Annotated in this window: 55 protein-coding genes (2 of these 55 running past the window's edge); 24 read left to right on the forward strand and 31 right to left on the reverse strand. The window is 68.1% G+C overall.

The window, feature by feature from the left end; genetic code table 11:
- Window positions 1-2,149 carry the 5' portion of an arylsulfatase gene (locus NE2_RS19210; protein WP_063028057.1) on the reverse strand. It extends 206 nt beyond the left edge of the window, so the window shows 2,149 of its 2,355 coding nt (coding positions 1-2,149); it begins with the start codon at window positions 2,147-2,149; its stop codon lies off the left edge, out of view.
- Window positions 2,150-2,593: 444 nt separating this feature from the next.
- Window positions 2,594-3,805: a pyridoxal phosphate-dependent aminotransferase gene (locus NE2_RS19215; protein WP_063028156.1), complete on the reverse strand. Its 1,212-nt coding sequence runs from the start codon at window positions 3,803-3,805 to the stop codon at window positions 2,594-2,596.
- Between the two features lie 92 nt (window positions 3,806-3,897).
- Here NE2_RS19215 and NE2_RS19220 point away from each other — a divergent pair, with 92 nt between their 5' ends.
- Window positions 3,898-4,491 carry a winged helix-turn-helix transcriptional regulator gene (locus tag NE2_RS19220; protein ID WP_063028058.1) on the forward strand — a complete coding sequence of 198 codons (594 nt, stop codon included), beginning with the start codon at window positions 3,898-3,900 and terminating at the stop codon, window positions 4,489-4,491.
- 15 nt (window positions 4,492-4,506) lie between these two features.
- Here the strand turns inward: NE2_RS19220 and fadD8 are convergent, their stop codons facing one another.
- Together fadD8 and NE2_RS19230 are read right to left on the reverse strand one after the other, a co-directional pair.
- Window positions 4,507-6,126, reverse strand: coding sequence for a fatty-acid--CoA ligase FadD8 (gene fadD8, locus NE2_RS19225; RefSeq protein WP_063028060.1), 1,620 nt, complete (start codon window positions 6,124-6,126; stop codon window positions 4,507-4,509).
- 30 nt (window positions 6,127-6,156) lie between these two features.
- A complete protein-coding gene (locus NE2_RS19230) occupies window positions 6,157-6,897 on the reverse strand; it encodes a glucose 1-dehydrogenase (protein WP_063028062.1) in 741 nt (246 codons plus the stop codon).
- A 215-nt stretch (window positions 6,898-7,112) separates the two neighbouring features.
- On the opposite strand from NE2_RS19230, the gene NE2_RS19235 reads away from it, so the two are divergent.
- Both NE2_RS19235 and NE2_RS19240 read left to right on the forward strand, forming a co-directional pair.
- Window positions 7,113-8,183 carry an NAD(P)H-dependent amine dehydrogenase family protein gene (locus NE2_RS19235; protein WP_063028064.1) on the forward strand — a complete coding sequence of 357 codons (1,071 nt, stop codon included), beginning with the start codon at window positions 7,113-7,115 and terminating at the stop codon, window positions 8,181-8,183.
- A complete protein-coding gene (locus NE2_RS19240) occupies window positions 8,180-9,247 on the forward strand; it encodes an NAD-dependent epimerase/dehydratase family protein (protein ID WP_084494158.1) in 1,068 nt (355 codons plus the stop codon). Before NE2_RS19235 ends, NE2_RS19240 begins: the two co-directional genes overlap by 4 nt.
- Before the next feature lie 39 nt (window positions 9,248-9,286).
- On the opposite strand, the gene NE2_RS19245 is transcribed toward NE2_RS19240, so the two are convergent.
- Window positions 9,287-9,517: a hypothetical protein gene (locus NE2_RS19245; protein WP_063028066.1), complete on the reverse strand. Its 231-nt coding sequence runs from the start codon at window positions 9,515-9,517 to the stop codon at window positions 9,287-9,289.
- Window positions 9,518-9,677: 160 nt separating this feature from the next.
- Between NE2_RS19245 and NE2_RS19250 the strand changes: the two genes are divergently transcribed.
- Window positions 9,678-9,977 carry a hypothetical protein gene (locus tag NE2_RS19250; RefSeq protein ID WP_063028068.1) on the forward strand — a complete coding sequence of 100 codons (300 nt, stop codon included), beginning with the start codon at window positions 9,678-9,680 and terminating at the stop codon, window positions 9,975-9,977.
- Between the two features lie 168 nt (window positions 9,978-10,145).
- Here the strand turns inward: NE2_RS19250 and NE2_RS19255 are convergent, their stop codons facing one another.
- The 3 genes from NE2_RS19255 to NE2_RS19265 are packed head-to-tail and all read right to left on the reverse strand — an operon-like array spanning window position 10,146 to window position 13,322.
- Window positions 10,146-11,543: a glycoside hydrolase family 27 protein gene (locus NE2_RS19255; protein WP_063028070.1), complete on the reverse strand. Its 1,398-nt coding sequence runs from the start codon at window positions 11,541-11,543 to the stop codon at window positions 10,146-10,148.
- Window positions 11,540-12,442 (reverse strand): dienelactone hydrolase family protein, encoded by a 903-nt coding sequence (locus NE2_RS19260; protein WP_063028072.1) that lies wholly within the window; start codon window positions 12,440-12,442, stop codon window positions 11,540-11,542. Before NE2_RS19260 ends, NE2_RS19255 begins: the two co-directional genes overlap by 4 nt.
- A 58-nt stretch (window positions 12,443-12,500) precedes the next feature.
- Window positions 12,501-13,322, reverse strand: a complete 822-nt coding sequence (locus NE2_RS19265) for a DUF3097 domain-containing protein (RefSeq protein WP_063028074.1) — start codon at window positions 13,320-13,322, stop codon at window positions 12,501-12,503.
- 178 nt (window positions 13,323-13,500) lie between these two features.
- Here NE2_RS19265 and NE2_RS19270 point away from each other — a divergent pair, with 178 nt between their 5' ends.
- The 6 genes from NE2_RS19270 to NE2_RS19295 all read left to right on the forward strand — a co-directional run bounded on the left by NE2_RS19270 (window position 13,501) and on the right by NE2_RS19295 (window position 20,948).
- A complete protein-coding gene (locus NE2_RS19270; RefSeq protein ID WP_030514511.1) occupies window positions 13,501-13,932 on the forward strand; it encodes an NfeD family protein in 432 nt (143 codons plus the stop codon).
- On the forward strand, window positions 13,932-15,176 hold the full coding sequence (locus tag NE2_RS19275) for an SPFH domain-containing protein (RefSeq protein WP_063028076.1): 1,245 nt from the start codon (window positions 13,932-13,934) through the stop codon (window positions 15,174-15,176). Before NE2_RS19270 ends, NE2_RS19275 begins: the two co-directional genes overlap by 1 nt.
- 100 nt (window positions 15,177-15,276) lie before the next feature.
- Entirely contained in the window at window positions 15,277-16,572 is a 1,296-nt protein-coding gene (locus NE2_RS19280) for an ABC transporter substrate-binding protein (protein ID WP_063028078.1), read from the forward strand.
- Complete coding sequence (locus NE2_RS19285; protein WP_063028080.1) at window positions 16,569-18,503, forward strand: hypothetical protein; 1,935 nt, start codon at window positions 16,569-16,571, stop codon at window positions 18,501-18,503. Before NE2_RS19280 ends, NE2_RS19285 begins: the two co-directional genes overlap by 4 nt.
- Window positions 18,500-20,215 carry a hypothetical protein gene (locus NE2_RS19290; RefSeq protein ID WP_063028083.1) on the forward strand — a complete coding sequence of 572 codons (1,716 nt, stop codon included), beginning with the start codon at window positions 18,500-18,502 and terminating at the stop codon, window positions 20,213-20,215. Before NE2_RS19285 ends, NE2_RS19290 begins: the two co-directional genes overlap by 4 nt.
- Before the next feature lie 397 nt (window positions 20,216-20,612).
- Window positions 20,613-20,948 (forward strand): transglycosylase family protein, encoded by a 336-nt coding sequence (locus NE2_RS19295; protein WP_063028085.1) that lies wholly within the window; start codon window positions 20,613-20,615, stop codon window positions 20,946-20,948.
- 94 nt (window positions 20,949-21,042) lie between these two features.
- Here the strand turns inward: NE2_RS19295 and NE2_RS19300 are convergent, their stop codons facing one another.
- From NE2_RS19300 to NE2_RS19320, 6 genes are all read right to left on the reverse strand, one after another.
- Window positions 21,043-22,386: an LLM class flavin-dependent oxidoreductase gene (locus NE2_RS19300; protein WP_063028087.1), complete on the reverse strand. Its 1,344-nt coding sequence runs from the start codon at window positions 22,384-22,386 to the stop codon at window positions 21,043-21,045.
- A gap of 30 nt (window positions 22,387-22,416) precedes the next feature.
- Window positions 22,417-23,313: an ABC transporter permease gene (locus NE2_RS19305; protein ID WP_063028089.1), complete on the reverse strand. Its 897-nt coding sequence runs from the start codon at window positions 23,311-23,313 to the stop codon at window positions 22,417-22,419.
- A 4-nt stretch (window positions 23,314-23,317) separates the two neighbouring features.
- The gene (locus NE2_RS19310; RefSeq protein ID WP_063028091.1) at window positions 23,318-24,151 is read right to left on the reverse strand and encodes an ABC transporter ATP-binding protein; all 834 of its coding nucleotides are present in this window, start codon (window positions 24,149-24,151) and stop codon (window positions 23,318-23,320) included.
- Entirely contained in the window at window positions 24,148-25,227 is a 1,080-nt protein-coding gene (locus NE2_RS19315) for an ABC transporter substrate-binding protein (protein WP_063028093.1), read from the reverse strand. Before NE2_RS19315 ends, NE2_RS19310 begins: the two co-directional genes overlap by 4 nt.
- 118 nt (window positions 25,228-25,345) lie before the next feature.
- Window positions 25,346-25,501, reverse strand: coding sequence for a hypothetical protein (locus NE2_RS35775; protein ID WP_157110947.1), 156 nt, complete (start codon window positions 25,499-25,501; stop codon window positions 25,346-25,348).
- 180 nt (window positions 25,502-25,681) lie between these two features.
- A complete protein-coding gene (locus NE2_RS19320; protein WP_063028095.1) occupies window positions 25,682-26,116 on the reverse strand; it encodes a winged helix DNA-binding protein in 435 nt (144 codons plus the stop codon).
- Window positions 26,117-26,232: 116 nt separating this feature from the next.
- Here NE2_RS19320 and NE2_RS19325 point away from each other — a divergent pair, with 116 nt between their 5' ends.
- Window positions 26,233-26,862 carry a TetR family transcriptional regulator gene (locus tag NE2_RS19325; protein WP_063028097.1) on the forward strand — a complete coding sequence of 210 codons (630 nt, stop codon included), beginning with the start codon at window positions 26,233-26,235 and terminating at the stop codon, window positions 26,860-26,862.
- A gap of 12 nt (window positions 26,863-26,874) precedes the next feature.
- On the opposite strand, the gene NE2_RS19330 is transcribed toward NE2_RS19325, so the two are convergent.
- Complete coding sequence (locus tag NE2_RS19330; protein ID WP_063015118.1) at window positions 26,875-27,531, reverse strand: TVP38/TMEM64 family protein; 657 nt, start codon at window positions 27,529-27,531, stop codon at window positions 26,875-26,877.
- 299 nt (window positions 27,532-27,830) lie between these two features.
- Between NE2_RS19330 and NE2_RS19335 the strand changes: the two genes are divergently transcribed.
- From NE2_RS19335 to meaB, 3 genes are read left to right on the forward strand one after another with little or no spacing between them, the layout of a single operon-like run.
- Window positions 27,831-29,690 carry a methylmalonyl-CoA mutase family protein gene (locus NE2_RS19335; protein ID WP_084494159.1) on the forward strand — a complete coding sequence of 620 codons (1,860 nt, stop codon included), beginning with the start codon at window positions 27,831-27,833 and terminating at the stop codon, window positions 29,688-29,690.
- Window positions 29,690-31,951, forward strand: a complete 2,262-nt coding sequence (scpA, locus tag NE2_RS19340; protein ID WP_063015064.1) for a methylmalonyl-CoA mutase — start codon at window positions 29,690-29,692, stop codon at window positions 31,949-31,951. Before NE2_RS19335 ends, scpA begins: the two co-directional genes overlap by 1 nt.
- The gene (meaB, locus tag NE2_RS19345; protein WP_084494160.1) at window positions 31,948-33,111 is read left to right on the forward strand and encodes a methylmalonyl Co-A mutase-associated GTPase MeaB; all 1,164 of its coding nucleotides are present in this window, start codon (window positions 31,948-31,950) and stop codon (window positions 33,109-33,111) included. Before scpA ends, meaB begins: the two co-directional genes overlap by 4 nt.
- 30 nt (window positions 33,112-33,141) lie before the next feature.
- Here the strand turns inward: meaB and NE2_RS19350 are convergent, their stop codons facing one another.
- Window positions 33,142-34,011, reverse strand: coding sequence for an NmrA/HSCARG family protein (locus NE2_RS19350; RefSeq protein WP_218018628.1), 870 nt, complete (start codon window positions 34,009-34,011; stop codon window positions 33,142-33,144).
- A gap of 112 nt (window positions 34,012-34,123) precedes the next feature.
- On the opposite strand from NE2_RS19350, the gene NE2_RS19355 reads away from it, so the two are divergent.
- Window positions 34,124-34,693 (forward strand): TetR/AcrR family transcriptional regulator, encoded by a 570-nt coding sequence (locus NE2_RS19355; protein WP_063028099.1) that lies wholly within the window; start codon window positions 34,124-34,126, stop codon window positions 34,691-34,693.
- Here NE2_RS19355 and NE2_RS19360 read toward each other — a convergent pair whose 3' ends face one another.
- Together NE2_RS19360 and NE2_RS19365 are read right to left on the reverse strand one after the other, a co-directional pair.
- The gene (locus tag NE2_RS19360) at window positions 34,694-35,557 is read right to left on the reverse strand and encodes an amidohydrolase family protein (RefSeq protein WP_063028165.1); all 864 of its coding nucleotides are present in this window, start codon (window positions 35,555-35,557) and stop codon (window positions 34,694-34,696) included.
- A 47-nt stretch (window positions 35,558-35,604) separates the two neighbouring features.
- Window positions 35,605-36,642 carry a nucleoside hydrolase gene (locus tag NE2_RS19365; RefSeq protein WP_063028163.1) on the reverse strand — a complete coding sequence of 346 codons (1,038 nt, stop codon included), beginning with the start codon at window positions 36,640-36,642 and terminating at the stop codon, window positions 35,605-35,607.
- 160 nt (window positions 36,643-36,802) lie between these two features.
- Here NE2_RS19365 and NE2_RS19370 point away from each other — a divergent pair, with 160 nt between their 5' ends.
- Window positions 36,803-37,213 carry a type I phosphoribosyltransferase gene (locus tag NE2_RS19370; protein ID WP_063028103.1) on the forward strand — a complete coding sequence of 137 codons (411 nt, stop codon included), beginning with the start codon at window positions 36,803-36,805 and terminating at the stop codon, window positions 37,211-37,213.
- Window positions 37,214-37,220: 7 nt separating this feature from the next.
- On the opposite strand, the gene NE2_RS19375 is transcribed toward NE2_RS19370, so the two are convergent.
- On the reverse strand, window positions 37,221-38,465 hold the full coding sequence (locus NE2_RS19375) for an FAD-dependent monooxygenase (protein ID WP_063028105.1): 1,245 nt from the start codon (window positions 38,463-38,465) through the stop codon (window positions 37,221-37,223).
- Window positions 38,466-38,566: 101 nt separating this feature from the next.
- On the opposite strand from NE2_RS19375, the gene NE2_RS19380 reads away from it, so the two are divergent.
- Window positions 38,567-39,139 (forward strand): TetR/AcrR family transcriptional regulator, encoded by a 573-nt coding sequence (locus NE2_RS19380; protein ID WP_030514491.1) that lies wholly within the window; start codon window positions 38,567-38,569, stop codon window positions 39,137-39,139.
- 14 nt (window positions 39,140-39,153) lie between these two features.
- On the opposite strand, the gene NE2_RS19385 is transcribed toward NE2_RS19380, so the two are convergent.
- The 3 genes from NE2_RS19385 to NE2_RS19395 all read right to left on the reverse strand — a co-directional run bounded on the left by NE2_RS19385 (window position 39,154) and on the right by NE2_RS19395 (window position 42,432).
- A complete protein-coding gene (locus tag NE2_RS19385) occupies window positions 39,154-39,537 on the reverse strand; it encodes a DUF2784 domain-containing protein (RefSeq protein ID WP_373862259.1) in 384 nt (127 codons plus the stop codon).
- A 473-nt stretch (window positions 39,538-40,010) separates the two neighbouring features.
- Window positions 40,011-41,492 carry an SDR family NAD(P)-dependent oxidoreductase gene (locus tag NE2_RS19390; protein ID WP_063028107.1) on the reverse strand — a complete coding sequence of 494 codons (1,482 nt, stop codon included), beginning with the start codon at window positions 41,490-41,492 and terminating at the stop codon, window positions 40,011-40,013.
- 82 nt (window positions 41,493-41,574) lie between these two features.
- Window positions 41,575-42,432 carry an alpha/beta fold hydrolase gene (locus NE2_RS19395; RefSeq protein ID WP_063028109.1) on the reverse strand — a complete coding sequence of 286 codons (858 nt, stop codon included), beginning with the start codon at window positions 42,430-42,432 and terminating at the stop codon, window positions 41,575-41,577.
- Between the two features lie 212 nt (window positions 42,433-42,644).
- On the opposite strand from NE2_RS19395, the gene NE2_RS19400 reads away from it, so the two are divergent.
- The 3 genes from NE2_RS19400 (at window position 42,645) to NE2_RS19410 (ending at window position 45,245) form a co-directional block, all read left to right on the forward strand.
- Entirely contained in the window at window positions 42,645-43,367 is a 723-nt protein-coding gene (locus NE2_RS19400; protein ID WP_063028111.1) for a TetR/AcrR family transcriptional regulator, read from the forward strand.
- Window positions 43,368-43,459: 92 nt separating this feature from the next.
- Window positions 43,460-44,605, forward strand: coding sequence for an acyl-CoA dehydrogenase family protein (locus NE2_RS19405; protein ID WP_036501108.1), 1,146 nt, complete (start codon window positions 43,460-43,462; stop codon window positions 44,603-44,605).
- Entirely contained in the window at window positions 44,589-45,245 is a 657-nt protein-coding gene (locus NE2_RS19410; protein WP_051755639.1) for a TetR/AcrR family transcriptional regulator, read from the forward strand. Before NE2_RS19405 ends, NE2_RS19410 begins: the two co-directional genes overlap by 17 nt.
- A gap of 25 nt (window positions 45,246-45,270) precedes the next feature.
- Here NE2_RS19410 and NE2_RS19415 read toward each other — a convergent pair whose 3' ends face one another.
- The 5 genes from NE2_RS19415 to NE2_RS37805 all read right to left on the reverse strand — a co-directional run bounded on the left by NE2_RS19415 (window position 45,271) and on the right by NE2_RS37805 (window position 49,476).
- Complete coding sequence (locus tag NE2_RS19415; protein ID WP_063015078.1) at window positions 45,271-46,311, reverse strand: DNA polymerase domain-containing protein; 1,041 nt, start codon at window positions 46,309-46,311, stop codon at window positions 45,271-45,273.
- Window positions 46,308-47,402, reverse strand: coding sequence for an ATP-dependent DNA ligase (locus NE2_RS19420; RefSeq protein ID WP_218018629.1), 1,095 nt, complete (start codon window positions 47,400-47,402; stop codon window positions 46,308-46,310). The genes NE2_RS19415 and NE2_RS19420 overlap by 4 nt, the downstream gene beginning before the upstream one ends.
- 128 nt (window positions 47,403-47,530) lie before the next feature.
- Complete coding sequence (locus NE2_RS19425) at window positions 47,531-47,914, reverse strand: cold-shock protein (protein WP_039778028.1); 384 nt, start codon at window positions 47,912-47,914, stop codon at window positions 47,531-47,533.
- 33 nt (window positions 47,915-47,947) lie between these two features.
- Complete coding sequence (locus NE2_RS19430; RefSeq protein ID WP_082941099.1) at window positions 47,948-49,054, reverse strand: SPFH domain-containing protein; 1,107 nt, start codon at window positions 49,052-49,054, stop codon at window positions 47,948-47,950.
- Between the two features lie 14 nt (window positions 49,055-49,068).
- Window positions 49,069-49,476 carry an NfeD C-terminal domain-containing protein gene (locus tag NE2_RS37805; protein WP_507756024.1) on the reverse strand — a complete coding sequence of 136 codons (408 nt, stop codon included), beginning with the start codon at window positions 49,474-49,476 and terminating at the stop codon, window positions 49,069-49,071.
- A 24-nt stretch (window positions 49,477-49,500) separates the two neighbouring features.
- Between NE2_RS37805 and NE2_RS19440 the strand changes: the two genes are divergently transcribed.
- The 3 genes from NE2_RS19440 to NE2_RS19450 all read left to right on the forward strand — a co-directional run bounded on the left by NE2_RS19440 (window position 49,501) and on the right by NE2_RS19450 (window position 52,285).
- Entirely contained in the window at window positions 49,501-51,042 is a 1,542-nt protein-coding gene (locus NE2_RS19440) for a DHA2 family efflux MFS transporter permease subunit (protein ID WP_063028113.1), read from the forward strand.
- 278 nt (window positions 51,043-51,320) lie between these two features.
- Window positions 51,321-51,701, forward strand: a complete 381-nt coding sequence (locus NE2_RS19445) for a hypothetical protein (RefSeq protein ID WP_063028115.1) — start codon at window positions 51,321-51,323, stop codon at window positions 51,699-51,701.
- Complete coding sequence (locus tag NE2_RS19450; RefSeq protein ID WP_063028117.1) at window positions 51,698-52,285, forward strand: hypothetical protein; 588 nt, start codon at window positions 51,698-51,700, stop codon at window positions 52,283-52,285. The genes NE2_RS19445 and NE2_RS19450 overlap by 4 nt, the downstream gene beginning before the upstream one ends.
- A 6-nt stretch (window positions 52,286-52,291) precedes the next feature.
- On the opposite strand, the gene NE2_RS19455 is transcribed toward NE2_RS19450, so the two are convergent.
- Entirely contained in the window at window positions 52,292-53,773 is a 1,482-nt protein-coding gene (locus NE2_RS19455; protein ID WP_063028119.1) for an MFS transporter, read from the reverse strand.
- A 53-nt stretch (window positions 53,774-53,826) separates the two neighbouring features.
- On the opposite strand from NE2_RS19455, the gene NE2_RS19460 reads away from it, so the two are divergent.
- Window positions 53,827-54,603: a TetR/AcrR family transcriptional regulator gene (locus tag NE2_RS19460; protein WP_084494167.1), complete on the forward strand. Its 777-nt coding sequence runs from the start codon at window positions 53,827-53,829 to the stop codon at window positions 54,601-54,603.
- Here NE2_RS19460 and NE2_RS19465 read toward each other — a convergent pair.
- The 3 genes from NE2_RS19465 to NE2_RS19475 form a co-directional block, all read right to left on the reverse strand.
- Window positions 54,585-55,184 carry a dihydrofolate reductase family protein gene (locus NE2_RS19465; protein WP_063028121.1) on the reverse strand — a complete coding sequence of 200 codons (600 nt, stop codon included), beginning with the start codon at window positions 55,182-55,184 and terminating at the stop codon, window positions 54,585-54,587. The genes NE2_RS19460 and NE2_RS19465 overlap by 19 nt on opposite strands.
- Window positions 55,185-55,274: 90 nt before the next feature.
- Window positions 55,275-55,901: a TetR/AcrR family transcriptional regulator gene (locus tag NE2_RS19470; RefSeq protein WP_063028123.1), complete on the reverse strand. Its 627-nt coding sequence runs from the start codon at window positions 55,899-55,901 to the stop codon at window positions 55,275-55,277.
- A gap of 23 nt (window positions 55,902-55,924) precedes the next feature.
- Window positions 55,925-56,613, reverse strand: the final stretch of a protein-coding gene (locus tag NE2_RS19475; RefSeq protein ID WP_063028125.1) for a Na+/H+ antiporter. Its footprint extends 1,180 nt past the window's final position; the window shows 689 of its 1,869 coding nt (coding positions 1,181-1,869); its start codon lies beyond the right edge, outside the window — the gene reads right to left on this strand; the stop codon is at window positions 55,925-55,927.

Consider the following 56,613-nt stretch of genomic DNA (forward strand, 5'->3'; position numbering starts at 1 on the left):
CGAGTGAACCCACCGGGTTCTCGTCGATGTAGAGGACCGCCTCCCCGGTCGGGGTGAAATTGTCCGGCCGCGTGCCCTTCCGTTCGTAGCGCATGCCCAGGATGTGGTCACCGAGCGGCACGGGGCGGTCGGAGACCATCACCTGCTCCTCCTCGCCGAGGAAGTTGTAGACGTAGTACAGATGTCCGTCCTGCAGGAACAGCGTGTGACCGCCGAGGCGCCCGCCGTGGGCGAACAGCACGCCCTCGGCGCCGGGACTGGTGATGGTCGTCTCGGCGAGCAAGGCGAAGGACCGGCCGCGAATCTCCAGCGCGGCCCCCGGCCCCACCTCGGCGATGCCGGGATAGTAGACGGCGGTGTCCCGGGTCTTGGCGTACGTCGGCCGGTCGCGCAGCATCACCGACACGATGTCGAGATCGTAGAGCGGCAGACCGTTGTACTTCTCGGCCTCGGCGAACCACAGCGCCTTCAATTCCTCCAGCTTCTCGGGATGTGTGCCGGCCAGGTCGTGCATCTGGCTGCGGTCCTCTTCGATATGGAACAGCTCCCACCGGTCGCTGTCGAAATGCCCCCAGCCCGAGGGGCACGCCGCGTGCACCGCGTCGGCGAACCATCCCCGGTGCCAGATGCCGCGAGTGCCGAGCATCGAATAGAACTGGGTGTGCTTGCCGGAGTCGGCGTTCGGATCGTCGAGCAGGGCCCGGAAGCTGACCCCTTCGAGCGGGCGCTGCGCGACATTCTTCACCGTGTCCGGGGGCGTGATGCCGAGCAGGTCGTAGACCGTCGGGGTGATATCGCAGACGTTGAGGTAGTGGTGGCGCAGTTCGCCGCGGGCGGCGATTCCGGCCGGCCAGGAGAGCAGACAGGCGTCGGCGATGCCGCCCTCGTGCGAGGCGTACCGTTTGTACAGCTTGTACGGGGTGTTGAAGGCCATCGCCCACCCGATGCTGTAATGGTTGTAGGTGGTCGGCGACCCCAGCTCGTCGAGTTTGGCCAGGCTGTCCTCGATCGTGTCGATATAGCCGTTGAAGAATTTCATCTCGTTGGCCGACCCGTTCGGACCGCCCTCACCGCTGGCGCCGTTGTCGGAGAAGGCGACGATGATCGTATTGTCCAGCTGCCCGCTCTCCTCGAGATAATCGAGAAGCCGCCCGATCTGGGCATCGGTGTAGGACAGGAAGCCGGCGAATACCTCCGCCTGGCGACGGAACAGTCGTTTCTCGTCCTCCGACAGCGAATCCCATGCGCGCACCGTGTCCTGCAGCGGCCAGGGCTCGCCGTTGCTTCCGGTGGCGTCCGCGTACGGGTTCATCGGAGACAGTTCGGTGTCCTCCGGGATCAATCCCATGCGCTTCTGGTTGTCCAGCACGATCTCGCGGTACTTCTCGTATCCCATGTCGAATCTGCCGCGGTACTTGTCCGCCCATTCCCGCGGCACATGATGGGGCGCGTGACCGCACCCGGGACACAGGTACATGAACCACGGTTTGTCCGGTGCGATGACCTTGGCGTCACGAATGAACTCGATCGACTTGTCGGCCAGATCTTTGGACAGGTGATATCCGTCCTCCGGCGAGTACGGCGGCGTGACCGGGTGATTGTCGTAGACCAGATTGGGATACCACTGGTCGGCCTCGCCGCCGAGGAATCCGTAGAACCGCTCGAATCCGCGCCCCAGCGGCCAATGACGTTTCGACGCCGCCAGGTTGTTTTCCTCGAGCGGAGTCATATGCCATTTGCCGACGGCGTAGGTATTCCATCCGCGCTCGGTGAGGACCTCCGAACACAGGGCGGTGTCGTCGGGAATCCGGCCGCTCATACTCGGAAAGCCGTCGGTGAACTCCTCGATGGTTGCCATTCCGACGGATGTCGGATTCCTCCCGGTGAGCAGCGAAGCGCGCGTCGGGGAACACAGTGCGGTGGTGTGGAACTGGGTGAATTGGATTCCGTGGTCGGCGATTCGCTGCATATTCGGCATCTCGACCAGCCCGCCGTAGCAGTCCCAGGTGGCGATTCCGATGTCGTCCCACACCAGATACAGCACATTGGGCGCGCCGCGGGGCGCGGTCGGTTCCGAGAACGGCTTCCAGTCGGCGACGGAATCACGAATGTCGAGCGCGATATGTCCTTCGAATTTCTCGGCCACCATCCACCTCCGGACGGAGAGTCATCGGATCACTGTCGATCCGGTCCGGGGCCGCCCCCCGCACGTGTCCATCCGTGGGTCGTCGGGGCGCGGCCTCGATGCCTGCTGGATACTCTCGAACTCGTACGAACGGCCGAGAGTCGATACGGACTGCCGTGCGACGGCCACTCGTCCGGTTCGCGAAAGGCGTCCGGATATGGCTGATCACACCCTGTGCGCCCATAAATGGTACCGGGCACAGGGGTGCCGGAGGTGGGTAAAAGCAGAAAGAGGCGGCACGGACACCGGCCGCCCCGATCAGGCTTGGTGGACGGTCCGGCCGCGCCCGAACATCTTGCCCAGACCCCTCGGTGAAGTGATCGGAATGCCGCGCGGGATTCGCCCCAAACCTCCGCGAGATTCCGGATATCACCGGTAGCCGGATCGTCGGCGGTGCGGCGGACGCGGCTATTGCCGGTAGGTGGACAGAAAGCGGCCGATCCGCTCGATGATGGCCTCCAGTTCGTCGGCGTGCGGCAGGGTGGTGATCCGGAAATGGTCGGGAGTGGGCCAGTTGAAGCCGGTGCCCTGCACGATGTGCAGCTTTTCCTGCAGCAGGAGATCGAGCACGAATTGTTCGTCGTCGTGAATGGTGTAGACGCGGGGATCGATGCGCGGGAACGCGTACAGGGCGCCCTTGGGTTTCACGCAGGTGATGCCCGGGATGGCGGTGAGCGCCTCCCAGGCGCGGTCGCGCTGTTCGCGCAGGCGCCCGCCCGGCAGCGTCAGGTCGTGGATGCTCTGGTGCCCGCCGAGCGCGGCCTGAATCGCTTGCTGCGCAGGGACATTCGCGCACAGCCGCAGCCCCGCGAGCATGGTGAGGCCCTCGAGGTAGTTCTCCGCGTGGCCGGTGGGCCCGGAGACGACGAGCCAGCCGCCGCGCAGGCCCGCGCAGCGATAGGCCTTGGACAGGCCCGAGAAGGTCAGGCACAGCAGGTCGGGCGCCAGCGCGGCGATCGAGGTGTGGGTGAGGCCGTCGTAGTAGATCTTGTCGTAGATCTCGTCGGCGAAGACCACCAGGTTGTGGCGGCGGGCGATGTCGAGGATCTCCCGCAGCACCTCGGGCGGGTAGACGGCGCCGGTGGGATTGTTCGGGTTGATGAGCACGAGGGCGCGGGTGCGGTCGGTGATCTTGGCCGAGATGTCGGACGCATCGGGATACCAGTCGGCGCCCTCGTCGCAGATGTAGTGCACCGGCCGGCCGCCGTTGAGTGTCGTCGCCGCCGTCCACAGCGGGAAATCCGGTGCGGGAACGAGCACTTCGTCACCGTTTTCCAGAAGCGCCGTGAGCGCCATCATGATCAGCTCGGAGACACCGTTGCCGAGAAAGACGTCCTCGACGTCGACGTCGGGGACGCCGAGGGTCTGGTAGTACTGCGCCACCGCGCGCCGCGCGGGCAACAGGCCTTTCGAGGACGAGTAGCCGGTCGAGGCGGGAAGAGTGCGGACGATGTCCTGCAGGATCTCCGCGGGCGCCTCGAAGCCGAACGGCAACGGGTTGCCGGTGTTGAGTTTGACGACGTGATGGCCCTCGGCTTCCAGTCGTGCGGCCTGCTCGGCGACCGGGCCGCGAATCTCGTACGAGACTCCCATCAGTTTGCTGGACTGGTTGACCTGCATGAACATCCCCTTCCGGCGTGTAGGCCGCCTACTGTACTTGGTTATTCCAAGTTCACGCTTGGAATTTCCAAGTGCTGAGATAGGCTGAGGATGTGCCACGCCGAACCTATGACCACTACTGCCCGGTCAGCCGCGCGCTCGAAGTCGTCGGGGACCGCTGGAATCTGCTGGTGGTTCGCGAATTGTGCTCGGGGCCAAGGCGATACAGCGATCTGTTCGCCGACCTTCCGGGCATCAGCACCGATATCCTGGCGGCCCGGCTGAAGGATCTGGAACGCGACGGCATACTCACCCATCGCAAGGTGGGGTCGCGATCGGCGGCCGCCGTCTACGAGCTCACACCGGCCGGCGCGGCGCTGCGGCCTGTGCTGGAAGCGCTGTCGGAATGGGGGGCGCCGCTGCTGGGGGAGCGGCGCGCCACCGACGCGGTGCGCGCACACTGGTTCGCGCTGCCGCTGGGACGCGCGGTCGCCGAGGTCGTGTCCGCCGGCACGGTCACGGTTCGTATCGGCGACACGGCACTGCACTACGTCATCGGCGCCGCCGGCATCAGCCATCACGAGGGCCCCGCATCCGCCGCCGACCACGAATTCCGGCTGGATATGGCGGAGGCGACCGAGATCGCCACCGGCGCACTACGTTTCGCCGACATCGTGAGTGAGCCGAGGCGCGGGGCGCGCTCGTAAGGCCGGGTCTTCTACCTACCGCTCGAGTTCGGCGGTGACGAGGGCTTGCACGGCCTTCTTGTCGACCTTGCCCAGCCCCGTCAACGGCAGCGCTTCGACCACGATGACGTGTTTCGGAGCTTGTACGGAACCCTTGCGGCGCTTGACATCCTGCTGGATATCGTCGATCGCCGCGGCCACCGCCTCGGAATCGGCGGCGGTGGCGGGGTCGAAGACGACCGCGGCCGTCACGGCCTCGCCCCAGCGGGGATCGGCGACGCCGACGACGGCAACGCCTTGAACGCGGGCGTCGGCGGCGATGACGTCCTCCACCTCTCGGGGAAAGACGTTGAAGCCGCCGGTGACGATCATGTCCTTGCTGCGCCCGACGATATGCCAGAAGCCGTCGCGATCCTCGCGAGCCAGATCCCCGGTGTGCAGCCAGCCGTCGCGGAAGGTTTCCGCGGTGACATCCGGGAGATTCAGGTACCCGCCGGCCAACAGTGGCCCGGAGACACAGATCTCGCCGACCTCGCCCGGGGCCACGCGCTGTCCGTCCGTGCCGATCAGCCCGGTGCGCAGTGCCGCCGACGGGCGGCCGCAGGAGGTGAGCCGAGCCTCGTCGTGCTCGTCCTTGGCCAGATAGCTGATCACCATCGGCGCTTCGGACTGGCCGTAGTACTGGGCGAAGATGGGGCCGAACCGCGCGATGGCCTGCGTCAGGCGTTTCGGATCGATCGATGAGGCGCCGTAGTAGATCGTTTCCAGCGAGGACAGATCGCGCGAGTCGATATCGGGATGATCGAGCAGTGCGTACAGCATCGACGGCACCAGCATGGTCGCCGAGATGCGGTGTTCCTCGATGGCGCGCAGCACCTCGCCCGCGTCGAATCGCGGAAGAACCACGCATTGCCCGCCCTGCAGTACCACCGGCAGGAAGAACGCGGCGCCCGCGTGCGACAGCGGCGTGCAGATCAGGAATCGCGGGCGCTGCGGCCATTCCCATTCCGACAGCTGGATCTGGGTCATGGTCGCCATGGTCCCGGCGGTGCCGATGACGCCCTTGGGCTTGCCGGTGGTGCCGCCGGTGTAGCTGATCGAGACGACGAAATCCGGTGGGATGTCGACCGCTTCGATCGGTTCCGGAGTGTATTGCGCTGCGGCGGAGATCAAGTCGACGCCGATGTCGGCCAGTTCCTCCGGTACCGGGCCGAGGACGAGGATGCGCTTCAGTTCGGGCACTCGGTCGGCCAGTTCGCGGGCGCGCCGGACGAACGCCGGCTGCGGATCGATGACGAGATTCGTGATCCCGGCATCGGTCAGCACGTGCACGTGGTCGTCGAGCCCACCCATCGGATGCAGTGCGGTGCGCCGATGTCCGGCGATCTGGCCGGCGCCCAGGATGAACAGCACCTCGGGACGGTTGAGGGCGAGCAGCGCGCTCGGGGTGCCGAGCCCGACCTCGTGGGCGGCGAACGCGGCGATGTACCGGCTGATGGCGTCGATGACGTCGGCGCCGGTGAGGACGGTGTCGCCGAGTGTCATGACCGGGTCGCGCCGATGACGCCGCAGTCCCGCGAGCAGGGCGTGCCCGTTGTGGGTCGGCAGCCGCAGCAGGGTCGCGGGATCGATTGTGCTGGTGTGTGTTTCGGGCATCTGTGCTCCTGGTGGTGATGTCGTCCGGGGTCAGGAGGTCTTGTGCGGCACCGCGGTCACCAGACCGCCGTCCACGACGAACTCCGAGCCCGTCGCGTACGAGGATTCGTCACTCGCGAGGAACAGCACGAAGGTCGCCACCTCCTCGGGCTGTGCCGGGCGGCCCAGCGGAATCGTCACCAGATCGTCGGGGATGGCGGCGGTCATGGGTGTGCGAATCAGCCCGGGGTGCAGCGAATTCACGCGAATGTTGTGCGGCGCCAACTCCAGTGCGGCCGACTTGGCCAGGCCGCGCACACCCCACTTGGAGGCGACATAGCCGTGGGCCCACGGCGCGCCCCGCAGTCCTTCGATCGAGGAGACGTTGACGATGGATCCGCCGCCGGCGGCGATCATCGGATCGACCACGGCCTGCATGCCGAGAAACGTTCCCGTGAGGTTCACATCGAGGATGCGGCGCCACTGTTCCAGTTCGAATTTGCGCAGCGAATTGCCGTTGACGATGCCCGCGTTGTTGACCAGCACGTCGAGTTTGCCGAATTCGCCGACCGCCGTGGACACCGCCGCCGCCCAGTCGTCGGGTTCGGTCACGTCGAGGTGCACAAAACGCGCGGCATCGCCGAGCTCGCCGGCCAGAGTGGCGCCTTCGTCGTCGAGAATGTCCCCGATCACGACCTTCGCGCCTTCGGCGACGAGCAGTCGCGCATGGGCCGCACCCATACCTCGCGAGCCCCCGCTGATGAGTGCAATTTTGCCGTCTACACGTCCCATGCCGGTGACGCTACCATGCAAACTGGAACATGTTCTAGACACTGTTCCAGGGCTCTGACCGTGGTGTGCGCCGGGAATCCGGTGTCCGCCGCCGAAGAATCGTAGTACTGTCCAGACAGATGTCCGGCGGTGGTTCGCGTCATCACCCGACGGTGTTGCGGCGACGCCGACCCCGACCGCGCGGCGCTGGGCCGCAGCGACCCGAGGAGAAACGAATGCCCATCCGCGTCGTGCACATCGGCACCGGCAACGTCGGCCGGCTCGCACTGGCCGGCCTGATCGACGACCCGCGCTTCGAACTGGTCGGCGTGTGCGTCTCGACGAGGGAGAAGGTCGGCAAGGATGCCGGGGAACTGGCCGGGCTGGACGTCACCACCGGTGTCCGCGCCACCGGCGACCTGGCGGAGTTGCTCGCCCTGCGCCCGGACTGCGCGGTCTACTGCGCGATGGGCGATACCCGGCTGCTGGAAGCCCTCGAGGACTGCCGCCGCATCCTCGCCGCCGGCGTCGATATTGTCGGATCGGCCCCGGGACTGCTGCAATATCCGTGGAAGGTGTTGCCGGACAAGTTCTTCGCCCCGCTCGAGGAGGCCGCGCGCGAGGGGGATGCGAGCATCTTCATCACCGGTATCGATCCCGGTTTCGCCAACGATCTGATCCCGCTCGCCTTCGCCGGCACCTGCCGCGACATCGAACAGGTGCGGTGTTCGGAGATCGCCGATTACGCCACCTATGACGGCGCGACGGTCATGTTCGACGTCATGGGATTCGGTAAACCCCTCGACGAGGTGCCGATGCTGCTGCAGCCCGGTGTGCTGGGCATGGCCTGGGGCACGACGATCCGGCAACTGGAGGCCGGGCTGGGCATCACCGTCGACGAGATCACCGAATCCTACGAACGGGAACCGGCGCCGGAGAGCTTCGACATCGCGGCCGGGCACGTGCCCGAAGGGTCGGTCGCGGCAATACATTTCGAGATCCGCGGACTGGTGAAGGGCCGCCCGGTCATCGTCATCGAGCACACCACCCGGCTGCGGGGCGATCTGCGTCCCGATTGGCCGCAGCCGGCGCAGCCGGGCGGGTCCTATCGGGTCGAGATCGTGGGCGAGCCCTCCTATACCGTCGACATCTGTCCCACCAGCCGCCACGGCGACCACAATCACGCGGCGATCGTGGCCGCCGCGTGCCGGATCGTCAATGCCATCCCCGCTGTGGGCGCTGCCCCCGCCGGAATCCGCACCGCCTTGGACCTGCCGCTGATCGCCGGAAGCGTGGTGTCGGAGTGACTTCGGGACCGATTCTCGTCACCGGCGCCTTCGGACTCGTCGGCACCGCGCTGGTGCGCGCCCTCGCGGCGGAGGGGGTGCGGGTGGTCGCGACCGACCTCGACATCCCGGCCAACCGCCGCGCCGCGCGCAAGTCCGCCGGTGCCGGGGTCGAGGTGCGGTGGGCCGATCTGACTGTGCCACAGCAGGTTCACGACCTGCTGCGATCGGTGCGCCCCCGTGCGATCGTCCACCTCGCCGCGATCATCCCGCCGGTCTGTTACCAGCGTCGTGGCCTCGCCCGGGCGGTCAACGTCGATGCCACGGCGACGCTGCTCGAGGCCGCGGCCGAGCTCACCGCGCCGCCGCGATTCGTCCTCGCGTCGAGCATCGCGGTCTACGGTTCCCGCAATCCGCATCGGTCCGGCGAATTGCTCACGCCCGACACCCCGGTGCGGCCGACCGATCTGTACGGCGCGCACAAAGTGGAAGCCGAACAGCTGGTGCGGTCGTCGCGGCTGGAGTGGGTGATCCTGCGGCTCGGCGGCGTGCTCACCGTCGAGCCGATGCTCGGCCTGCACGCCGACATGCTCGCCTTCGAGGCGGCGCTGCCCGCCGACGGACGGATCAACACGGTCGACGTGCGCGATGTGGCCGCCGCGTTCACGGCCGCGACCGTCACGCCGTCCGTGCGCGAGGTCTTCCTGATCGGCGGCGACGCGTCACATCGGTTGCGCCAGAGCGATATCGGCGCATCGATCGCCGCCGCCTCCGGATTACCGGGGGCCATTCCGCGCGGGCTGGACGGGAACCCGGACAGCGATGCGGACTGGTTCGCCACCGACTGGATGGATACCGGGCGCTCCCAGGAAGTGTTGCGCTTCCAGCATCACTCGTTTCCGGACATGCTCGCCGAAATCCGCGGCAGGACAGGCCGAATGCGGCTTCTCGCCCGTCCGTTCGCGCCGGTGATGCGGTGGTACCTCGGCCGCCTGTCGCCGTACCGCGACGGCTCGCACGCATTCGCCGACCCGTGGGGCGCGATCCGCGCCCGGCTGGGCGATCCGCAGCCGGATCGCCGCTGACCCACTCGTGCCCGGACGCGATGCGCGTCCGGGCGCATGTCATCGGTAGATGATCCGGGTCGCGACATGTTCGATCGAGCACGCGCCGCTGTGCAGTGAGTAGCCCATGCTCGCGGTCAGCACGGTCCCGAGATAGACGGCCTCCAGTGCCTTCATACGCTCGGGATCGACATCGGCGCCGGTTGCCGCACGAATTCGACGCCGAATTTCCGGCGCGATCAAGGTGCGAGTACTCGCGACGTCGAACGGACTGTGCGGTGTTGTCGCCATAGCGTTTCGCTTCTTCCCCTCCGGTGCGGAGGAAGTGCCTGCGGTCGTCGGCGCCATCGAGGTGGACACCTGTCTGGACAATATTACACTTAGATTGGTACCGCAAAGTCCGACCGCCCCGGCGCCGTGCCGCGGGGCCCGCGAATCTCGTGAGTGAACGATGACCGACGAAGAACAGGCAATCATCGATGTCGCACTGCTGTGGCTGCCCTACGGCGGCCCGCCGGAGGAGGAGATCCTCGTGCGTTTCGGCATGAGCGAACAGCGTTTCCGCGCCCGGCTCGGCGAGATCGTCGCCGACCGGGGTACGAGCGTGGACCGCCCGTGGCGGCAGCGGGCGGCGATGTTGCTGCGACCGTATCTCGGCGGCGAGCCGCAGCTCGACCTGTCGAGTGCCTCCCCTCGGCCGGGTGCCGCCCACGGCCCGGCCACCGGACACCCCGCCGCGCGGGCGCGATAGGAGAGTAGGCGAATCAGTCCGCAACGCCGCCCATTCCGGCGGCGGAGGTGCGCGCGAAATCGATGCGACGGCGGGCATCGGAAAGGGTGCTGATGACGCTGGTGCCCACCGGGCCCGGACGGCGCGATCCGGGGTTGCCGGCGACGGGTCCGCGGGAGCCCGGACATCTCAGCCGGTGGGCGTGATCCGCAGCAGCACCACGCCGTGTGCGGGGATGTCCGGCGCGACGATACGGCCGTCGGTCACGGTGGTCGTCGCGGCCCAGATGTCGTGCACCGTGTATGAGTGCGCTTGGGCGAGGCCGGTTTCGGTGGGGGTGGTCACGAGCGTAAGTGGCCGCTCGCCGGGGTTGAGCAGCGCCACGGCGACCGAACCGTCGGCCAGCGGTTTGGTGAGGATTCGGTGATCGCGGCGCAGCGGTGCCGCGGCCGCCACCCGAGGGTCCTGGTCGATGGCGATCACACCGGCATCGGTGAGCAGCTCGCGCGTGGGCTCGCTTATCGTGCGGACATCGTTTCCCGCGATGAGCGGGGCGGACAGCATCGCCCACAACGACAGATGCGCCTGCTCCTCGGCGGGTGACAGGGTGCGTGGATCGCGCAGCATCGCCAGCGTATCCGGCGATATCCCCAACCGCCGAGCCAGATAGGCGGTTTCGGCGGCGCTGAGCGCCGAGCGGCGCACGGCGGTTCCGGGCAGACCGTCCAGATGGGCTCCGAGGAATTGCGACATCGACAGTCCGACGACGAGCATGTCGGGGTCGGGCCAGTATCCCGGACGGCTGGGCCGGGCCTGCAGGGCGGCCTGCGCCTCGTCGGCGACACCGCGGACCGACGTGGTGTCGAATCCGCCGATATCGGGCTCGGGAAAGGTGTTGCGCCACATCGGGATCAGATCGTCGGTGCTGCGGGCCGAATTCGCCACGCCCGACCAGTCGTAGTCGACGCCGGCGCGGGCGTCGGCAGAGCTGTTCGGATTGATCATGTAGACGATGCCGCGTCCGGTCGATCGCAGCGCGTCGCGCATCCGGGCGAAATCGCGAACCTGCTCGTCGTGATTCGCATCGGTCCGGCACCAGTCGTATTTGAGCAGGTCGACACCCCACTGTGCGAATTGCCGCGCATCCTGCAGTTCGTGGCCACGACTCGCGGTGGCGGGGGACTGCCCGCAGATCTCGTTGAACGGGCTGGCATACAGACCCAGATACATACCGTGTTCGTGGGCATAGCCGGCCACCGCCGCGATGCCGTGCGGGAACCGGATCGGGTCCGCCGCGAGATCGCCCGACGAATCTCGTTGCGGCGCAGCCCAGCCCGCGTCCAGATCGACGGAGCGATAGCCGGCGTCGCGCATGCCGTTCGACACCATCGCGTCGATCGTCTCCCGCACCGACTGCTCGGTCAGCGCGATTCCGGAATCCCAGGAATTCCACCCCATCGGGGGAGTCGCCCGCACGGCGGCCGGCTCGAACAACGGCGGACGCACCGCGCTCCCGGACATCGCCGCGCCCACCGCGACGAGACCCGCCGCGAGGACCGCGAGCCTGATCGCACCGGAGCGCCTCAACCGAGATACTGCGCGTACCAGTCGGTCACGCGCTGCCAGGCGGCGGCGGCCGCGGTGGGCTGGTAGTTCGCGCCGGTGTCGTTGAAGAACGCGTGATTGGCGTTGTCGGCGACGAAGATCTCGTGCGGCACGCCGGCACGGTTCAACGCCGCCTCGGCCGCGGGCCGTGTGGCGTCGACACGCTTGTCGAGTGCGCCGTACACGGCGAGAACCGCCGTCGTCGTGGTGATGTCGTCGTCAGCGGGGTACGGACCGTAGAAGGGCGTGGCCGCGGCCAGTTCCCGGGTGCCGTGGGTGAGCAGCAGCCAGGTGAGGCCGCCGCCGAAGCAGAAACCCGTGGCGCCCAGCTTCTTTCCCGGCAGCCGGCGTCCCAGCTCCGCCACACCGGCTTGCAGATCGGCGATGAAACGGTCCTGCGGTGCCTTGCCCAGCGCCGCGGTGGCGGCGGCCGGGTCGGTGAAGGTGGCGGTACCGCCCTCTTCGGAGAGCAGATCCACCGCGAGCGCGGAATAGCCGATTCCGGCGAAACGCCCTGCGACGGAACGGATGTGGTCGGTGAGGCCCTTGTTCTCGTGGATCACCAGGACGCCGCCGCGAGGTTGCGCCGCGGCGGCCCAGGCGGCCTGCAGGGTGCGGCCGTCGGGGCCGGGAAAGGTGATCGCGGCGGGCTGAACCGCGGTCGCGGTTCCGGGTGGTGGGGCCGAGCTTGCCGGTGCGGTGGGCTTCGCCGTCCCCGCCGGAGTGCCGGAGCGCTGCGCGCACGCGGCCAGCAGCGCCACCGCGGCGGGGGTGCCGAGCCCGAGCAGGCTCAGCCGCCGCAGCGCCTCCCGGCGGCTGACCAGGCCCTCGGCGTGGTCGGTACCGATCTCCTCTGCGATGTAGCGCTGCAGCGGCGTCATACCGGCCAGCCTAACCACGCAACCTGTGGATCGGCATGCGTACGGCGAACCGGCGTCCTCACTCAGGTTCGGTGACGAAGTCGATGAGCTGTTCCACCGCGCCCAGCAGCGGCGCCTCCAGATCGCGGAAGCTGTCGACGGCGTTGTAGACCCGCCGCCAGCCCTCCGACGGGGTACCCCAGCCGAGGCGGCGGCAGACACCGGTCTTCCAGTCCTCACCGCGCGGGACCTGCGGCCAGGCCTCGATACCGAGGGCCTGTGGCCGCACCGCCTGCCAGATATCGATGTAGGGATGACCCGTCACCAGGACGTGGGGGCCGAGGCCGGTGGTCAGATTCGTCTCCTTGGACCCGGTGACCAGGTGATCGACCAGTACCCCGACCCGGCGGCCGGGCTCGGGGCGGAAGTCGGTCAGACGCTCGGCGAGATGGTCGAGTCCTTCCAGATGCTCCACGACCACGCCCTCCACGCGCAGATCGTGCCCCCACACGCGTTCTACCAGCGCCGCGTCGTGTACGCCCTCGACCCAGATCCGGCTGGCGCGCGCGACGCGGGCGCGCAGCCCCTCCACCCGCGTCGAGCCCGAGGCGGAGCGGGTGGGTGCGGCCGGCGCGGCCACTGTCGGACGAACCAGCGTCACCGGCCGGCCGTCGATGAGGAACGCCGCCTCCCGCAAGGCGAAGAGCCGGACCCTTCCACCCCGGTCCTCGAGTTTGACGAAGTCGCCGTCGTAGGTGCGCTCGAAACCGACCACGGCACCGCAGAATCCGCTGGCCGCGTCCTCGGCGACGAGATCGCGTTCGGCGACGACCTGCGGTACCGCGCGCTTGCGGGTTCGAGCATGTCCGGAATAGATGTCACCGTAGTCGCGCGCACTCACCCGGCCGAAACTACCTGTTTCCCTTGCCGTTCGGCGGGAGGCGAGGCCACGAGCGACGGTGCGGTCCGGCCGACGACGGCTCGCGCCCACCGGATCCGGACCGATGACCGGCGTGTTTCCGCTCGACTCGTCCCGCTTAAAGGCGCGGAAAAACGGACAGGCACGGTACGGTTGACTCGTGGCCGCAATCGTATGGCTGGTCGCGGGAATTCTGCTCGCCGCAGCCGAGATGCTCACCGGTGACTTCACGCTGCTCATGTTGGGCGGGGCGGCGTTGATCACCGCGGGGGTTGCCGGGATCGCGCAGACGTCGGTGGTGATCGACGCCGTGGTGTTCGCCATCTCCGCCATCGGGCTGCTGTTCGTCGTCCGCCCGATGTTGTTGCGCCGCTTCGCGACTCCACCGCCCACGCCGACGAATGTCGATGCGTTGCCGGGAAAGACGGCGAAGGTGCTGGAGCCGGTGAACGAGAACAGCGGTCAGGTGAAGATCGGTGGCGAGGTGTGGAGTGCACGCCCGTTCGACCCGGCCGATGAATATGCCGAGGGTGAGACCGTCTACGTCATGAAGATCGACGGCGCGCACGCCGTCGTCTGGAAGGGGCCGTAATGGCTGTACTGATCGTCGCGATCGTCATCGTGGTGCTGGTCGCGGTGGTGGTCTTCAAGTCGATCGCGCTGGTACCGCAGGCCGAGGCCGCGGTGATCGAGCGGCTGGGCAGATATTCGCGCACCGTATCGGGCCAGCTGACATTCCTGGTCCCGTTCGCCGACCGGATCCGCGCCAAGGTCGACCTGCGCGAACGGGTCGTCTCGTTCCCGCCGCAGCCGGTGATCACCCAGGACAACCTCACCGTGCAGATCGACTCGGTGGTGTATTTCCAGGTCACCAGCCCGCAGGCCGCGGTCTACGAGATCAGCAACTACATCGCCGCGGTGGAGCAGCTGACCATCACCACCCTGCGCAACGTGGTCGGCGGTATGACCCTGGAGGAGACGCTGACCTCGCGCGACCAGATCAACTCGCAGCTGCGCGGCGTCCTCGACGAGGCGACCGGCCGCTGGGGCCTGCGGGTGGCGCGAGTGGAATTGAAGGCCATCGATCCGCCGCCGTCGATCCAGGAATCGATGGAGAAGCAGATGAAGGCCGACCGCGAGAAGCGCGCGATGATCCTCACCGCGGAAGGTAATCGCGAGGCGCAGATCAAGACGGCCGAGGGTGCCAAGCAGTCGCAGATCCTCGCGGCCGAAGGTTCCAAGCAGTCGGCCATCCTGTCCGCCGAAGGTGAGCGGCAGAGCCGGATTCTGCGCGCCCAGGGTGAACGTGCGGCCGCCTACCTGCAGGCGCAGGGCCAGGCCAAGGCGATCGAAAAGGTCTTCGCCGCCATCAAATCCGGCAAACCGACCCCGGAACTGCTCGCCTACCAGTACATGCAGACCTTGCCGCTGGTGGCGAAGGGCGACGCCAACAAGGTCTGGATGGTGCCCAGCGACTTCGGCAAGGCACTGGAAGGGTTCGCTCGCAACTTCGGCACCCAGGGCGAGGACGGCGTCTTCCGTTACGAGCCCAGTGACGACGGCGCCGCGAACGCACCCGACGACGACGCCGATGAAGTCGCCGACTGGTTCGACATCAAAACCGACCCGGCCGCCGAGCGAGCGGTGCGCGCCGCCGAGGCCGCGGCGGCCACACCGGTCGATTCGCCGCTTGTCGCGCCCAATCAGCCCCGGCATCTGCCGCCGCAGAGCGCGCCCATTCCGCCGTCACCGCCGGCGCAGCAGCAGCAACCGGCGCCGCGCCCCGGCGATGCCGGCGGGCGCCCGTGGCAGCCGCCGGAATATCCGGGACGTTAACGGGGTAACCGTATTTCGGCGATGATCCGAATGCCGGTCCGCATATCATGCGGACCGGCATTCGAATTTCGGTGCACGGCACGCGGACTCGGGGGTGGCGATGGCGACACGGCGGGCGGTGCTGCGTGCCGCGGCGTTGGCGCCGATGCTGACCGCGTGCGCACCCGGAGTGCTGTTCGGCCACCCCGCCTCGGTGCGTATCGCGGTGCCCTGGAGCGGATCCGAGCTGGCCGCGTTCCGCCGGGTACTGGAGGACGCGGGGCTGGGTGCCACGGTCGCGGTGCTGCCGCTCGGCGACGACATCGATACGGCCTTGCAGGCGCGCGGCCGCTCCGCACCCGATCTGGTGATGTTGCCCGAGGTCGGCCGGATCGGAGAGCTGGCGGGCGGGGTGCTACGGGCGCTGCCCCCCACGTTGTGGCACGACGCGGCGGGCCCGCGCTATCCGGAACAGTGGCGCTCGCTGCTGTGGAAAGACGGTGCGCTGTACGGCATTCCGTTCAAGGCGGCCGACAAATCGCTGGTGTGGTACGACCGCTACGCCTTCGGCGGCGACCGCCCGCGCGACGACCCGCGGGATTGGACCGTCTCCCAGTGGCCGCAACGCATCGCGGCGGCGACCACCCGCCGTCCGTTGGCATTGGGCGGTGCCGACGGCTGGGTACTGGCCGACCTGTTCGGCAACATCCTCTACGGCGAATCCGCCTGGGACTACCAGGATTTGGCCTCCGCCGGCGAACCGGACCGTCCGCGGGAATGGGATCGCGACGCGGTGCGGGCGACCCTGTACCGACTGGGCACGCTGTGGGCGCCGCGCGACACCTTCCCGGGCGGTATCGCCGCGACGCTGACCCGGCAATTTCCGGAATCGGTGCGTGAGGTGTTCGAACGGCGCACCGCGGCGATGGTGGTGGCGCCCGATTTCGCGGAACCCATCGTGCGCAGCTGTCTGCGCCGGGCGGGCCGGCCCGGCGATGCCGTGGGCGTGATGCCCTTTCCGGCGGTGGCGCCCGGCGGTCTGCGCCCGGCCATCGGCGGCGGCGACGTGATCGTCGCGACCGCGGCCGGCGCCCACGATGCGGTACCCGTGCTCGCCGCCCTGACCGCACCGGCCGCCGTCTCGGCCTGGATCGGCGACTACGGCGGCTTCCTGGCGCCCAGCCCGCGCACGGTCCCGGATCACCCGCCGATGCTGGAACCGGTTGCGGGCGAGCTGCATTCGTGGACCGCCTTCGATTTCGCCGACCTCATCGGCGCCGCCGGACGCCGCGACGGCCTGTGGCGGGTACTGACCGATTTGCTCATCACCGTCGGCGACGGCCACGCCGAACGACTGGAGGCGGCGGTCGACCACGCCGTGCGCGCACTCGACGAGTTCGAACGGAGAGCGCGATGACGGCCGGGCACATCCACGCTCACGGGCTGGATCTGGAGCCGGCGCTCACGCGGATCGCCGGTCCGGTGATCCCGGGCCGCCACCCCCGGCGGTGGTCGATGTGGCCGGCGCAGCTGCCCGCACTGCTGCTGATCCTGCTGCTGCTGGTGGGACCGGCCGCCACCACGGTCTGGACCGCGGTCCGCGCCCAGTGGGAGATGGTGGGCTGGTGTGCGCTGCTGGTGGTCCTGGTCGCGGTGAGCACGATGCTGTGGCGCGGGGACGACGCGGTGCGCGCGGTGGTGGCGGCGGCCGTGCGTGGCCGCTGGAGTTTGCTGCGAAACCGATTGTGGCCGATGGTTTTCCGCCGCCGGGCACCCGACGGCGCGAGAATCGTCGCGCGGGTACGCTGGCGGTCTCTGTGGTGGCCCGTCCTGGTGATCGCGCTCGCGGTCACGATCCGCGGAATCGGCGTCGAGCTCGGGCCCGGTGGGCGCGGCGCCTACGCCCGGACCCTGGTCTGGGTTCTGTGCGCGGTGGCGGTTCTGGTCCTCGCCCTGGAACTGGCCTGGCATGGCCGCCGCGGCTGGTGGCCCTGGCAGCCGCTGATCCTGCCCTTCGGCGTGTCCGCGTTCGTCGCCGGACTGGCCCTGCGCCTGCTGGCCGAGAACCCCGATTACCGGATGCCGGTCCCGGGCGTGACCGGGCAGCGCATCTGGTTGATGACCACGCTGATCGTGGCCTTCGTCTGGTGCTGGCTGGGGGCGCTGTTCGCGCTGTTCCGCGCCGCGATCGCCGCCATCGAAGCCGATCCCGTGCGGCGTGGCTATCTCGAGGATGCGCGCGGCGTGGCGCGAACCCGGGCCCGGCTGTTCGAACTCATGCGGCCGGTGTTGCTGATTCTGGGCCTCGTCGTCGCCGTCGCGGCGGCCCGGATTTTCGACATCATCCTGGTCGCGGTGCCGGGGTCGCTGCAGTATTCGCTGGACTCGGCGACCGTGCACTGGTGGCGGCTGGTCTCGGATCCCGATGCCGATCCCGGTGTGGCCGCGGCCTATTCGCTGCCGCTGGCGGTGCTGATCGGTTCGGCGGCGTGGATTCTGCAGACCGACGTGCGACGCCACCGCGTCGGCTGGATGCGCCGCCCGGCCGTCGATCCGGTCCGTACCAGGCGCACTGCGCGCGGCGTCCTGCGAGTCGTGGCGGTCTCGCTCCTCTCGCTGGGTCCGCTGCTGGCGTTGGCGGTGTTCGGCTGGGTGGGCGCCGACGGGCCCGCCTTCGCTGGGACCGGTTCGGTCTGGCAGCACCGAGAGTTGTTGCACGCCATGGCCAATACCGGCTGGGTCGCGGTGTGGGCGACGGTCCTGGTCATCGGTGCGGCCTTCCCGGTCGCCCACCAACTCGCCGCGCTGCCCGCCGATGCGCTGCGTTCGCGGATCGCGGTGGTGGTGCTGGTGGTGTTCACCGTCCTGCCCGCGCAGCTCTACGTCGGGCCGATCCGGCGTGTCATCGAGCGGATGGGGTTGACCGGGACGTCGTTTTCCTCGCTGATCGTGGTGCATGCCGCGATCGGCCTGCCCATCGCGATCCTGATTCTGCGGGGGGCGCTGCTCGCGCCCTCGGACGGCCCGGCCGCCGACGCACTGCACGGTCTGGCGAAACCGTGGGCCGTCCTGGGCCGCGTGGTGTCCACCGCCTGGCCCGCCGTCGGCGCGGTCGCGGTGCTCGAACTGATTCAGGTGTGGAACGACTTCTTCATCGGACTCATGGTCAGCGGCGCCGACGTCAGTCCGTGGTCGCTGCTGCTGTGGGGCGACGCCCGGCAGTTCCAGGAGAACGCCGCCCATCTCGCGGCCGGGGCTCTGCTGTCGACGATCCCGCCTGTGCTGCTGTTGCTGGTGACCTGGCGTCGCTTCCTGGTTCCGGGATTGACGGGCGGGATCGTGCGATGAGCGGCGGCCACTCGCACCGGCCCGAGCACGACATCGGGTCGCAACTCATCGCCACCCCGAAATCCTCGATCTGGCAGGGCTTCCTGGGTGCGGCCTGGGTGATGTCGTCGTCGCTGCTGCTCGAGGTGGTGGCGAAACTGCTGGAGGGTTCGGTCGGGCAGAGCCGGGTGCTGAACTCGCTGGCCGGGGTGTTGCGGTGGGTGGCGGTCGCGGTGGTGGCGGCCGCCGCGCTGTATGTGCTGTGGCGCAAGACGATGGATATGCGCGAGGGTGCGCGCATCCGCCGGGAACTGGATCTCACCGCGGACCTGGTCCAGCCGCCACCGGTGGTCGAGCGGACCGTCGCGGCGCTGCCGGCCTCCGCACCGGCCGGGGCGCGGCCGCTGGATGAGGCCGATACGGCCGTCGCCGACGTCCTGCGGGCATTGCCCTTCACCGACTACGAGGCCGCCGGGCTCTATGACACGGTCACCGCGATGCTCGACAGCGCGACGGTCCTGCCGGGGGAGCAGGCGGTCCTGCGGCGTTCCACCGGCGAGGTTCTGATCCGGCTCGCCGCCCACGGCGTGATCGTCCACCACGGACACGACCGATTCGCCGTGGACAAGTCCACGAACTCGCCGGACCTCGCCGTGATCCGCCGCACACCGCAGTGGCGCGCCGCGTGGCCGGCGCTGATCCGGCACTACTCCGATCGGGCGACGCGCTGGGCGGTGGCCCTGGATTCGTACCGGCTCGGTGCCGGCGCGCATCGGTGGTTCACGGGATCGGCGGACCGACTGGCCGAGCTGGTGCGCGAATGCGACGAATGTGACCACGGCATCGAGCTCGACATCCCCGCCCTGGCCCGCATCGCCGACGCGCTCGACCTCTGGTACGCCCGGATCGGGAAGCCTTCCGACTGTCCCGCGGCGCGGGCGATGGTGGCGCTGAGCGAAGCGGCGCATCCGCAGATTCACGAACTGGCCTCGATCCGCTGCGGGCTGCCGCCCGACACCGCGACACGCCGACGATGGCCGCGTCCCCTCCGGCGGCCACGCAGCCGCCCGCGTCGGAGCACGGGCCTGCACGCTCGCCGCGCGCATGCCGAGGCGATGCGGGACTTCGATCGCTTACCGGGCGGGGAGTACCCGCTGGCCGAGATCGTGGCCGGATTCGAGCGCGCCTGGTGGCTGCTGCCACGGCGCGATATCGCCGCGGAGGTCTGCGCCCTGAACGACCTCGCCATCGCACATCTGTACGAAGGCCGCCTGGACGCCGCGCGCGACCGGCTCGAACTGGCCGAAACCCTGACCCGCGGCGGTCGCCATCCGTCCGGGCGGGCACACACCTTCGAAACGTTGGGCCTGCTGTGGTGGATGCGCGGCGAGCCCCGGCGCGCGATGCGCTGGTGGCTGCTGGCGCTGACCCGCTATCGCGATCTCGGTCACGAACTGGGAATCTGCCGGTGTCTGCAGCATCTGGGCAGCGCCGTCGCGGTGACACCCGAATACGGCGGTCTGCTGCTCGCGGGGCCGCTGAGCACCGGAGAGGTCCTGCGCCAGGCCTCCGGCTGGCTGGCCTATGCCGCGCGGTGCCATCCGGGCGGTACCGGCCGCGCGCCCGCCCTCGCCGCCCGCTACCGTCGGCGTGTCGCGGACGCGCTGGAGAACGCGCATGTCGCGCCGCTGGAGACGGTGGACCGGTGGCCCGTCACCGTGTCCGAGCGTTAGCCCTCCGACCGGCCCGAATAGGCGTTCGCCCGCGATTCGAGGCCGCGAAACCGCCGATTTCGGGCGTCGTCATGCGACTGAGGTCACTATATCTCAGTGATCTCGACCACATAACGTTTATATAACTACAGTAATGTAACGCGCGTTTATCGCACTATGCGCTGCGTAAACGTGAATATCCTCCATGTCGGGTTGAGACAGTTCGGTTGTTATCGCAACGTGATGTTTCGAGATTTCTCCGTTACCGTCGTTTGCAGCTCGGAATTCCGGGCTGACGCTCGAATCGCTGAACACCGGCAACCCTGTCCCGCGGTTCGAGTTCGACCCCGACATACCTGGGGGCAGGGACCCGAAATCGCCACCATCGGGCCGGCTGGGCGCAGGCAGGAAAAACCACATGTCTCGTAACCGTAAGTTCAGCACTCGCGCACTCGGCTTCGCCGCCGTCGCCGGCGCCATCGTCGCCGTCCCCTTCGGCCTGACCGCTACCGCGTCTGCCGACGGCGGCCACGACTGGGATGCCGTGGCGGCGTGCGAGGCCAGCGGCAACTGGGGCGCCGATACCGGCAACGGTTTCTACGGCGGCCTGCAGTTCACCCAGAGCACCTGGGAGGCCAACGGCGGCAGTGGCAACCCGGCCAACGCCAGCCGCGCCGAGCAGATCCGCGTCGCGGAGAACGTGCTCGCCAGCCAGGGCCCCGGCGCCTGGCCGGTTTGCGGCGCCAACCTCTAAGGTTCGCCGCCCGCGGTTCGTCCGCATACACAAGCGTGCAGACAGGCCCCTCCCGGATCTACCCGGAAGGGGCCTGTCGCGTTGTATCCGCCGGTCAGGCGCTGATCGCGGCTCCCGTCGCGAAACGGCTCTCCACCGGCGCGAGGCCGTAGTGCCCGCGCAGGGTATCGGCGGTGTACTCGGTGCGGAACAGGCCGCGTTCCTGCAGGATGGGCACTACCCGGTCGACGAAATCGGTGAGTCCGCCCGGCAGATACGGCGGCATGATGTTGAATCCGTCCGCCGCGCCGGCCTCGAACCAGGTCTGCAGTTCGTCGGCGATCTGCTCCGGCGTGCCGGCGAAGCTGCGATGTCCGCGCCCGCCGCCGAGTTTGCCGATCAGCTGCCGCACCGTCAGCTGCTCCTGCGTGGCCAACTCCTTCACCAGCGTGAACCGGGACTTGTTCCCTTCGATCTCGCTCTCCACCGGCAGCGGCGGCAGCGGCGCGTCGAGGGGATGGCCGGTCAGATCGATGCCCAGCTGCGTGGACAGCTGCCGCAACGCGTAGTCGGGGGAGATCAGATCGGTGAACTCCTGCTCCAGCGCGAGCGCCTCGGCGGGCGTATCGGCGATGTAGGGCACGAGACCGGGGAGCACCTTCAGTTCGTCGGCGCCACGGCCGTACTTCGGCAGCCGTGATTTCAGATCGCGGTAGAAACGTTGCCCGTCCTCGAGACTGCGCTGCGCGGTGAACACCGCCTCGGCGTAGCGGGCGGCGAATTCCTTTCCGCTCTCGGAAGATCCGGCCTGCACGAGCAGTGGCCTACCCTGCGGACCGCGCGGGGAGTTCAACGGACCGCGCACCCGGAACCGGTCGCTGTCGTAGTCGATGGTGTGGACCTTGTCCGGGTCGGCGAACACTCCGGCCTCGGGGTCGAGCACGATGGCCGAAGATTCCCAGCTGTCCCACAACTGCAATGTGACATCGACGAATTCGGTGGCGCGCTCATATCGGCGGGCATGGTCGGGAATGGCGTCGTAGCCGAAATTGTAGGCCTCGTCGACCGTGCCGGAAGTGACGATGTTCCATCCGGCCCGCCCGCCGCTGATGTGATCGAGCGAGGCGAATTTACGGGCCAGATTGAACGGTTCGTTATAGGTCGTCGAGGCCGTCGCGATCAGACCGATATGTTCGGTGGCGGCGGCGATGGCCGACAGTAGTGTCACCGGTTCGAACACCGCGAGCGTATTGCGCTGAATGCGCGGGCCCACCGCCAAGCCGTCGGCGAAGAAGACGGAATCCAGTTTACCGCGCTCGGCGATGCGGCCCAATTCCTGGAAATGCTTCACGTCCAGCACGCGCCGTTCCTCGGTGCGCGGATGGCGCCAGGCGGCTTCGTGATGACCGACGCCCATCAGAAAGGCGTTGAGATGAAAGGTTTTCGGTGATGGCGACATCGAGCGTCGTCGTCCCTTCGGTGTAGTGCTTCAACGATCTGATTGCGGGCGCCAGCGGGTGAGGCGGCGTTCGATCGCGACGAGTACGGCGTTGTAGACCAGGCCGACGATCGCGATGGCGACGATCCCGACATACATGTCGGGAATCTGGAAATTCTGCTGTGCGGCGGTGATGAGGTAGCCGAGTCCCGCTCGCGCACCGGACATCTCGGTGGCGATCAGGACCAGGATCGAGGCCGAGGCCGCCATCCGGATGCCGGTGAAGATGGTCGGGACCGCGGCGGGCAGGATCACCTTCTGGAACAGCCGCAGCGGCGAGAAGCCCAGTGACACAGCCGATTTGATGAGCAGCGGGTCCACCGATCGCACGCCGCTGATGGTGTTCAGCAAGATCGGGAAGAAGCCCGCGTAGACCACGATCGCGACTTTGGAGGTTTCGCCGATGCCGAGGATCAGGATGAACACCGGCAGCAGCGCCAGCGCCGCGGTGTTGCGGAACAGCTCGAGCAGCGGGTTCACGAAGTCGGCCACCGGCTTGTACCACGCGATGGCGACGCCGACCGGAACGGCGCACGCCACCGCTATCGCGAAGCCCACCAGCGATCGGCCCAGACTGGCGGAGGTGTTGTCCCAGAGCTGGCCGTTGCGGATCAGCTCGTCGCCGCGCTGCACGACGGTGGAAAACGGCGGCAGGAAGATTTGATCGACCAGGCCGAATCGGGGCGCGAGTTCCCAGAAGGCCAGGAACAGGCCGATGACCAGGACGGGCTTGAACAGCCGCCAGCCCCAGCGACCGGCCAGGGTGGCCAGCTGCCGTCCCGTGCCGGCGGTGGAACGAGCGGGAGTCTCGGCTGCACTCCCGGCCGAGACGGAGGACTTCTTCGACACCAGCACGGGTTCGGCGGTGGCGGGCAATGTGGTGGACATGGTGTTACTTCCTGTCGGTGGCCGCGAGGTCGGCCTGCTCGAGACCCTGCGCGCGGGCCACCTCGTCGTGCAGCAGCGACCAGATCCGGTGCCGGACTTCGCTGAAGTGTTCGCTGGAGCGGATGTCGGCCTCCGGGGCGGTGTCGCGGTCCAGATCGATATCGACCACCGCCTTGACCCGTCCCGGCCGTGAGGTGAGGACGGCCACCCGCTGACCCAGATACACGGCTTCGTTGATGTCGTGGGTGATGAACAGGATGGTCTTGCCGGTGGTGCGCCAGATGCGCAGCAGTTCGTCCTGCAGCGATTCACGGGTCTGGGCGTCGAGCGCGGCGAACGGCTCGTCCATCAGCAGCACCTCGGGATCGAAGGCGAGGCTGCGCGCGATGGCCACGCGCTGTTTCATGCCGCCGGACAACTCGTGCGGGTAGCGGTCGCCGAAGCCGGTGAGGCCGACCAGCTCCAGATATTCCTCGGCGATCCGGCGCCGCTCACGCCGGCGAATGCGCTTGGCCTCCAGCCCGAATTCGATATTGCCGCGCGCGGTGCGCCACGGCAGCAGCGCGTACTGCTGGAAGACGATGCCCCTATCGAGACCGGGGCGGGAGACCGGCCGCCCGTCGAGCAGGATTTGCCCGTGGGTCGGCCGGGTCAGCCCGCCCAGCAGATCCAGCAGGGTCGACTTACCCGAACCGCTGGGTCCGACCAGGACGAGGAATTCACCGTCGCGCACGTCCACGGTGATGTTCTCCAGCGCGGTGAAGGGTGTTCCGGCGCCTCGCGCGGGAAATTCCTTGCGCACCCCGTCGAGCGCGAGTTTGATTGCCGTGTCGCTCATTTGGCGGCCACCGCCTCTCCGGTCGGCCCGCTCTCGGCGGGATATTTGCCGTTGGCGTAGGGGTTGAACTTGTTGGTGTACAGATCCTTGGCCGCGAACTTCCCGGCGGGCAGTTCACCGTTGCGGACCAGCCAGTCGATCCAGATCTGCAGCTCTCGCTCCTGAATCACCGCGCCGGGCACCGGGATGCCGGACGATTTGTAGGAGTCGAGCAGTGTGGTGTTCTCGTTGCGGCCGCGCTTGTGGATGATGTCGGCCAGTCGCGCCACCGCCTGATCACGCGGCGTGATCTGCAGCCAGCGCGTCGCGCGGGCGGTGCCCTGGACGAAGTCGGCCACCGCGTCCTGATGGCCGGCGATGTAGTCGTTGCGGAAGACGTATGTGCCGTAGTCGAATTCGCCGAACAGGCCCTTGTCGGTGTAGAGCGCGTGGATGCCGCCGTGAGCCAGCGCGATGTCCTGCAGCGGGCCGCCCAGTGCCGCCGCGTCGATCTGGCCCTTGCGCAGCGCGTCCTCGGTATTGACCGGCGGCAGCACCACGAGCTGCACCTGCCTGCTCTCGTCGTCGGTGAGCCCTTGGTCGTGCAGCCATTGCCGGGTGATGAATTCGTGGTGGGCGCCGAGGGTGTTGACGCCGACCTTCTTCCCGATCAGGTCCTTGGCGGTCTTGATGCCCGAATCGTCACGGACGTAGTAGCCGGTGAAACTCTGCCGGTCGGCGCCGTAGGAGCTGAGCACCGAGGTCACCGGTGCGCCGCCGGCGATGAGCTTGACGACCGCGCCGTTGAACGCGCTGCCGAATTCGATCTGCTTGGTGGTGGCGGCCTGGATATTGGCCGGACCGCTGGTGGTGTCGCCCTCCCACTTCAGCTCGATGGTGGAGAAGTAGCCGAGGTCGGCGGCCAGTTCGTAGGGCGTGACCGTGCCGGCCTGGCCCTGGTAGCGAAGGATGGTCCTACCGTCGGCGGTGGTTCCGGCGCCGGAACTCGAGCAGCCGGCGGCGAGCGCGGCCAGCACGGGCAGGGCGAGGGCGGCGGCGAACGCGCGCACGACCCGGGGTCGTCTGAACGACAACATGATCGGTTCTTTCACTGAATGCGTCTGCGGTCACGCGCACATCCGGGTGCGGTGACCGGTAGATCGGCGAAACGAATTGCCTGGCAACGGCTGTCGGCGACGACGATGGCGCCCGGGTTCAGGCGCGACAGATCCCGTGCGGGACGCGCATGAGATCGACCGTGCGCCGTCGCGTCAGCACGCCGCGTACCCGTCGGCCGGGTCCGGCTATCGGCGCCGCACTCGCCTGCTCGACAACGCGTGCGCCCGAACGCGATTCATCGGTGGCGGCCATCCATCCTCCTGCCGGGACCGAAAGTGATATAGGCACTGTGGTCCGGCAAGGGACGTGGGGCAATGGTTGTGCGCAGCGCGAGCCGATCATCCCGCTTCGCGGACGAGAACGGGCGTTATCTCGTCGCGGTAGCGAATACGTTTCGCCGCCCGCCGCCAATTCCGGCGGGCGTGACGACGATCAGTCTTCCAGTTCGCGGGACAAACCCGCGGTGATCGCGGCGAGGACCCGCCCCGCGATCGCGAGGTCGGCCGCCGGAACCGCACCGTAGACGCGGCCGAGGACGGCGCTCGTGCGGGAGCGGAGGTCCGCGACGAGGCGGCCGCCCGCCTCGGTGACCACGAGTTCACCGCCCGGCGCCTCGAGCATCAGGCCACGGTCGGCGAGCCGCGTCGTGGCGGTCGCGACGACGGTGGGTGCCCAGGTCGTCTTCGCGGCGAGAGTGGCGATATGCCGCTCTCGATCGACGGTGCCGCCGGCGGCCGCGGCCTGGCTGAGCGTGATCCACTGCGCCTCGTCGATGCCGGTACCGGCGAGGACGCGGTGCAAAAGCGCGTTGTGGTGCTTTTCGGCCTGGCCGATGATCGACGGATCGAGCGTGATAGCGGGGGACATGACGAACTCCTGACTGCCGGACTGTGGCCACAATTCTGACACTCAGTTCCATACGAGCGCAAGTGTCGTTCGTGTTCCAGTTTCTTACGTGCCTCGGGTTCGGATAGCATCTCGGCATGCCCGATCCCGCATCCGACCGCACACTCCCGCTGCGAGAGCGCAAACGACTGCGTACTCGTCGCGTACTGGCCGACACCGCCCTGCGGCTGTTCACCGAGCGCGGATTCGACGCGACGACACTCGACGAACTCGTCGACGAGGCCGAGGTATCTCGCAGCACCTTCTTTCGCACCTATCCGGCCAAGGAAGCGGTCGCGATCGAGGCGGAGGCGCAATTGTGGTCCGCGTATCTCGCGGCGCTGGCGATTCGACCGCTGACCGGAATCGTGCTGGACGCGATACGGGAGACGCTGACCGCGGCCGTCGCCGATCTGGAGCCGGAATGGGATCACCGGTATGTCGCCACTCGCCGGCTCATCCGCACCACCCCGGCACTGCTCGCCTACGTCGAGTACCACCGCCACGGGGTGGAGGCGGACGCGGTCACGATTCTCGCCGATCGCCTGGGACTGCCTGCGGACGATCTGCGACTGCAGGTCCTGGCCGAACTGGTGACCTCGGCGTGGAGTGTGGCCGGACGGGAATGGGTCCGGGCCGACGGCCGGGGCGGCCGCGCCGCGCTGACGGAGAGAGTGCGGGAGGCCTTCGCGGCGGTGCCGGCGAGTTTGGAACTGCGGACCCGCTGAGGCCGCGCGGCGTCAGCGTGGTGCCGGTTCCTCGGCCGCCTCGGTGGCCAGTGCCGCGAATTGGTCTGCGCCCCACCGCGCGTCGACTACCAGGCCGATTACGCCGATGGTGATGCAGACGCCCGACAGCACCAGCAGACCCGGGTTCGTCCGGCCGGTCAACGCGTCTCCGAGGACGACGACGCCGATGGTGCCGGGGATGATGCCCACGAAGGTGGCCAGCAGGTACGGCATCATCCGCACCGAGGACAGTCCGGCGCAGTAGTTGATCACCGAGAACGGCACCGGTGCGATCAGCCGCAGCGAGCCGACGGCGAGCCAGCCGCGCCGGGCCAGTCGCCGATCCACGGCCTGTACCGCCGGATGGGTCAGCCGCGCGGCGACCTGCTCCCGATCCAGGGCTCGCACGAGCAGCAGCGCCAGCACCGCGCTGACCGTCGTCGCGGCGACCGCGAGGGTGATGCCGAGAATCGGCCCGAACAACAGGCCGGCGCTGAGCGTGAAGACGGTGCGCGGAAACGGCGCCACCGTCACGAGCGCATGGACGAGGAAGAAGAGTAGCGGAAACATCGGGCCGACCGAATCGGCCCACTCCCGGATCTGCTGCGGGGCCGGATGGGGTGCCAGTACGGCGACCGCGACCAGCGCGGCCGCGAGGATCGCCAGCATCACGACCCGTCGATTGCGCAGTAGTCGCAAGGCCACATTCGTCGTCCTCGGCACCGCGACAGGTTACCGGTCGGTATGGCCAGGCTGTGCGAAGAGTATGCGAACACCGGGCTAGCATCGAATGAAGGTTGATGAATGATCGTTAACCGAACTGGTCGTCGACCTGCCGATACCGCACGCCCGTCGCACTGTGAATGGGTCACACAGGCGGTTGCGAAGGCGCTGCGAAGAGTTGGGTCCCAGCGTAGGTATCCGGTACGAGTGAAGTATCGGAGTCGAGTGGAAGAGGTACAGCAGCGATGCCGATTGGTTCAGATCCGGGTGCGGACACCGTGCCCGGATACGCCGCATGGCGCAAGGGTGTGGCCGGAGTGCTGGCCAAGTCCCGCAAGGTCGAGGCATCCGAACTCGGTGACGAGCCGGAGCGTCTGCTCGAGGTCACCAATTACGACGGAGTGACCGTCGCGCCGCTGTACACCCGTCGCGACGAACTGCCCGAACAGCCTCTGCCCGGACGGTTCCCGTTCGTGCGCGGCAACGAGGCCACCCGCGACGTGCATCGGGGCTGGCATGTCAGCGCCCGCTTCGCCGGAACGGATCCGGCCGCCGTCAACGAGGAGATCCTCGCCGCTCTGGAGAACGGCGTCAGCTCCGTATGGCTCGGGGTCGGCGAGAACGGCGTCCCGGTGGCCGGTCTGGCGGACACGCTGCGCGGGCTGCTGTTCGAACTGGCTCCCCTGAGCCTGCGGGCGGGCGCGGACACCCCCGCAGCCGCCGCGCAGGTGCTGGCCCTGCTGGACGGCTATGAGGTGGCCGACCGCTCCGATATCCACGTCTTCCTCGGCGCGGCGCCGCTGACCAGCCGCTTCGCTGGGGTGGCCGACACCGACCTCGACGCCACGGTCGAGCTGGCACGCACCGCCGCCGGCCGCACCGAGACCGTCCGTGCGATCACGGTGTCCGGCACCGTCTTCCACAACGCCGGCGCGTCCGACGCCCAGGAGATCGGCGCGGCCGTCGCCGCGGGCCTCGACTACCTGCGCGCGCTCACCGACGCCGGCCTCGATGTCGCCGATGCGCTGGATCAGGTGAGTTTCCAGCTGGCGGCGACCGACGATCAGTTCGAGACGATCGCGAAATTCCGCGCCGCCCGCCGGCTGTGGGCCCGGGTGGCGCACGAGGCCGGCGCGCCGGACTTCGGCAACGCGCCGCAGCACGCCGTCACCTCGGAAGCGATGCTGAGCCAGCGTGATCCGTGGGTCAACATGCTGCGCACCACCCTGGCCGCTTTCGGCGCCGGTGTGGGCGGCGCGGATCTGGTCACCGTGCTGCCCTTCGACGCGGCCCTGCCGGCCGGGGAACTCGGTGTGTCGCAAGCATTCTCGGAACGCATGGCACGCAACACGCAGCTGCTGCTGCTCGAGGAGTCGCATCTCGGACATGTGCAGGACCCGGGCGCGGGTTCCTGGCACGTGGAAAGCCTCACCGCGGAGGTGGCCGGCGCGGCGTGGGCGTTCATGCAGGAGCTCGAGCGCGCCGGCGGATACCGCGCCGCGCTGGAGTCCGGCCTGCTGGCCGAGCGCATCGCCGACACCCGGACCCGCCGCGAATCCGACATCGCCCACCGCCGCACCGCGGTCACCGGCGTCAACGAGTTCCCGAACCTTGCCGAGGAGCCGCTGTCGGAGGCCGCGCGCGACACGAACGGGGTGGCCCGCTACGGCGCGGCCTTCGAGGCGCTGCGCAACCGTTCGGACGCCTACCTGGCCGCCCACGGCCGCCGGCCCCGGGCGCTGCTGGTCCCGCTGGGCCCGGTCGCCGAGCACAACGTGCGCGTGACCTTCACCGCGAACGTACTGGCCTCCGGGGGCATCGAAACGGTGAACCCGGGAACGCTGGAGATATCCGGGATCGGCTCTGCCGCAACCGAATATGGAGCGACGATGGCGGTGCTGTGCGGCAGTGACGCCCGCTACGGCACCGAGGCCGCGCCCGCCGTGCAGCAGCTGCGCGACGCCGGCGTGACGACGGTCCTGCTGGCCGGGCCCGAGAAGGCGGTGGCCGAGGTGAGCGGCACACAGCGGCCGGACGGATTCCTCACGGCCCGCATGGACGCGGTGGCGACCCTGTCCGGCCTGCTGGAGAAGCTGGGAGCGTAATGACTACTCGAGATGTGAACCACGTGATCGGCAGCTTCGCCGAGGTGCCGCTGGGCGAGCCGGCGGTCGGGCGGACCGGTGGTGGCGACGTCGAGGCGTTCGTCGCCGAATCGGCGGCCGCCAACGGCTACGCGCCCGAACAACTGGTCTGGGCCACCCCCGAAGGTATCGACGTCGCGCCGGTGTACACCAAGGCCGACCGCGATGCCGTTGTGGCCGAAGGCTATCCGCTCGACAGCGTGCCCGGTGTGGCGCCGTTCGTGCGCGGCCCGTACCCGACCATGTACGTGAATCAGCCGTGGACCATCCGCCAGTACGCGGGATTCTCCACCGCCGCCGATTCCAACGCCTTCTACCGCCGCAATCTGGCCGCGGGCCAGAAGGGTCTGTCGGTCGCCTTCGACCTGGCCACCCACCGCGGCTACGACTCCGATCACCCGCGCGTCACCGGTGACGTCGGTATGGCCGGCGTCGCCATCGACTCGATCCTCGATATGCGGGAACTGTTCGACCAGATTCCGCTGGATCAGGTGTCGGTGTCGATGACCATGAACGGCGCGGTGCTGCCGATCCTGGCGCTCTACGTCGTCGCCGCCGAGGAACAGGGCGTCAAGCCCGAACAGTTGGCCGGAACCATTCAGAACGACATTCTGAAGGAGTTCATGGTCCGCAACACCTACATCTATCCGCCCAAGCCCTCGATGCGGATCATCTCCGACATCTTCGCCTACACCTCCGCGAAGATGCCGAAGTTCAACTCGATCTCGATCTCCGGCTACCACATCCAGGAAGCCGGAGCCACCGCCGATCTGGAGCTGGCCTACACCCTGGCCGACGGCGTCGAATACATTCGCGCCGGCCTGGACGCGGGCATGGAGATCGATCAGTTCGCGCCGCGGCTGTCGTTCTTCTGGGCCATCGGCATGAACTTCTTCATGGAGGTCGCCAAGCTGCGCGCGGGCCGCCTGCTGTGGAGCGAGCTGGTGTCGAAGTTCGAGCCCAAGAGCCAGAAGTCGCTCTCGCTGCGCACCCACTCGCAGACCTCGGGCTGGTCGCTGACCGCGCAGGACGTGTTCAACAACGTCGCGCGCACGTGTGTCGAGGCGATGGCCGCGACCCAGGGCCACACGCAGTCGCTGCACACCAACGCCCTCGACGAGGCGCTGGCGCTGCCCACCGACTTCTCCGCGCGCATCGCCCGCAACACCCAGCTGCTGCTGCAGCAGGAGTCGGGGACCACGCGGCCGATCGACCCGTGGGGCGGCTCCTACTACGTCGAGTGGCTGACCCACCAGCTCGCCGAGCGGGCCCGGGCCCACATCGCTGAGGTCGAAGCGCACGGCGGTATGGCGCAGGCGATTTCGGAGGGCATCCCGAAGCTGCGCATCGAGGAGGCCGCGGCCCGCACCCAGGCCCGTATCGACACCGGCGCGCAGCCGGTGATCGGCGTCAACAAATACCAGGTGACCGAGGACCAGGAGATCGAGGTCCTCAAGGTCGAGAACTCGCGCGTGCGGGCGGAGCAGAACGAGAAGCTGCGCCGCCTGCGCGCCGAACGCGACAGCGCCGAGGTCGAGCGGGCGCTGGCCGAATTGACCAGGGCCGCAGCGTCTTCCGAGGGCGGGATGGCCAACAACCTGCTCGCCCTGGCCATCGACGCGGCCCGCGCCAAGGCTACGGTCGGCGAGATCTCCGACGCGCTGGAGAAGGTGTACGGTCGCCATCAGGCCGAGATCCGCACACTGTCGGGCGTCTACCGAGAGGAGGCCGGCAAGGTGACCAACATCAGCAGGGCCATCGAGCTGGTCGAGGAATTCGCCGAGGCCGAGGGCCGCCGCCCCCGCATCCTCGTCGCCAAGATGGGCCAGGACGGCCACGACCGCGGCCAGAAGGTGATCGCGACCGCCTTCGCCGACCTCGGCATGGACGTCGATGTGGGCCCTCTGTTCCAGACCCCGGAAGAGGTGGCCCAGCAGGCGGCCGACAACGACGTGCACATCGTCGGTGTCTCCTCGCTGGCGGCCGGTCACCTCACGCTGGTGCCCGCCCTGCGGCAGGCACTGGCCGATGTCGGGCGCCCCGACATCATGGTCATCGTCGGCGGCGTGATTCCGCCCGGTGACTTCGACGAGCTGTATGCCGCCGGCGCCGCGGCGATCTTCCCGCCGGGCACCGTGATCGCCGATGCCGCGATCGGTCTGCTGCAGAAGCTGGCGGCCGAACTCGGCCACGAGATCGGCGGACAAGCCGAGGCGGAATGAGCGACACCGACCGGACCCCGGCGGGCGATGCGCCCGCCGGGGCTGAGGTGCCCACCGAGGCGGAGTTGCCCACCAAGGCTGAGTTGCCCGGAAGTCAGGCCCTATCCACCGCCCGCGGCCTGCCTCCGGCGCTGCGCGTGGACGGACCGCAGTCGCCGGGCGGCGGACGACGCCGGACCATCGATGTGGCGGAGTTGGCGGGTGCGATCCGCGACAATCAGCGCGCCGCGCTCGCCCGCGCGATCACGCTGGTCGAATCCACCCGTGCCGATCACCGCGAGGCGGCACAGCGGCTGCTGCTCGAGCTGACGGCCGAAGCCGGCGCCGCCGCGTCCAATCGCGTCGGCATCACCGGCGTTCCGGGCGTGGGCAAGTCGACGTTCATCGACGCGCTCGGGATGTATCTGATCGGCCAGGGGCATCGGGTCGCGGTGCTGGCAGTGGATCCGTCCTCGACTCGCACCGGCGGATCGATTCTCGGCGACAAGACCCGCATGGCGCGTTTGTCGGTGGAACGCGACGCGTTCATCCGCCCGTCGCCGACCGCGGGCACGTTGGGCGGTGTCGCGAAGGCGACCCGCGAAACCATCGTGCTGCTCGAGGCCGCCGGTTACGACGTGATCCTGGTGGAGACGGTGGGCGTCGGTCAGTCCGAGGTGACCGTCGCGAATATGGTCGACGTGTTCTGCTTCCTCACCCTGGCCCGCACCGGAGATCAGTTGCAGGGCATCAAGAAGGGTGTGCTGGAGCTGGCCGATCTGGTCGCGGTCAACAAGGCCGACGGCCGCCACGAGGTGGAGGCGCGGGCCGCCGCACGCGAACTGCAGGGTGCGATGCGGCTCATCCATCCGCGCGAATCCCTCTGGCGTCCACCGGTTCTCACCATGAGCGGGCTGAACGGCACCGGCCTGGACACCTTCTGGGATACGGTCCTCGAACACCGGCGCGTTCTCACCGAGGCGGGAGAGTTCGCCGAGAAGCGCCGCCGCCAGCAGGTCGACTGGACGTGGACGATGGTGCACGACCAGCTGCTGCGCCGGCTGGCCGACAGTCCCGGCGTGAAAGCGATTCGCGCGCAGGTGGAAAAGCAGATCCGCGACGGATCGCTGACCCCGGCCCTGGCGGCGGAGGAGCTGCTGCGCGCCTTCGACGAGCGATAACGTCCTCGCGTGTGACCGCCGCCCTCACGGTCAGCGCGGTTTTCCCACGGACCCCAACCAGGTGGTGAAATCCAGGAGTTCGGGGCGGCGTTGCCGCAGCGCCGCGATGTCGACGGTCCAGCCGCCGCTGTCGTTGGCGAACCGGTAACCGGCGATGGCGTCGGGATCCTTGTCCGACAACGCCTCTCGTGGAATCGCGCGGTACTCGATCGGTCGGCCGAAGGACCGGCTCATGGCTGCCGCCACCTCGGTCATGGTCAGTTCGTCACCCGCGAGTTCCAGTGTGGCGCCGAGGTATTCGTCGGGGTGAGCGAAGGCGAGTGCCGCGAAGGCGCCGATGTCGCTGCCGGCGATCAGCTGTACGGGTACGTCCGGACGGATGACATCGGTGAGTACTCCGTCACGGAAGCCGAAGCGGGGGTCTACCTGGTTCTCCATGAAGCGCACCGGGCGCAGCACGGTGGTCGGTAGTCCGAGCTGAGCGGCGTATCGCTCCAGCTGCGCCTTACTTCGCCAACGCCGGATGCCGTGGTCGGCGTCCGCGGCGCCGACGGAGGCGTAAACGAAGTGGGCGACCCCCGCGTCCGCCGCCGCATCCGCGACATTGCGCCCCAACCTCAGCTCGTCGTCGATGGTGAAGGCGGGAGGGGTGCCCGGATATCCGGCGGTCGGCTGCACGCTGAACACACCGTGCACGCCCGCCATCGCCGTATCCAGCGCGGCCCGGTCACCCATATCCCCGCGTACCAGCTGCGCACCCGCCCTGGCCAGCGCCTGGGCATTCATCGCGTCCGGGTCGCGCACCAGCGCGCGCACCCGCCACCCCGCTGTCAGCAGCGCGTGTGCCGCTGCGCCACCCTGCGTACCTGTTGCTCCGGTCACCATTACGATGTCCGACACCGGGCCCTCCTCGAAAAGCGCTGTTGGCCTGCGCTGACACGAAACGGGGATTGTCCCCGCTAAACCGTGGGCTACGATACGGGGAGTATCCCCGCTTTGCAATCGGAGTGCCGTGACATCAGCACCGCGCAGACCGACCCGCGCCGACGCGCTGCGCAACTACGAGCGTCTCGTCGCCGCTGCCACCGACGCCTTCGCCGAATACGGCCCCCAGGTGCCGCTGGATGACATCGCACGCGCCGCCGGAGTCGGCAATGCCACGCTCTACCGCCATTTCCCGACCAGACAGGCCCTGTTGGAAGCGGTGCACCACGACCACGTCGAGGCGCTGGCCCGCCGAGCCGGCGAACTGACCACGACGCACACCCCTGCCGAGGCGCTCGCGTTGTGGCTGGAAACCTTGGTCGCACAAGGCAGCGCCACCCGCGGCCTCGCTGCATCACTGCTCGCAGTCATCGGCTCCCCAACCGAATCATGGTGCCGCGAAAGGATATTCGCAGCGGCGAACGGATTGTTGCGGCACGCTCAGGAGGCGGGCGAGATTCGCTCCGAGCTGACCGCGTCGCAACTACTGAAACTCGTCAACGCGATAGCCCTTGCCACCGAACAGGAACCGGACGGGCATCGGCAGGCTCACACGCTGCTGACTCTCGTCTTCGACGGCATCCGTGTTCATGCGTGATCATTCGCCGACGCTCGGCTGGTGATGTCGAGCCGGCGCGAACAGCCGCGCGGCGTTGCCATAGCAGACCGCGCGCACCCACTCCGCGCCCAAGCCGAGTCGTTCCAGCGCTTCCAGCGCGTGGACATACGAGTACGGGATGTTCGGGAAGTCGCTGCCGAACAGGATCCGTTCGCCCAGGTCGGCCAGTCGCGAGTATTCGTTGCGCGGGAACGGGTTTCGTTCCTCGATGAAGTCGGTGAACGACATCGTGGTGTCCAGGTGCACGTTGTCGTAGCGCTGGGCGAGGTCGAGAAATTCGGAGTATTCCGGCACGCCCATATGGGCGATGATCAGCGTCAGTCGCGGAAATCGCTGCAGCAGCGCCGCGATCGGTTCCGGACCGGTGAATTCCCCCGGGGCCGGGCCCGAGCCACAGTGGATCAGCACCGGGATCCCGGCCTCGGACAACAGCCCCCACACCTCGGTCAGCAACGGATCGCCCGGATGGTAGTCACCGACCTGAATATGTGATTTGAAGATGCGCGCTCCGGATTCGATCGCGTCGCTCACATAACTTCCGGCGCCGTGCTCGGGATAGAAGGTCGCGGTGTGCAGGCAGTCCGCGGTGCGCGCCGCGAAGTCGGCCGCCCATTCGTTCAGCCACGCCGCCATATCGGGTTTGTGCGGATACACCAGCGAGGTGAACGCGCGCACTCCGAAGCCGCGCAGCGTATCCAGGCGCTGCTGTTCGTCGTCGCGATAGGTGATCGGCCACGGCCGTCCGATCAGCGGGCCCGCGGAATCGAAATACGCCCACACCTTGTGCAGCACCCGATCGGGCATGAAGTGGGTGTGCACGTCGATGATTCCGGGCAGCTCCATCCGGCTCCGGAATTGCGCGACCGCCGCCTGGTCACTCTCGTCGACCGTCACCGAACCTCCTGTGCCACCGGCGGATACAGCGCCGCCGCGAAATCACCGATCCGCTCGATCATGCGGTCGAAGAAGGCCGCCGGGTCGGTGCCGACCGCGATATCGGCGTTGGGTGCGCGACCCCACATGCCCGCCCAATCGGCGACCGTGGTGCCGCGGGTGATCGTCCCGGCCAACTCGACGTCCACCGTTGCCGGGCGCAGTACCGCCAGGGTCGGTTCGAGCGCGACCGCCGCGGCGAACGGATCGTGCATATGTGCCAGGTACCCCTGGTCGTAATGCTGGTGGAACTCGAAGTAGAACCGCACCGCGTCGATCAGGAACCGCACGATCGGATTGGCCGCCTCGGACCGGAGGCCGGGCGGATCCCCGGGGGCCGGCATCGCGGCACCGCCGCAGTGCGCTCGCTCGGCGATCCGCCGCAGATGGTCCGGGAACATCTCGATCGATTCGGTGATGTCGAGCGCGCAGACGATCGGCCGATGATCCTGCGGGGCGGCGGAGAACGCGTCGAAGACCACTTTGGCGGCCTCCGGGTCGACATGCACGTTCCACTCGTTGGTCGGGGTGGTGTTCCCCGGATGCCGGAACGCGCCGCCCATGATCACCAACCGCCGAAGCAGATGCGGCAGATCGGGTTCCAGTTCCAGCGCCAGGGCCAGATTTGTCAACGGCCCGGTGCACAGGCCCAGTACCGCACCGGGACGCGCCCGGACCGTGTCGACCCACAATCGCGCCGCCGAACGATCCGAGAGCGGGCGCGGCGAGGGCGGCAGTTCGGCATAGCCGATCCCGTGCGGACCGTGGGTGTCCTCGGTGGTGCGCAGCGGGATCGCCAGCGGCTGCGCCGCACCCAGTGCCACCTCGATGCCCGGCGCCCGGCACAGATCCAGCAGGGCCAGATTGTTCGCCGCGACCTGCGCGGTGGGGACATTGCCTCCGGTCGAGACGATTCCGGCGATCTCCAGCTGCGGATCCGCCAGCAGATACAGCAGTGCCAGCGCATCGTCGATTCCGGTGTCTACGTCCACCATGATCGTCTGCCGCACGGTGCGAGACTAGCGGCCCGCCGCCGGCCCGCCCCGTCCGGCCTGTCGGCGGGCGAAACAATGCGGGCGAGGGTAGTTTCGACATGTCAATTCTCGTGTTGTGGACCGTGCGCGTTCCTCGCAGCGGCCTGGGGGTGTTTCGCCGGTGAGATTCGCGGACCGTTTCAACGAGGTCGTCTCGCAGTGGGAGCAGGCGCACGGTACCCGGATGACCAATCGTGCCTTGGCTTTTCGCGTGACCCAGGCCGGGCATCCGGTCTCGGCGACCTATCTGTCCCAGCTGCGGTCGGGCAACCGCGACAATCCGTCCCGAGCTCTGGTCGAAACCGTGGCCAGGGTGCTGGCGGTGGAATTGACCCGGTTCAACGACGGTGGTCCCGGTGATCCGGTGCCCGGTGACGACCTGGTGTCGGCGGCGGTGGACGATCCGGCGCTGCGGCGGCTGCTCACCACCGCGGCCGGACTGTCCGCCTCCTCGATCGAGCTGCTGTCGGAGCTGGCCGCCAAGCTGCGGCTCGCGCAGGGGTTGGCGCCGGGCACGACGGCCCAGCTGTGACCCGTGCCTACCGTCCGGTCGTGGCGGCGGAAGTTTCGTATGTGGGCAGTTCGTAGTCGTCGGTCTTGCCGAAGAACAGCTTCATCATGACCGGCCGCATCGGCTTCGACATCATGATCCGGTTGGCGGTTCGCCGCATGGATGTGCCGAATGCGCTGGGGGACAGCATCATATCGATCCCGCCGCCGGGGAGTTCCTTGGCCTTGTCGAGGAACGGGGTGACCTTCTCCTCGTAGCGGCGCAGCGCCGCCGGGACATCGGCCGGATCGGCCGCCAGCTCACCCGCGAGGATGTATGCGCCGACGAGCGCCATCGCCGTGCCCATCCCGGTCATCGGTGAGCCGCAGTAGCCGGCGTCGCCGACCAACGTCACGCGCCCGGCCGCCAGGGTGGGCATATCGATGCGCGCGAGTTCGTCGAAGTAGAAGTCCTCGGCCTCGGTCATCGCCGCAAGAATGGTCGGCGCGTGCCAATGCGGCTGCGAACCGACCTTCTCGCGGATCAGCCGCTGCTGTGCGGCGGTATCGCGGCGCAGCGCCGGATCGGGGTCGCCGAGCAGAGTGAGAATCGCCTTGGCGGTCGCGGGATCGCGGTCGGGCCGCAAGCCGACCGCGGCGGAAGGAACCAACTGCATGGCGAACCAGCCGGGCGTGATCCCCGCCGGGGTCGGCATCGTGAAGAACGAGGCGTAGCCGCCGAGGAAGGTGCTGAACTGCTCCTCCGGGCCGAAGGCCAGCCGCCGGGTCGCCGAATGCACGCCGTCGGCGCCGACGACGAGGTCGAAGTGGCCGCTGCGTCCCGAGGCGAACGTCACCGTCACGCCGGTGTCGTCCTGGGTCAGCGATTCGATCCACTCGCCGTAGCGGTAATCCAGCTCACCGCCGGCCGCCGCGACGGCGTCGAGCAATACCTGATTGAGGTCACCACGGGTGATCTCGATGTCGGCCACCGGGCCCTTGCCCTCGAAATGTTCCATCGCCATGTTCGCGTAGGTGCGGCCCTTGTGGTCGATGTAGGAAATGCCGAGTTCTTCGAGCTGGTACTCGGCGATGCCGGGCATCAGGCCCATGCGCTCGGCCACCTCGCGGCTGGGGCCGCGCAGATCGACCGCCTGGCCGCCGGGTCGGGGAGCGGTGGCGCGCTCCACGACGGTGACCGCGACACCGGCTCGAAGCAGTTGCAGCGCAACGGCATTGCCGGCGATGCCGCCGCCGGAGACCAGGATGTGCAGGGGGCGGGAGACGGTGTTCATGGCGCGATTCCTATCGTTTGGTCCGAACGTCTTAGACAAATGTGCCATATGGTTGGCACGCTTGTCTAGTACAAATGTCTAAGACGTTGTAACCTGGGGTTATGGGTAATCGAGAGGATCTGTTGGCGGGGGCGAGGAAGGCGATTCTGGAGCGAGGTCTCGCCAAGGTGACCGCGCGCGATATCGCCGGTGCGGCCGGGGTCAGCCTCGCGGCCATCGGCTACCACTTCGGTACCAAGGATCGGTTGGTCGCCGAGGCCATCGCCGAGGCGACCGGTGACGAGATCGGCCGCGGTATGGAGGCGGCCATCCGGGACGCGGGGGAGGGGCGGACCCTGGCGCAGTCGCTGGAGGCCACTTGGAACGGCATGCTGGACGTCATCCAGAACCATCCGGACGAGCTGATTCTCAGCTTCGAGAACGGGGTGCGAGTGGCCCGGTCGCCGGAATCCCAGGAGTACTTCTCGGGTGCGACCGAGGAGGTCTATGCCGCACTCGTCGAGCCCCTGCGCGAAGTTCATCCGGAGCTGTCGGCCGGCGATGCCCGCGCCGTCGCCAAGCTCTATTTCGCGCTGTTCCAAGGTATGGCGCTGCAGTGGCTGATCGCGCCCGCGGGTGATCAGCTGACCGGCGACGACGTCGTTCGTGCGGTGCGAGCGATGAGCCGGGAATAGCTCGCGCGAGTGCGCTATTCGGCGACTGCGTGGTGAGAGCGGTACCGCCGCCGCCTACCGAGCCGGACGAAGCCGATCCACGACACCGCGACCAGCGCGACGACCAGTATGCGTACGAGGTCCAGAGCGCTGCGGGGGTAGAGAACCCCGGTGATGTAGTAGTCGATGAAGCCGGTCGATGGTAGGCCGGCTTCGCTGCCGCGTTCCCGGGCCCACGTCTCCAGGTAGGTCAGGGGGCAGTCGACCCCGAAGAGTACCGTGCTGAAACCCCAGGCCACCGCGGCGATATGGGTCCAGATCGTCCAACGCCACCGCCACGCGACGAATCCGCCGACGACGAGGTAGGCGATGAACAGAAAATGCACACCCGCGGTGGCATCTGCCAGCAGCCGGTACATCACGTAATCCAGATTAGGGCGCTTGTCGCCGGCGTGTGCGGGATTCGAGCGTCGGCGCCTGCCGGGTGAACGACTGTGTCTCCCACGGCCTTCCGGCCGCGGCCAGCGATTCGGAGCTGGAAGGATACCGGTACGCACATATGCGCATTAAACGATTGATCGCCCGGCGTGACTCTCAGCCGACACATGGGGGAGCGGCCCATATCGGGCAAGGCCAACGACATGGAGAAAGGCGCCGCGGCTTTCCGCGGGGGAGTACGGGCCGGCCGGCTGGGAGAGGGAAGCGCTTGCAGTGCTTTCGCCGCGAGGTGATTCGAGTCGTGCTGGAGCTGCAGGGATGTCCTCAGGCGCCTGGAAACCGCATTCGATATCGATACGTCGATATGCGCATCTAAACATGTTTCGCGATAACGCGTGCCATCCGAATACGCCACAAACTCACGCCTACAGAGCAGCCCCGACGCGACCGGGGATCACCAGTTGGACGGCTCGTAGTCCTTGAGGAAGCAGCCGAAGAGGTCGTCACCGTCTTCCCCGCGCACGATCGGGTCGTAGACGCGGGCGGCGCCGTCGACGAGGTCGAGGGGAGCGTGGAAGCCCTCCTCGGCGAGGCGGACCTTGGTGTAGTGCGGGCGCTCGTCGGTGATCCAGCCGGTGTCGACGGCGGTCATGAGGATGCGGTCGGTTTCGAACATCTCGCGGGCGCTGGTGCGGGTGAGCATGTTGAGCGCGGCCTTGGCCATATTGGTGTGCGGGTGGCCGGGGCCCTTGTAGCCGCGGCTGAACACACCTTCCATGGCCGAGACGTTGACGACGTACTTGCGGCGGGCAGGCGATGCGGCGAGGGCGGCCCGCAACCGGGAGATCAGCAGGAACGGTGCGGTCGAGTTGCACAGTTGGACTTCGAGCAGTTCGGTGGCGTCGACCTCGGCGACGGTCTGCACCCAGCTGTTGGTGTGGGCGAGATCGGGTACCAGGCCACCGGCGTCGATCGCCACGCCGCGCGAAATGCGTTCGGGGGTGGCCGATCCCGCGACCAGTGCGAGATCGGTGACCTCGGCCGCGGACAGGGTGGTCGGTGCCGGCACGGAGTGCAGGGACGCGGTGAGTGCGTTCGGATGGGCCTGGGTGGTGTGGCCGAAGGTGATGGTGTCGGGCAGTTCGCCGGCGGGGAGCGGGGCGGATTCGGCCTCCACGAGTGCGGCGTAGGCGCCGGCCGAGCGCCGGACGGTCTGGGCGGCGTTGTTGATGATGATGTCCAGCGGCCCCTGCGCGGCGACATCGTCGGCCAAGGCGACGACCTGGGCCGGATCGCGCAGGTCGATGCCGACGATCCGCAGCCGGTGCAGCCATTCGGCGCTGTCGGGCTGGGCGGTGAAGCGGCGGATCGCGTCGTTGGGGAAGCGGGTGGTGACCGTGGTGTGGGCGCCGTCGCGCAGCAGTCGCAGGGCGATGTACATGCCGATCTTGGCGCGGCCGCCGGTGAGCAGCGCGCGGCGGCCGGACAGGTCGGTGCGGGCATCGCGTTTGGCATGGTTGCGGGCGGCGCAGTCCGGGCAGAGCTGGTGGTAGAACCGGTCGACGCGGGTGTAGCGCTGTTTGCAGATGTAGCAGGGCCGCGCGCGCAGCAGGGTGCCGGCGGCGTCGCCGTCGACGGACGTGGAGAGCGGGATGCCGGCGGTCTCGTCGTCGATGCGGTTCGGGGAGCCGGTAGCGGTGGCGGCAACCACCGCCCGGTCGGCGGCGGCGACGGCGTCGCGGGCCTGATTGCGGCGGCGCCGCTTCAGTTTCTTGAACATGTGCCCGACCGCACGCTGCACCGCGATGGAATCGGGGTTGTCGTCGTCGAGCAGTGCGGCCTGGTCGAGGACGCGCAGGCAGATCGCGAGCTCCTCGGGATCGATGGTGTCCGGCAGGGGAGTGGTGGGCGCGTTCGTCGTGGTGTGCTCAGCCATCGTGCTGCCGGATGATCCTTCGTGTGCGGGGATGTGCGACGCCTATTGTCGCATCGCGGCTGTTGGAGGCTGCCGGGGCTCCTCAGCGCGGGGTGTAGTGGATGGGCCGGTGGTCGGTGTGCTGATCGTCGATGAAGTTGGCGATGGCTTCGACGACCAGCAGGGGTTCGGTCAGCGGCAGCCAGGGATCGGCGGGCAGTTCGCGCAGCCAGAGGCGGTCGACGTCGCGGCGGATATGGGCACGCAGGCTGGGCAGGGCGGCGGTGTCGGCGCGGTCGAGGATGAGTTGGACCGGAACGGCGGTGTGTTGCGGGCGCGGATGGCGCAGGTGGTGGGCGAGGTTGGCGGCGACGATGCGGGCGCCGGCCAGCAGGTCGGCGGGCCAGGTGGTGGCCTGCGGGAGGACTCGGGCGCGCAGGCGGGGCCAGTGCAGGAGGCGGCGGCCGAGAACCAGCCAGCTCAGGCGCGGGAGCCGCCACCAGGGACTGCGAGGGCAGCGGAGATCGCGCAGTGCGAGGGCGAGGTGGTCGAGGTGGGGTGCCGACAGCGCGGTGGCGGAGGCGATGCGGGTGTTGGCGCGCGGGTCGCCGAGGGCGTACCAGAGTTGGATCGCGCCCCAGCCATGGCCGCCGAGGTGGACCGGTGTGCGGGGGCTGACGGCGTCGAGGACGGCGAAGAGGTCGTCGGCGAGGTGGGGCAGGCGGTAGCGGTGGGTGCGGGTGGGTGCGCTGGAGCGGCCGTGGCCGCGGACGTCGTAGGTGACCACGTGGAAGCTGTCGGCGAGTCCGGTGGCGACACGGTTCCAGATGCGATGGGTGTCGGTGATGCCGGGGATGAGCACGATGGTGTCGGCCTGGGGATGGCCGTATTCGTAGACGGCGAGGTCGCCGCCGGGGGCGGTGACGGTGCGGTGGCGGGAGGGGGTGCGGGCTGGGTTCATCGGTCTACCTCGTGAGCGCGGGGTCGGAGCCGCTCGTACTGCCGGTACGGTCAACGGTAGCGACAGTACGCGATCGGCTGTCGGTCGGCGGACCTCGGTGGGCTATCTCCTTATTCAGTACTGTTTCGGCTGGTGCGCGGGGCGGTCATCGATTTCGTACCGGCGGTACGTGTAGCGTGGGTGCAACTATTCGCTCGGCTGGGGAGGTACCCATGGTGTCTCGGGTCGGTCGGCGAGCTGCCGCGCCTCGGGTCACGCGCGAGGAGATCGTCGATGCGGCGATCCGGGTGATCGACCGGGACGGCCCGCAGCCGAGTATGGACGACATCGCGCGTGCGGCGGGGATGACGAAGCCGCGGTTGTATCGGCAGTTCGCGGACAAGGCGGATCTGTACACCGAGATCGCCGATCGGATGTCGCGCGACGCGTTCGCGGCCGCCGGGCAGGATATGACGTTGCTGCTGCAGCCGCCGCGGCCCGCGCTGCGGCGGGTCTTCACCGCCTATGCGGCCGGAATTCTTCAGCATCCCAATGTCTTTCGGTTCCTGATGCAGGCGCCGGTGGTGCAGACGGCGCAGGCGAGCAGGTCGGGGGGAGAGGCGGTGGGGGCGGTGCTGCAGTTCGATCTGGGGCGCGATGCGGCGCGGCGGTTCGCGAAGCTCGCGCAATCGATCGCGGAGGCGGTGCCGATCGAGACGGCGGGCCTGGACTATCTGGCGCGAGCGGTCGTCGGCGTGGTGGTGGCGACGACGGATCTGTGGCTCGAGGGGATGGAGTCGCCGCGGCGGAGCAGTGCGGATTTCGTGGCGGAGCTCACCGAGTTGGTGTGGTCGCTGATCGACGGGTTTCTGCGGCGTCAGCGGATCGTGGCGGATCCGGAGGTTCCGATTTTCAGCACGCTGGCGGAGGTGAATATCGCGCGGGAGGCGCACTGAACCCCTGTTGTTGACATGCCGCCAATAGTGCGCCAGGCTGGTGCGCGGGGCCGGTGCGGTCCGGTTCCGGGTACGAGACGAAGGAAGTAACGATGGCGCGCGCCGCGTGGAGCGACGATGAGGTCGAGGCCGTCCGGGATCTGGCGAAGACCTTTTTCGAGAAGGAAGTCCTGCCGAACGAGGAGAAGTTCGTCGCGCAGGGGCATCCGGACCGCGAGCTGTACAACCGGGCGGGTGAGCTGGGCCTGCTGTGTGCCGCGATTCCGTCCGAATACGGCGGTGGCGGTGGCACTTTCGCGCACGAGGCCGCGTTGATCGAGGCGCAGTCCTATGCCGGGGACGGTTCACTGGGTATGCCGGTGCATTCGTCGATCATCGCGCCCTACATCCATCATTTCGGGACCGAGGACCTCAAGCGGCGGGTGCTGCCGAAGGCGGCCAGCGGTGAGATGGTGCTGTCGATCGGGATGACCGAGCCGGGGACGGGTTCGGATCTGCAGAACATCAAGACCCGCGCGGTGCGCGAGGGTGACGAGTACGTGATCACCGGGTCGAAGATCTTCATCTCCAACGGCTGGCTGTGCGACGGCATCATCATCGCGGCCAAGACCGATCCGACGAAGGGTGCGGCGGGTGTGTCGCTGATCTTCGCCGAGGTGAGCGATGAGACGCCGGGTTTCCGGCGCGGCCGGATCCTGAACAAGATCGGCGGCAAGGCGCAGGACACCGCGGAGCTGTTCTTCGACGGCCTGCGGGTGCCGGCGTCGAATCTGCTGGGTGAGGCCGAGGGGCAGGGCTTCTATCAGATGATGCAGCTGCTGGCGCAGGAGCGGCTGGTGACCGCGATCATGGCGGTGTCGATGATGGAGCGGGCGGTGGAGTTGACCGTCGAATACACCAAGGGCCGTGAAGCTTTCGGCAAGCCGCTGTTCGCGATGCAGAACACGAAGTTCGAGCTGGCCGAGTGCGCGACGATCGCGCGGGTGAGCCGGACGTTCCTGGATGATGCGATCGGGAAGCATCTGCGGGGTGAGCTGGATATTCCCACCGCTGCGATGTCGAAGTACTGGCTTACCGACCAGTTGGGTATTGTGGTGGACCGCTGTCTGCAACTGTTCGGTGGCTATGGATACATGACGGAGTACCCGATTTCCCAGCTGTACACCGGTGCGCGCGTGTTGCGCATCCTCGCCGGTTCCAACGAGGTGATGAAGGATCTCATTGCCCGCTCACTCTGAGACCACGACCCAGCCGGTGCCGGCCGATGCCGATTCGGCTCGGCGGCGCCGGCTGGAGCCGGACGAACGGCGCGCGCAGATTCTGGCCTGCGCCATCGAGATGTTCGGCGAACGTCCGTATGCGGCGGTGTCGACCGCTGAACTCGCGCAGCGCGCCGGGGTGGCGCGCGGGCTGATCAATCACTATTTCGGCAACAAGCGCGATCTGTATCTGGCGGTGGTGCGGCGGATGGTGACGTTGCCGCGCGCCGATTACATGGTGATGCCGACCGGTACGCCGCGGGAGCGGGTGGACGCGAGTGTGTCGTGGCTGTTGGACACGATCAGCGGGTTGGGCAGTACCTGGGTGAAGGTGACCGGGCACGAGGGGATCGGGGACGATCCGGAGGTGCAGCGCATCCTGGACGAGGCCGACGACGCCGCGGCCGACCGGCTGCTGGAGATGGTGGGCCTGTCCGGATCGGCGCGTGACGACGAGTTGCGGGCCCTGGTCCGCGCCTACAGCGGTATGGTGAAAACCGCTGGGCGCGAATGGATTACGCGCCGCAGCTTGAATCGTGAGCAGGTGCATCATCTGCTCGCGGATGTGTTGATGGCGTTGGTCCAGACCACGTTTCCGCGGATCGAACAGGCCCGCTGACGGCGCACCCGGCGCGGTGTGGTTCTCAGCCGGGGGTGCGGGCGCGGCTGGGTTGGACGCGCGGTGGTTCGTTGGGCATCTTCGGGTAGTTCGGTGGCCAGGGGGCGTCGAGCAGGCCGGAATCGAAGTCGCGGCGCGACATTTCGAGTAGTGGCTGGATCGATTGCGGGGTGCGGTCGGCCCAGGGGTCGCCGGATGCGGCGAGCCGCTCGGGGACCGTGGCGATGGTCAGTTCGTCGGGGACGATCGCATCGAGTGCGTCCCAGGCGATGGGGGTCGAGACCTGGGCGCCGACCTTGGGTCGCACGCACCAGGCGCCGAAGACGGTCTTGTGTGGCGCGTTCTGGTTGTAGTCGATGAAAACGCGTTGTCCGCGTTCCTCTTTCCACCAGTTGGCGGTGATCAGGTCGGGGTGGCGGCGTTCGAGTTCGCGGGCCATCGCGACCGCGGCGGCGCGGACCTGGTAGCCGTCCCAGACGGGTTCGAGGACGGCGTAGATGTGCAGGCCGCGGGATCCGGAGGTTTTGACGCGAGCGTCGATGCCGAGTTCGGCGAGCAGTTCGCGGGTGAGCACGGCGACGTGGCGCAGCTCGTCGAAGCCGATGCCGGGGGAGGGATCGAGGTCGATGCGCAGTTCGTCGCTGATGTCCAGGTCGCCGATCTCACCTTCGGTGCGGGCCGGAACGCCGCCTGCGGGAACGTGATTGGGCCAGACGTGGAAGCCGAGGCAGCCGAGGTTGACCGCCCAGAGGATATGGGCGAGGTCGGCGGCGACCAGGGCGTCGCTGGCGGTGCCGTTGGGTGTGGAGACCTGCACGGTCTGCAGCCAGTCGGGGACCGATTTCGGGACGCGTTTCTGGAACCAGGATTTGCCGCCGGCGCCGTCGGGATAGCGTTCGAGCAGCACGGGCCGGTTGCCGATGGTGCGCAGCAGTGGTTCGGCGACGGCCTGGTAGTAGCGCACGAGGTCGAGTTTGGTTTCGCCGCGTTTGCTGAAATAGATCTTGTCCGGGTTGCTGATGCGGACGGTCACGCCGTCGGTGTCGATGTCGATGGCTTCGCTCACGGCTGGGCCTGCGCTTTCGCGGCGGTGAAGACGTCGGCGAGTTCGGCGGGCGCGACCTCTTCGAGTTGGGCGTAGGTGCACGATTGCGGGGTGCGGTCGTCGCGGAAGCGGACCAGGCGCCCGCCGTGGCGTAATCGCCCGGCCATGAGGTGTTCGTAGCGGACCTCGGCGACCAGTTCGGGTCGCAGTGGTTCCCAGGACAGGTCCTTGCCGCCGGTCCAGCGGCTGATGCCGCCGGGCATTTTGCCTTCGGCCCTGGCTTGTGCGGCGGCGTCGGCCCAGTTGCGCCAGGGATGGTTGTCGAGTGCGTCCTCGCGCAGCGGTGCGAGTTCGTCGACGAGTTGTTTGCGGCGGGCGGCGGTGAAACTGCTGGCGACGCCGACGTGGTGCAGATGGCCGTCCTCGTCGTAGAGGCCCAGCAGCAGTGAGCCGACGCCCTGGCCGTCCTTGTGCCAGCGGAATCCGGCGACGACGCAGTCGGCGGTGCGTTCGTGTTTGACCTTGACCATGACGCGTTTGTCCTGCATGTAGGGCAGGTCGCGGGATTTGACCATCACGCCGTCGAAGCCGGCGCCCTCGAATCGGGTGAACCAGTCCTGGGCGGTGTCGGGGTCGGAGGTGACGGGTGTGAGGTGGATGCCCTCGTGCGGGGTGTCGAGGATGGATTCCAGCAGCTGCCGGCGTTCGTGGAAGGGCCTGGTGGTCAGGTCCTCGTCGCCGAGGGCGAGCAGGTCGAAGGCGACGAAGCTCGCGGGTGTTTCGACGCTGAGTTTGTTCACTCGTGAGGCCGCGGGGTGCAGGCGGTTCTGCAGGACATCGAAATCGAGGCCGTGTTCGGTGACGACGACGATTTCACCGTCGAGGACGCATCGCGGTGGTAGCGCCGCGTCCAGCCGCCGCACCACTTCCGGGAAATAGCGGGTGAGTGGCCGGTCGTTGCGGGAGCCGAGTTCGATATCGGTGCCGTCACGAAAGACGATGCACCGGAAGCCGTCCCATTTGGGCTCGTAGAGGAGGGTGTCCTCGCGGGGCAGGGCGCCGGCGGATTTGGCCAGCATCGGTTTCACCGGCGGCATGACGGGCAGGTCCACGCGATCCTCCTCGGGTCGGTCTCACCCATGCCGACGGTGCGGGCGGGAGAAATTCATCGCCCGGCACCGTCGTCATGATCGTAGGCCGAGAGCCGCATCCGCGGTCGCGGGACATTCGCCCGGTCCGGTCAGTTCTCCAGCCAGCCGTGCTGGTCGGCGAATTCGGCGAGCCGGTCGCGGATGGTGATGATCTCGCCGGCGGTGAGAGCGGGACTGGCGTCGAGCAGCAATTCGGTGATCAGCCGTTTGTGTTCTGCGGCGGTGAGCTGGCCGGTGCCGCGGCCGCGATGCCGCGGCGGCGCCGGTGCGCCGCCGACCGCGGTCAGGTTGACCGCCTTGGGTCCTCGATCACCCTCGGTAACCTCGAATTCGAATACTCGCCCCTGCCGCAGTTCGTCCTCGTCCAATCCGATGTCGTTCACATGAACGAATACGTCCGGCCCGCCGTCTTCGGGACGGATGAATCCGAACCCCCGAGAACTGTCGAAGGACACCAATTTCCCGATCGACACCTACACCTGCTCCTCATTGCCGTCCGTGTGCGGTCACTCTATCGGTGCCCCGGAGTGGTTGTCGGTGGAAAGAGCCTTTTGCAGTGAGTTGAATACCGTCAGTCCCTGCCCGACCATTCCGTTGACCAATTCGCCGACGCCGTCGGGTCCGTTGAGGACGGTCAGATTGGCGTTGGACAGGCCGAGCGCGGCCTGTTTGACGATTTCGGGCAGCTGCTCGATCAGCAACTGGTCCAACGCGATCCGGTTGTTGGAGGCCGCGGCCTCGGCCTGGATGCGGGTGCGGTCGGCCTCGGCCTGGGCGAGTACGCGCACGCGTTCGGCTTCGGCTTGGGCGGGCTTGACGACCTCGGCCTGCAGTTGCTGTTCGCGCAGCTGTGCTTCCTTGCGGGCGCGTTCGGCCTGGGCGGTGAGCACTTCCTGCAGGGCGATGGCTTCGGCGAGGGGGCCGGCCTGACTGGCCTCGGCTTTGGCCTTGTCGATATCGCGCTGGTATTCGGCCTGCAGAATCGCGGTCTGGCGTTGATATTCCGCCTGTTTGCGCAGCGATTCCTGTTCGGCTTGGGCGGCGAGCTGGGCGGCGGCGGCCTGAGCGATCTGGGCGTCGCGCTGGACGGCGGCGTTGTGCGGTGCGGCGAGGGCGGCGATGTAGCCGAGCCCGCCGTCGTCGATGGACTGGATCTGGAACGAGTCGACCCACAGTCCGATATTGCTCATCTCCACCTTCGAGGCGACCAGGACCTCGTCGGCGAGTTTCTGGCGTTCGCGGATGATCTCCTCGACGGTCATGGAACCGACGATGGAGCGCAGATGGCCGGAGAAGATGCGCCCGGTCAGCACCGACATCTCGCGTTCCTGTTCGGACAGGAATCGTTGTGCGGCGTTGACCACGGACTGGGTGTCGTTGGCGACCTTGAAGGCGATGACCGCGCGCACGTCGAGCTGGATGGCCTGACGGGTGACGCAGCGTTCCTGGATCTCGGATTCGAACATCGCCAGCGATAGGTAGCTGACCTTGCGGAAGAACGGCATCACCCAGGCGCCGTGGCCGGTGATGACGCGGAAGGGGGCGTTGTCCTTGGCGCGGCCGCCGCTGATCAGCATGGCCTCGTCGGGATCGGGCACGTGATAGCCCAGCACTGGTGTCTCCCTTGTTATTTCGTTGTATCCCCACCCGGTCCGACATCCAGCGGGATCCACTCGACGACATCGACGATCCGGCCGGGATGCACCTCGACCACGAGTACGGTGGTGCCGGCATCCAAGGGTTCGGTGGATCGCGCGATGTACAGCTCGGTGCCCCCTCTGATCGCGACCAGGACCTCCCCGAGCATGCCTGCGCCCCGGATCGGCGATGTGAGCCTACCGGTCGAACCGAGTACCGGGTCTTCTATCGCGGGGAACTCCTTGCCGGACAACGAATGAACGGATGGAGACCAATGTAGTGCGCGCGCCGGGACCGCGCCGCGGGCGGCAAGATGACGGTGGGAACGGACGAATCGGGCGCTAAAAGTCGGAGGTTTCGATATGGCCTCCCCTGGGAACGGGGACTGGTCAAGCAATCGGTCACCTGGCAGGCTGAAGCGGTGACCTCTCCTCCGGATATTCCTGCGGCGACGTCGGATCCCGCTTCCGACACACTCGATGCCGCGGTGTTCAAGGTAGCCGGTGTGGTCGTGCTCGGCGCGATCATGTCGATCCTGGACGTGACCGTCGTAACCGTCGCACTGCCGACGTTCCAGCACGAATTCGACACCAGCTACGCCGTCGCGGCCTGGACGATGACCGGCTACACCCTGGCCCTGGCCAGCGTGATCCCGCTGACGGGCTGGGCTGCCGACCGATTCGGCACCAAACGTCTCTACATCCTGGCGCTGACGTTCTTCATCCTCGGCTCGGTGCTGTGTTCCACGGCGTGGAACATCGAGTCGCTCATCGCCTTCCGCGTGGTGCAGGGCCTCGGCGGCGGCATGCTGATGCCGCTGGGGATGACGATCATGACCCACGCGGCCGGACCGCAGCGGATCGGCCGCGTGATGGCGGTCCTCGGTGTGCCGATGCTGCTGGGGCCCATTCTCGGGCCCATTCTCGGTGGCTGGCTGATCGGCAGTTTCAGCTGGCACTGGATCTTCCTGATCAACCTGCCCGTCGGTGTGGTGGCGTTGATCCTGGCGGTCGTGGTGCTGCCGTCGGACCGGCCCGAACCCTCGGAATCGTTCGACTTCCTCGGGATGCTGCTCGCGTCACCGGGGTTGGCGCTGTTCCTGTTCGGTGTGTCCTCGATTCCCGAACAGCACACGGTCGCCTCGGCGCGGGTGCTGGTGCCGGCCGCGATCGGCCTGGTGCTGATGGTCGGTTTCGTCTTCCACGCGCTGCGGACCGAACATCCGCTGATCGATCTGCATCTGTTCCGCAATCGCCAGTTGACCTTCGCCGTACTGACCGCGGTGTTCTTCGCGGTGGCGTTCTTCGGCTCCGGCCTGCTGCTGCCCAGCTATCTGCAGCAGGTGCAGGGTAAGTCGACACTGGTTACCGGATTGCTCATCGCACCACAGGGTCTGGGCGCGATGGTCACGATGCCTATCGGCGGCAAGCTGGTCGACAAGATCGGCCCCGGCAAGGTGGTGATGAGCGGTCTGACCGTCATCGCGGTGAGCATGCTGTTCTTCACCCAGCTCTCGGCCGACACCTCGCTGCCGCTGATGTGTGTGGCGCTGTTCGTGATGGGGCTGGGCATGGGCTGCACGATGATGCCGACCATGACCGCCGCGATCCAGACGCTGACCCACGCGCAGGTGGCCCGGGGTTCGACGCTGATGAACATCGTCAACCAGGCGGCCGGTTCGATCGGCACGGCGACCATGTCGGTGCTGCTGACCAACATGCTGGAGAACAAACCGCTGGCGCAGGCGGCGATCGGATCGCAGTTCGATCCGACCATCGCGCAGAAGGTGCCGCCCGAGCAGCTCGACACCGGCTTCGACCAGGCCGCGACAGCCTACGCGCACACCTACATCGTCGCCCTGGTGCTGGTTCTGGTGACGCTGATCCCGGCGGCGTTCCTGCCGCGCTCCAAACCGAAACTGCCCCAGGAAGATGCCGACGCACCGGTGCTGATGGGGCACTGACCGGCGAGGGCCGCCGAGCCCTCGTTCGCCCACCGCGTTCGTGCACCGGATGCACGAACGCACCGCATGCCGTCCGGGCGGGACCTTCGGGTCCGCACGGACGGCATGCGTCGTTTCCGCGCTGTAGCCCGAGACGCCTCGACGCTGATCGCTGCTGAATTGCTGCCAACGTTCCGGTGACAGTTGGATCACTTTGGATGAACCCGTGGCGTTTCGAGTTGTACGTTTGAATTCCCAGTTCAAATGCACTGACGAGCGGGTGAACGAAAGGGGCGGTCATGCCGTTGCGCAAGAGTTTGCTGGGATCGCGAACCGAATCGGTGAGTACGAAAACCGCCACGCCCGTTCGCGCCTCACTGACCCCGGAAGCGTTGACCACCGGCGGCCTGCTGCTCACCGGCGCCGGACTCGCCCTGCTCGGTCCGTTGCTCGCGGCGATGCTGATCCGCGCGAGCGGAGCGGGCCGCACCGACGCGGCGGCGACGACACCGCTGGTCCTGGCGATGTTCGCCGTGATCATCGCTGTGGCGGGCGGTTTCGCCCTGTTCGTCTCGGCGTGGCGGCGGGCCCACACTCCGGCGCCGGGGCGGGTGCGCAGCGTCGCCGCGGTGCGGGCGAAATCCCTGCGTTCCGAATTCGACAGTGGCGGTGGGCTATGAGTATCGCCGATATCGAACGGGCGCGGCCCGATCGGCTGCGGTGCCGGCAACTGCGGATGCGGGCCGTGGTCGTGAACGAGTCCGGTTGCCGGGACGCGACCGAGGTGCTGCTGGAACGGGCGTATCGCCGCTGGTCGGGTCGCCGGGACTGCGATCATTTCCCGCCTGTGCAGCGCTGGCGCGCCGTCGAGCCGGGATATCTGGACGGCGCCGAGTTGCTGCCGGGCTCGCTGATCGGCGCCGCGGCGGCGGGGCATCGTCCGCGTATTCGTGATTTGTCGCTGGGAGTGCAGGCCGCGCTCGTACTGCATTCGGGATGTCCGGCGCTGGTGGAGGAGACGGCTCTGCCGGGCTCGGGCCGCGCGGTGCTCGCGCCGGGACCGCGGCGTGGTCTGCTCGTCTCGGTCTACGGTCTGCCCGAGGACGATATGACGCTGGCCGAAAGCGTGCTGGCCGGATACGTGGGGCTGGGCGCGCTGGAAGTGGTGGAACGGTTCTCCCGGTGGCTGCCCGACAATGCCTTGCGCCCAACGGTATCGGTCCCCGCGCGTGCCGCAGGGACCGATCCGCGTGCCGTGGCGTGACCGCGCTCAGCTCGCCTGCGCCGGTTCGGGTTGCGCAGCCGGTTGCGCCGCGCGGTGTCGCAGCAGGATCAGGCCCAGCAGGGCGGCCGCGAGACTGAAACCGGCGCTGATCCATGCCCCGTAGGACATGGCGGTGGTGAACGCCGACTTGGCCGGTTCGCCGAAGCCGAGGGCGAAGGCGTTGCCGATGTTCTCGCGCGCCGCGTCCGGAGCATCGGCGGGCATGTGGGAGGTGAACACGCCCGCCAGCACACTGCCGAGCACCGCGATGCTGACCGCCATTCCGACCTGCTGGATGGTGTCGTTCATCGCCGAGCCGACACCGGCGTGTTCGAGCGGGATCGCACTCATGATCGCGGCATAGGCCGCGGGACCGGCCAGGCCGCCGCCGATACCCATCACCAGCATGGAGGCCAGCACCCACGCGTAGCTGTCGGCGTTGGCGAGGATGACGAACGCCCCCGCCATCACCGCCAAGCCCGCGACGATCAGGGTCTTGTTGCTCAGCTTCTTGCCGAGCGTGGCGCCCAGCCCGTTGCACACTGTCGCGGCCACCGCGTACGGCAGCAGTGCCAGCCCGGCTTTCATCGGGCCGTATCCGAGGACGAACTGCAGGTACTGGGTGAGCATCAGCATGACCGCGCCCATGCCGAACACCATCAGCAGCAGCGTCAGGCAGGTGCCGGTGAAGTCGCGATTGCGGAATACCGCCAGCGGCAGCATCGGATGTTGGGAGCGATATTCCCAGTAGGTGAATCCGGCCGCGGCCACCACCGCGAGTGCGATGACGGGGATGTTCCATTCGCGTTCGATGATCACGTAGACGGTCGCGGTGAGCGCCGCGATCGACAGCAGCACCCCGACCAGGTCGACGGGGCGTTGCTGCCCGTAGGTTTCGGGCATCAGTACCACCGCGGCGATGATCGCGACGATCGCGACGGGGATGTTGAGCAGGAAGACCGACCCCCACCAGAAGTGCTGCAGCAGAAAGCCGCCCAGGGTGGGGCCGAGCACGATGCCGACCATGGACACCGTGGACCAGCCGGCCATCGCCTTGCGGCGTTCGTCCTCCTCGAAGGTCGTCATCAGGATCGACAGTGTCGAGGGCATGAGCAGCGATCCGCCGACGCCCATGGCGGCGCGGGCGGCGATCACCTGCCACGGTTCGCTGGCCAGGACCGCCAGCAGTGACGCCGCGCCGAATACCGCGAGTCCGGTGATGAGCATGCGGCGGCGGCCGAACCGGTCGGACAGGCTGCCGGCGGTGAGCAGGAGTCCGGCGAAGACGAGGACGTAGGCGTCGAGGATCCACTGGATGTCGGAGGGGCTCGCGCCCAGTTCCCGGATCAGTGACGGAATGGCCAGGTTGAGGACGGTGCCGTCGATCATCAGCACCAGCAGGGACAGGCAGAGCACACCCAGGATCCACCAGCGGCGGGGATCGCGCGGGGTCGTCTCCGCGGGTTCTCGTACAGTGTTCGATTCCACTCGAGCAGCGTACGATAAACTCGAACAGTGTGCGAGGCAATTACAGTGGTGCCGTGACCAAACCGTTCAGCTCGGTGTGGACGCGGCAGGCCCGCCCGCCCAGGAGGTCGGGGCTGACTCGCGAACAGATCGTCGCGGCCACTGTGGAACTGCTCGACGCCGACGGCCTCGAGGCGCTGAGCATGCGCAAACTCGGCGCCCGCCTCAATGCCGGCGCGACCAGTCTCTACTGGTATGTGGCCAACAAGGACGAACTGCTGGAATTGGCGCTCGACGAGGTCTGGGGCCTGGTCGAGATCCCCGATCCCGACCGCACGACCTGGCGGGAGGTCTTCACCACCTTCGCCTACAGCCTGCGCGCCACGATCCGCTCCCATCCGTGGGCGGCGAGTCTGCTGGGGCAGCTGCCCAGCGTCGGCCCCAACGCCTTCGCGCTCACCGACCGGCTGCGCCGCACCTGCCTGCGGGCCGGATTCGATGGCACCGACGTCTATCTGGCCAGCGCCCTGGTGATGAGTTTCATTCTGGGACAGGTGATTCCGGAGCTGACATACCGCAAGACCGTCGGCGGTGAGGTCGACCACCAATCGGTGCTCGCCTCGATGGACCAGCTGGCCGCGGACTACCCGCAACTGCGCGCCGACTACCGCGACGCGCTACCGCAGGATCCGGAAGTGGCGCGAGCGCTCGCATTCGACTTCGGGCTGGTCTGTGTCTTGGACGGGATGGCCGCGCGCCTGGGTGAAGCGCCCACGGCCGACCTGGGCCGCCCCGGCCCGGCGCCGGATACCGAGCAGCCGCACCCCGAAACTCAGCGGCGCACTCGATAACGCAGGTGGGTGACCCGGCTGCCGGCCACGACGGCCGGATCCTCCAGCAGCTGCGGTGCGGCGCCGAGATGATCGAACATCGGTGTGCCGCCGCCGAGCAGCACCGGCACCAGGTCGATCCAGATCTCGTCGAGCAGTCCGGCCTCGAGCGCCTGGCGCGCCATCATGCCGCCGTTGACGCCCACCGCCCGGCCGCCGGCGAGGGCGGCGGCGCGCTCGACGGCGGCCGCGATACCGTCGGTGACGAAGGTGAACGGCGCCCCGGGATGGGAGTCGATCCACTCCTGCGGAATGTGGTGGGTGACAACGACTATCGGCCGGTCGAACGGATGCACGCCGCCCCAGCCGTCGGTGAGGTCGAACAGCCGGCGCCCGACCACGAACACGCCGACCGCGTCGAGATAGGCGCTCACATGGTCGTAGTCGACGTCGGTCATCGAGAACCGCACCTCCGGATGGGTACTGGGGTAGGTCCGGTCACCGGCCTCGTACCACGCGAACAGATGCTCGAATCCGGACTCCTCCGGCCCGGCGATATATCCGTCGAGGGACATGCTCGCCCCGCACACCACTGTCGCCATCTGTTCGCTCCTTCGGCTCTCGCGCCGCACTCGGCTCTCACCGAGACAGACGACAGCCGCGCCCGGAAATCATCGGCGCCGGGGCGGGAGTCAGTCGCGATACATCGACCGGTAGGCCCCGATCACCGCGACCAGATGGTTCACCACCTGCTCGCGGTCGGCGCGCAGGGAGCCGTTGAGCCAGGCCGCGAACAGTCCGGCATTGCCCGAGGCCATGGTGACCGCCGCCATCCGCCGCCGCATCGGATCATCGATATCGGTGAACAGATGATCCTGGATGAGCCGGGTGAACGTCGGCATCACCGCGATGGTGGTCTGGCCCAATCCGGTGCTCGAATACGGTTCGACCAGGAACAGCCGCGATTTGCGGGGATCGGCCAGCACCTTGTCGACCAGCACCGTCGCCAGTTCGCGGTCGCGGTCGGGGTCGGCGGCCGCGGCGAAGGAGGTCATCGGTTCGCGGAAGTCGTCGGCGACCTGCCGGTAGAGCACGTCGAGCAGATCGTCGCGGCCGGTGAAGCTTTCGTAGAAGTAGCGGTCGGTGAGGCCCGCGCGCCGGCACACCGCGCGCATGGTGACCGCGCCCGCGCCGGCCTCACCGATCAGATCCAACGCGGCCTCCAGCAACGCGGTCCGGCGCGCCTCGCGGCGTTCGGTGAGCGTGGTACCACCCCAGATGCGGGTGTCGTTGTCGGCGGAGTCCTGACCTGTTCGCACATTCCCGAGCCTAACGGGTGGGTTCAGCCCAGGATTTCGTCGACATAACACCAGCGCCATTTCTCGCCGGGCTCCACGCTGCGCATCACCGGATGCGTCGTGGCGTGGAAGTGCTTGGTGGCGTGATTGCCGACCGAGGAATCGCAGCAGGCGATGTGCCCGCAGGTCAGGCACATGCGCAGATGCACCCACGTCAACCCCTCGGCGACGCATTCGGAACAGTAGTCCGGGTGGTCGGGGGTGTGGGTGTGCGGGGCGTCGACGAGATGTTCGCAGCCGCCGGAGACCGGGGCCGCGAGCGGACCGGCTGCCTCGTCGTCGTCGGCCTCGCTGATCCGGTCGATCGTGGACTCTTCCAGATCGATCGCGGTCATCACCTGTTCGAGGACTTCGTGGTCGATACCGCCGCCGTCGCGGGCGCGCAGCACCGCCTCGCGTTCGGCGTGCAGCATCACCAGGCGCAGCCGCCGGTATTCGCCGCTGGGGGTGACGCGCACCGATTCCGCGCGCCCGAGTTGTTCCCACGCCGCGTGGGTGCGCCGCGCGACCCGGTCGCGCAGGCTCGCCACCACCTCGGGTGGAGTTTCGGGGGCGACCGCCTCGTCGAGGGCCTCGAGTCCGGCGGCGGTGGCCTGCTGCAGCAGCGCGGCCTCCTGCAGGGCGTCCTCGGCGCGGCTGGGACCGCGCAGTTGCAGCAGCCGCACCAGCGCGG

Origin of the sequence: Nocardia elegans NBRC 108235 (assembly GCF_001612845.1) — a bacterium.
Taxonomy (GTDB): Bacteria; Actinomycetota; Actinomycetes; order Mycobacteriales; family Mycobacteriaceae; genus Nocardia; species Nocardia nova.

Coding starts and splice junctions, on each gene's coding strand:
- NE2_RS19215 (WP_063028156.1), bottom strand. CDS start 3,805: ATGCAGGTCAACCAGTCCAGCAAACTGATGGGAGTCTCGTACGAGATT.
- fadD8 (WP_063028060.1), bottom strand. CDS start 6,126: ATGCCCGAAACACACACCAGCACAATCGATCCCGCGACCCTGCTGCGG.
- NE2_RS19230 (WP_063028062.1), bottom strand. CDS start 6,897: ATGGGACGTGTAGACGGCAAAATTGCACTCATCAGCGGGGGCTCGCGA.
- NE2_RS19235 (WP_063028064.1), top strand. CDS start 7,113: ATGCCCATCCGCGTCGTGCACATCGGCACCGGCAACGTCGGCCGGCTC.
- NE2_RS19245 (WP_063028066.1), bottom strand. CDS start 9,517: ATGGCGACAACACCGCACAGTCCGTTCGACGTCGCGAGTACTCGCACC.
- NE2_RS19250 (WP_063028068.1), top strand. CDS start 9,678: ATGACCGACGAAGAACAGGCAATCATCGATGTCGCACTGCTGTGGCTG.
- NE2_RS19260 (WP_063028072.1), bottom strand. CDS start 12,442: ATGACGCCGCTGCAGCGCTACATCGCAGAGGAGATCGGTACCGACCAC.
- NE2_RS19275 (WP_063028076.1), top strand. CDS start 13,932: ATGGCTGTACTGATCGTCGCGATCGTCATCGTGGTGCTGGTCGCGGTG.
- NE2_RS19280 (WP_063028078.1), top strand. CDS start 15,277: ATGGCGACACGGCGGGCGGTGCTGCGTGCCGCGGCGTTGGCGCCGATG.
- NE2_RS19285 (WP_063028080.1), top strand. CDS start 16,569: ATGACGGCCGGGCACATCCACGCTCACGGGCTGGATCTGGAGCCGGCG.
- NE2_RS19290 (WP_063028083.1), top strand. CDS start 18,500: ATGAGCGGCGGCCACTCGCACCGGCCCGAGCACGACATCGGGTCGCAA.
- NE2_RS19295 (WP_063028085.1), top strand. CDS start 20,613: ATGTCTCGTAACCGTAAGTTCAGCACTCGCGCACTCGGCTTCGCCGCC.
- NE2_RS19300 (WP_063028087.1), bottom strand. CDS start 22,386: ATGTCGCCATCACCGAAAACCTTTCATCTCAACGCCTTTCTGATGGGC.
- NE2_RS19305 (WP_063028089.1), bottom strand. CDS start 23,313: ATGTCCACCACATTGCCCGCCACCGCCGAACCCGTGCTGGTGTCGAAG.
- NE2_RS19310 (WP_063028091.1), bottom strand. CDS start 24,151: ATGAGCGACACGGCAATCAAACTCGCGCTCGACGGGGTGCGCAAGGAA.
- NE2_RS19315 (WP_063028093.1), bottom strand. CDS start 25,227: ATGTTGTCGTTCAGACGACCCCGGGTCGTGCGCGCGTTCGCCGCCGCC.
- NE2_RS35775 (WP_157110947.1), bottom strand. CDS start 25,501: ATGGCCGCCACCGATGAATCGCGTTCGGGCGCACGCGTTGTCGAGCAG.
- NE2_RS19320 (WP_063028095.1), bottom strand. CDS start 26,116: ATGTCCCCCGCTATCACGCTCGATCCGTCGATCATCGGCCAGGCCGAA.
- NE2_RS19325 (WP_063028097.1), top strand. CDS start 26,233: ATGCCCGATCCCGCATCCGACCGCACACTCCCGCTGCGAGAGCGCAAA.
- NE2_RS19330 (WP_063015118.1), bottom strand. CDS start 27,531: ATGCTGGCGATCCTCGCGGCCGCGCTGGTCGCGGTCGCCGTACTGGCA.
- NE2_RS19335 (WP_084494159.1), top strand. CDS start 27,831: ATGCCGATTGGTTCAGATCCGGGTGCGGACACCGTGCCCGGATACGCC.
- scpA (WP_063015064.1), top strand. CDS start 29,690: ATGACTACTCGAGATGTGAACCACGTGATCGGCAGCTTCGCCGAGGTG.
- meaB (WP_084494160.1), top strand. CDS start 31,948: ATGAGCGACACCGACCGGACCCCGGCGGGCGATGCGCCCGCCGGGGCT.
- NE2_RS19360 (WP_063028165.1), bottom strand. CDS start 35,557: ATGGAGCTGCCCGGAATCATCGACGTGCACACCCACTTCATGCCCGAT.
- NE2_RS19365 (WP_063028163.1), bottom strand. CDS start 36,642: ATGGTGGACGTAGACACCGGAATCGACGATGCGCTGGCACTGCTGTAT.
- NE2_RS19375 (WP_063028105.1), bottom strand. CDS start 38,465: ATGAACACCGTCTCCCGCCCCCTGCACATCCTGGTCTCCGGCGGCGGC.
- NE2_RS19380 (WP_030514491.1), top strand. CDS start 38,567: ATGGGTAATCGAGAGGATCTGTTGGCGGGGGCGAGGAAGGCGATTCTG.
- NE2_RS19385 (WP_373862259.1), bottom strand. CDS start 39,537: ATGTACCGGCTGCTGGCAGATGCCACCGCGGGTGTGCATTTTCTGTTC.
- NE2_RS19390 (WP_063028107.1), bottom strand. CDS start 41,492: ATGGCTGAGCACACCACGACGAACGCGCCCACCACTCCCCTGCCGGAC.
- NE2_RS19395 (WP_063028109.1), bottom strand. CDS start 42,432: ATGAACCCAGCCCGCACCCCCTCCCGCCACCGCACCGTCACCGCCCCC.
- NE2_RS19400 (WP_063028111.1), top strand. CDS start 42,645: ATGGTGTCTCGGGTCGGTCGGCGAGCTGCCGCGCCTCGGGTCACGCGC.
- NE2_RS19405 (WP_036501108.1), top strand. CDS start 43,460: ATGGCGCGCGCCGCGTGGAGCGACGATGAGGTCGAGGCCGTCCGGGAT.
- NE2_RS19445 (WP_063028115.1), top strand. CDS start 51,321: ATGCCGTTGCGCAAGAGTTTGCTGGGATCGCGAACCGAATCGGTGAGT.
- NE2_RS19450 (WP_063028117.1), top strand. CDS start 51,698: ATGAGTATCGCCGATATCGAACGGGCGCGGCCCGATCGGCTGCGGTGC.
- NE2_RS19465 (WP_063028121.1), bottom strand. CDS start 55,184: ATGGCGACAGTGGTGTGCGGGGCGAGCATGTCCCTCGACGGATATATC.